General features: G+C 60.3%; 51 protein-coding genes (2 of these 51 only partly in view). 16 read left to right on the plus strand and 35 right to left on the minus strand.

Annotated elements, in window-relative coordinates; genetic code table 11:
* The 3 genes in view from smc to CAG47_RS28555 are tightly spaced (at most 2 nt apart) and all read right to left on the minus strand, a layout consistent with a single transcriptional unit that may run on beyond the window.
* Positions 1-1,563 carry the 5' end (the start) of a chromosome segregation protein SMC gene (gene smc, locus CAG47_RS01270; RefSeq protein ID WP_085723112.1) on the minus strand. It extends 1,926 nt beyond the left edge of the window, so 1,563 of the gene's 3,489 nt are visible here — the first part of the coding sequence; it begins with the start codon at positions 1,561-1,563; its stop codon lies beyond the left edge, outside the window.
* A 2-nt stretch (positions 1,564-1,565) separates the two neighbouring features.
* Entirely contained in the window at positions 1,566-2,225 is a 660-nt protein-coding gene (locus CAG47_RS01275) for a GntR family transcriptional regulator (RefSeq protein WP_085723113.1), read from the minus strand.
* Entirely contained in the window at positions 2,222-2,395 is a 174-nt protein-coding gene (locus CAG47_RS28555) for a hypothetical protein (protein WP_158091305.1), read from the minus strand. Before CAG47_RS28555 ends, CAG47_RS01275 begins: the two co-directional genes overlap by 4 nt.
* Before the next feature lie 106 nt (positions 2,396-2,501).
* On the opposite strand from CAG47_RS28555, the gene xdhA reads away from it, so the two are divergent.
* The 4 genes from xdhA to guaD all read left to right on the plus strand — a co-directional run bounded on the left by xdhA (position 2,502) and on the right by guaD (position 8,630).
* The gene (gene xdhA, locus CAG47_RS01280) at positions 2,502-3,956 is read left to right on the plus strand and encodes a xanthine dehydrogenase small subunit (RefSeq protein ID WP_085723114.1); all 1,455 of its coding nucleotides are present in this window, start codon (positions 2,502-2,504) and stop codon (positions 3,954-3,956) included.
* Positions 3,949-6,348, plus strand: a complete 2,400-nt coding sequence (gene xdhB / locus CAG47_RS01285; protein ID WP_085723115.1) for a xanthine dehydrogenase molybdopterin binding subunit — start codon at positions 3,949-3,951, stop codon at positions 6,346-6,348. Before xdhA ends, xdhB begins: the two co-directional genes overlap by 8 nt.
* 126 nt (positions 6,349-6,474) lie before the next feature.
* The gene (gene xdhC / locus CAG47_RS01290) at positions 6,475-7,317 is read left to right on the plus strand and encodes a xanthine dehydrogenase accessory protein XdhC (RefSeq protein WP_085723116.1); all 843 of its coding nucleotides are present in this window, start codon (positions 6,475-6,477) and stop codon (positions 7,315-7,317) included.
* An 8-nt stretch (positions 7,318-7,325) separates the two neighbouring features.
* On the plus strand, positions 7,326-8,630 hold the full coding sequence (gene guaD / locus CAG47_RS01295) for a guanine deaminase (protein WP_085723117.1): 1,305 nt from the start codon (positions 7,326-7,328) through the stop codon (positions 8,628-8,630).
* Positions 8,631-8,811: 181 nt separating this feature from the next.
* On the opposite strand, the gene CAG47_RS01300 is transcribed toward guaD, so the two are convergent.
* Positions 8,812-9,576, minus strand: coding sequence for a GntR family transcriptional regulator (locus CAG47_RS01300; protein WP_085723118.1), 765 nt, complete (start codon positions 9,574-9,576; stop codon positions 8,812-8,814).
* A gap of 342 nt (positions 9,577-9,918) precedes the next feature.
* Here CAG47_RS01300 and CAG47_RS01305 point away from each other — a divergent pair, with 342 nt between their 5' ends.
* Entirely contained in the window at positions 9,919-11,112 is a 1,194-nt protein-coding gene (locus tag CAG47_RS01305; RefSeq protein ID WP_085723119.1) for a benzoate/H(+) symporter BenE family transporter, read from the plus strand.
* A 72-nt stretch (positions 11,113-11,184) separates the two neighbouring features.
* On the opposite strand, the gene CAG47_RS01310 is transcribed toward CAG47_RS01305, so the two are convergent.
* Positions 11,185-11,526, minus strand: coding sequence for a YggL family protein (locus tag CAG47_RS01310; protein WP_085723120.1), 342 nt, complete (start codon positions 11,524-11,526; stop codon positions 11,185-11,187).
* A gap of 233 nt (positions 11,527-11,759) precedes the next feature.
* Between CAG47_RS01310 and dacB the strand changes: the two genes are divergently transcribed.
* Positions 11,760-13,220 carry a D-alanyl-D-alanine carboxypeptidase/D-alanyl-D-alanine-endopeptidase gene (gene dacB, locus CAG47_RS01315; protein ID WP_085723121.1) on the plus strand — a complete coding sequence of 487 codons (1,461 nt, stop codon included), beginning with the start codon at positions 11,760-11,762 and terminating at the stop codon, positions 13,218-13,220.
* Between the two features lie 138 nt (positions 13,221-13,358).
* Here the strand turns inward: dacB and CAG47_RS01320 are convergent, their stop codons facing one another.
* Together CAG47_RS01320 and rlmKL are read right to left on the minus strand one after the other, a co-directional pair.
* Positions 13,359-15,758, minus strand: a complete 2,400-nt coding sequence (locus tag CAG47_RS01320) for a GGDEF domain-containing protein (protein WP_085723122.1) — start codon at positions 15,756-15,758, stop codon at positions 13,359-13,361.
* A gap of 209 nt (positions 15,759-15,967) precedes the next feature.
* Positions 15,968-18,232: a bifunctional 23S rRNA (guanine(2069)-N(7))-methyltransferase RlmK/23S rRNA (guanine(2445)-N(2))-methyltransferase RlmL gene (gene rlmKL, locus CAG47_RS01325; RefSeq protein WP_085723123.1), complete on the minus strand. Its 2,265-nt coding sequence runs from the start codon at positions 18,230-18,232 to the stop codon at positions 15,968-15,970.
* 530 nt (positions 18,233-18,762) lie between these two features.
* Between rlmKL and rmf the strand changes: the two genes are divergently transcribed.
* Positions 18,763-18,978: a ribosome modulation factor gene (rmf, locus tag CAG47_RS01335; protein ID WP_003223300.1), complete on the plus strand. Its 216-nt coding sequence runs from the start codon at positions 18,763-18,765 to the stop codon at positions 18,976-18,978.
* 252 nt (positions 18,979-19,230) lie between these two features.
* Here rmf and CAG47_RS01340 read toward each other — a convergent pair whose 3' ends face one another.
* Complete coding sequence (locus CAG47_RS01340) at positions 19,231-20,250, minus strand: quinone-dependent dihydroorotate dehydrogenase (protein ID WP_085723124.1); 1,020 nt, start codon at positions 20,248-20,250, stop codon at positions 19,231-19,233.
* 251 nt (positions 20,251-20,501) lie between these two features.
* Between CAG47_RS01340 and CAG47_RS01345 the strand changes: the two genes are divergently transcribed.
* Positions 20,502-21,830 carry a hypothetical protein gene (locus CAG47_RS01345; RefSeq protein ID WP_085723125.1) on the plus strand — a complete coding sequence of 443 codons (1,329 nt, stop codon included), beginning with the start codon at positions 20,502-20,504 and terminating at the stop codon, positions 21,828-21,830.
* 45 nt (positions 21,831-21,875) lie between these two features.
* Here the strand turns inward: CAG47_RS01345 and CAG47_RS01350 are convergent, their stop codons facing one another.
* The 26 genes from CAG47_RS01350 to CAG47_RS01475 form a co-directional block, all read right to left on the minus strand.
* Positions 21,876-22,313, minus strand: coding sequence for a hypothetical protein (locus CAG47_RS01350; RefSeq protein ID WP_085723126.1), 438 nt, complete (start codon positions 22,311-22,313; stop codon positions 21,876-21,878).
* Positions 22,303-23,022, minus strand: coding sequence for an oxygen-regulated invasion protein OrgB (locus CAG47_RS01355; protein WP_085723127.1), 720 nt, complete (start codon positions 23,020-23,022; stop codon positions 22,303-22,305). The genes CAG47_RS01350 and CAG47_RS01355 overlap by 11 nt, the downstream gene beginning before the upstream one ends.
* Complete coding sequence (locus CAG47_RS01360; RefSeq protein ID WP_085723128.1) at positions 22,994-23,560, minus strand: secretion system protein; 567 nt, start codon at positions 23,558-23,560, stop codon at positions 22,994-22,996. The genes CAG47_RS01355 and CAG47_RS01360 overlap by 29 nt, the downstream gene beginning before the upstream one ends.
* On the minus strand, positions 23,547-24,269 hold the full coding sequence (locus CAG47_RS01365; protein WP_085723129.1) for an EscJ/YscJ/HrcJ family type III secretion inner membrane ring protein: 723 nt from the start codon (positions 24,267-24,269) through the stop codon (positions 23,547-23,549). Before CAG47_RS01365 ends, CAG47_RS01360 begins: the two co-directional genes overlap by 14 nt.
* Positions 24,266-24,574 carry a type III secretion system inner rod subunit SctI gene (sctI, locus tag CAG47_RS01370; protein ID WP_085723130.1) on the minus strand — a complete coding sequence of 103 codons (309 nt, stop codon included), beginning with the start codon at positions 24,572-24,574 and terminating at the stop codon, positions 24,266-24,268. The genes CAG47_RS01365 and sctI overlap by 4 nt, the downstream gene beginning before the upstream one ends.
* A gap of 59 nt (positions 24,575-24,633) precedes the next feature.
* On the minus strand, positions 24,634-24,894 hold the full coding sequence (gene sctF / locus CAG47_RS01375) for a type III secretion system needle filament subunit SctF (RefSeq protein WP_085723131.1): 261 nt from the start codon (positions 24,892-24,894) through the stop codon (positions 24,634-24,636).
* A 10-nt stretch (positions 24,895-24,904) separates the two neighbouring features.
* Positions 24,905-26,077 carry a PrgH/EprH family type III secretion apparatus protein gene (locus CAG47_RS01380; protein ID WP_085723132.1) on the minus strand — a complete coding sequence of 391 codons (1,173 nt, stop codon included), beginning with the start codon at positions 26,075-26,077 and terminating at the stop codon, positions 24,905-24,907.
* Positions 26,078-26,269: 192 nt separating this feature from the next.
* On the minus strand, positions 26,270-27,931 hold the full coding sequence (locus CAG47_RS01385) for a winged helix-turn-helix domain-containing protein (protein WP_085723133.1): 1,662 nt from the start codon (positions 27,929-27,931) through the stop codon (positions 26,270-26,272).
* Positions 27,932-28,194: 263 nt separating this feature from the next.
* The gene (locus CAG47_RS01390; RefSeq protein ID WP_256577356.1) at positions 28,195-28,437 is read right to left on the minus strand and encodes an acyl carrier protein; all 243 of its coding nucleotides are present in this window, start codon (positions 28,435-28,437) and stop codon (positions 28,195-28,197) included.
* Positions 28,438-28,555: 118 nt separating this feature from the next.
* Entirely contained in the window at positions 28,556-29,641 is a 1,086-nt protein-coding gene (locus CAG47_RS01395) for an IpaD/SipD/SspD family type III secretion system needle tip protein (protein WP_085723135.1), read from the minus strand.
* Positions 29,642-29,652: 11 nt separating this feature from the next.
* Complete coding sequence (locus tag CAG47_RS01400) at positions 29,653-30,723, minus strand: cell invasion protein (protein WP_085723136.1); 1,071 nt, start codon at positions 30,721-30,723, stop codon at positions 29,653-29,655.
* A gap of 25 nt (positions 30,724-30,748) precedes the next feature.
* Positions 30,749-32,518 (minus strand): type III secretion system translocon subunit SctE, encoded by a 1,770-nt coding sequence (gene sctE / locus CAG47_RS01405; protein WP_085723137.1) that lies wholly within the window; start codon positions 32,516-32,518, stop codon positions 30,749-30,751.
* Positions 32,511-33,002 (minus strand): type III secretion system translocator chaperone SicA, encoded by a 492-nt coding sequence (gene sicA, locus CAG47_RS01410; RefSeq protein ID WP_085723138.1) that lies wholly within the window; start codon positions 33,000-33,002, stop codon positions 32,511-32,513. The genes sctE and sicA overlap by 8 nt, the downstream gene beginning before the upstream one ends.
* Before the next feature lie 119 nt (positions 33,003-33,121).
* Positions 33,122-34,156 carry an EscU/YscU/HrcU family type III secretion system export apparatus switch protein gene (locus CAG47_RS01415; RefSeq protein WP_085723139.1) on the minus strand — a complete coding sequence of 345 codons (1,035 nt, stop codon included), beginning with the start codon at positions 34,154-34,156 and terminating at the stop codon, positions 33,122-33,124.
* Positions 34,131-34,937 (minus strand): type III secretion system export apparatus subunit SctT, encoded by an 807-nt coding sequence (gene sctT, locus CAG47_RS01420; protein ID WP_085723140.1) that lies wholly within the window; start codon positions 34,935-34,937, stop codon positions 34,131-34,133. Before sctT ends, CAG47_RS01415 begins: the two co-directional genes overlap by 26 nt.
* Positions 34,938-34,941: 4 nt before the next feature.
* The gene (locus CAG47_RS01425; protein ID WP_020795892.1) at positions 34,942-35,196 is read right to left on the minus strand and encodes an EscS/YscS/HrcS family type III secretion system export apparatus protein; all 255 of its coding nucleotides are present in this window, start codon (positions 35,194-35,196) and stop codon (positions 34,942-34,944) included.
* Positions 35,197-35,205: 9 nt separating this feature from the next.
* Positions 35,206-35,865, minus strand: coding sequence for an EscR/YscR/HrcR family type III secretion system export apparatus protein (locus tag CAG47_RS01430; protein WP_085723141.1), 660 nt, complete (start codon positions 35,863-35,865; stop codon positions 35,206-35,208).
* A complete protein-coding gene (locus CAG47_RS01435) occupies positions 35,858-36,781 on the minus strand; it encodes a FliM/FliN family flagellar motor switch protein (RefSeq protein WP_085723142.1) in 924 nt (307 codons plus the stop codon). The genes CAG47_RS01430 and CAG47_RS01435 overlap by 8 nt, the downstream gene beginning before the upstream one ends.
* The gene (locus CAG47_RS01440; RefSeq protein ID WP_085723143.1) at positions 36,778-37,674 is read right to left on the minus strand and encodes a hypothetical protein; all 897 of its coding nucleotides are present in this window, start codon (positions 37,672-37,674) and stop codon (positions 36,778-36,780) included. The genes CAG47_RS01435 and CAG47_RS01440 overlap by 4 nt, the downstream gene beginning before the upstream one ends.
* Positions 37,671-38,126, minus strand: a complete 456-nt coding sequence (locus CAG47_RS01445) for a type III secretion protein (protein ID WP_085723144.1) — start codon at positions 38,124-38,126, stop codon at positions 37,671-37,673. Before CAG47_RS01445 ends, CAG47_RS01440 begins: the two co-directional genes overlap by 4 nt.
* On the minus strand, positions 38,123-39,409 hold the full coding sequence (sctN, locus tag CAG47_RS01450; RefSeq protein ID WP_085723145.1) for a type III secretion system ATPase SctN: 1,287 nt from the start codon (positions 39,407-39,409) through the stop codon (positions 38,123-38,125). The genes CAG47_RS01445 and sctN overlap by 4 nt, the downstream gene beginning before the upstream one ends.
* Positions 39,406-39,813, minus strand: coding sequence for an Invasion protein B family (locus CAG47_RS01455; protein WP_085723146.1), 408 nt, complete (start codon positions 39,811-39,813; stop codon positions 39,406-39,408). Before CAG47_RS01455 ends, sctN begins: the two co-directional genes overlap by 4 nt.
* 12 nt (positions 39,814-39,825) lie before the next feature.
* On the minus strand, positions 39,826-41,877 hold the full coding sequence (locus CAG47_RS01460) for an EscV/YscV/HrcV family type III secretion system export apparatus protein (protein WP_085723147.1): 2,052 nt from the start codon (positions 41,875-41,877) through the stop codon (positions 39,826-39,828).
* A 23-nt stretch (positions 41,878-41,900) separates the two neighbouring features.
* A complete protein-coding gene (gene sctW / locus CAG47_RS01465) occupies positions 41,901-43,004 on the minus strand; it encodes a type III secretion system gatekeeper subunit SctW (RefSeq protein WP_085723148.1) in 1,104 nt (367 codons plus the stop codon).
* Positions 43,001-44,653 (minus strand): type III secretion system outer membrane ring subunit SctC, encoded by a 1,653-nt coding sequence (sctC, locus tag CAG47_RS01470; protein ID WP_085723149.1) that lies wholly within the window; start codon positions 44,651-44,653, stop codon positions 43,001-43,003. The genes sctW and sctC overlap by 4 nt, the downstream gene beginning before the upstream one ends.
* Positions 44,654-44,657: 4 nt before the next feature.
* Positions 44,658-45,392 (minus strand): helix-turn-helix domain-containing protein, encoded by a 735-nt coding sequence (locus tag CAG47_RS01475; protein ID WP_177408901.1) that lies wholly within the window; start codon positions 45,390-45,392, stop codon positions 44,658-44,660.
* 220 nt (positions 45,393-45,612) lie between these two features.
* Here CAG47_RS01475 and CAG47_RS01480 point away from each other — a divergent pair, with 220 nt between their 5' ends.
* The 8 genes from CAG47_RS01480 (at position 45,613) to cobA (ending at position 57,192) form a co-directional block, all read left to right on the plus strand.
* Positions 45,613-46,824: a CmpA/NrtA family ABC transporter substrate-binding protein gene (locus CAG47_RS01480; protein ID WP_085723150.1), complete on the plus strand. Its 1,212-nt coding sequence runs from the start codon at positions 45,613-45,615 to the stop codon at positions 46,822-46,824.
* A 15-nt stretch (positions 46,825-46,839) separates the two neighbouring features.
* Positions 46,840-47,415: an ANTAR domain-containing response regulator gene (locus CAG47_RS01485; RefSeq protein WP_085723151.1), complete on the plus strand. Its 576-nt coding sequence runs from the start codon at positions 46,840-46,842 to the stop codon at positions 47,413-47,415.
* Positions 47,416-47,755: 340 nt separating this feature from the next.
* Entirely contained in the window at positions 47,756-48,967 is a 1,212-nt protein-coding gene (locus CAG47_RS01490; protein ID WP_085723152.1) for a NarK/NasA family nitrate transporter, read from the plus strand.
* Positions 48,968-48,974: 7 nt separating this feature from the next.
* On the plus strand, positions 48,975-50,642 hold the full coding sequence (locus tag CAG47_RS01495) for a bifunctional protein-serine/threonine kinase/phosphatase (RefSeq protein ID WP_085723153.1): 1,668 nt from the start codon (positions 48,975-48,977) through the stop codon (positions 50,640-50,642).
* Positions 50,643-50,932: 290 nt separating this feature from the next.
* Positions 50,933-53,386, plus strand: a complete 2,454-nt coding sequence (nirB, locus tag CAG47_RS01500) for a nitrite reductase large subunit NirB (protein ID WP_085723154.1) — start codon at positions 50,933-50,935, stop codon at positions 53,384-53,386.
* The gene (gene nirD / locus CAG47_RS01505) at positions 53,383-53,700 is read left to right on the plus strand and encodes a nitrite reductase small subunit NirD (RefSeq protein ID WP_085723155.1); all 318 of its coding nucleotides are present in this window, start codon (positions 53,383-53,385) and stop codon (positions 53,698-53,700) included. Before nirB ends, nirD begins: the two co-directional genes overlap by 4 nt.
* On the plus strand, positions 53,700-56,417 hold the full coding sequence (locus tag CAG47_RS01510) for a nitrate reductase (protein WP_085723156.1): 2,718 nt from the start codon (positions 53,700-53,702) through the stop codon (positions 56,415-56,417). Before nirD ends, CAG47_RS01510 begins: the two co-directional genes overlap by 1 nt.
* Before the next feature lie 10 nt (positions 56,418-56,427).
* Positions 56,428-57,192: a uroporphyrinogen-III C-methyltransferase gene (gene cobA, locus CAG47_RS01515; RefSeq protein ID WP_085723157.1), complete on the plus strand. Its 765-nt coding sequence runs from the start codon at positions 56,428-56,430 to the stop codon at positions 57,190-57,192.
* Between the two features lie 73 nt (positions 57,193-57,265).
* Here cobA and CAG47_RS01520 read toward each other — a convergent pair whose 3' ends face one another.
* Positions 57,266-57,499 carry the 3' portion of an OmpA family protein gene (locus tag CAG47_RS01520; RefSeq protein WP_085723158.1) on the minus strand. The gene runs 810 nt beyond the window's last position, so the window shows 234 of its 1,044 coding nt (coding positions 811-1,044); its start codon lies off the right edge, out of view; it ends in the stop codon at positions 57,266-57,268.

The raw sequence follows: 57,499 nt of genomic DNA on the forward strand, positions 1-57,499 counted from the left end.
GGCGAGATTCTGTTCGCGCAGCCATTCGGCGGTGCCCGTGCCCGGATCGAGCGCGGCTTGCTGCAAGGCTTCGAGCGAAGCCAGCCGACCGTTGAGGCGCTGCAAATCGCCCTGGGCCTGCTGTTGCGCCGTCAGCGTCTGTTGTAGCTGCTGGCGCAGTTGCTCGAGTTTTTCGACCTGGGCTTCTTCACTGGTCTGCAAATCCTCAAGGGTCGCTTCGGATTCCGCGAGCTGCTCGCTGAGTTCCATGATTGCCGCGTCTTCCGGGTCCGCCGAGAGCAAGGCGCGTTCTTCGCCAAGACGCTTCTGGCGATCGCCCAGGCGCTCCAGACTGGTCTCCAGCTGCTGGATCCGCGATTGCTGCACTTCGGCCTGGCGGCGCGGTTCGGCGGCGGTGAGGTTGAACGCATCCCACTGCTCTTGCCAGCCATGCATGGTGGTTTCGGACTCTTCCAGCGCGGCGGCGGCCTCTTCGGCTGCGGCGCTGGTGACTTCCTGCTCCGGGGTGAGCATGTCCAACTCTTCGCCCAGGGTCAGCAGCAATGTGCGGTCGTGGCCCAGGTGCGATTCGGTTTCCAGGCGCGCGCGCTCGGCCTCTTTCAGATCATCCTGCAACTGGCGCAAGCGCTGCTGGCCATGCTGGATGCTCTGTTCGACCCGGGCAATGTCGCCGCCGACCGAATAGAAGCGCCCTTGCACCAGATTGAAGCGTTCCGACAGATCGTGATGCCCGTCACGCAGGCGCTCGATGCTCGCGTCGGCATTGCGTTGCTCGGCCACCAGGGCTTCGAAAGAAACCTCCTGGTTGCCGATGATCGCTTCACGCTGACCGACCTGATCGTTCAGCGCCTGCCAGCGCAGGGCCGACAGCTGGGCCTTGAGCTGGCGCTCCTCGGCCTTGAACTCCTGGTACTTCCGGGCGGCCTCGGCCTGGCGGTGCAAGCGTTCGAGCTGACGCTCAAGCTCTTCGCGCAGGTCGGTCAGGCGCTCAAGGTTTTCATGGGTGCGGCGAATACGGTTTTCCGTCTCGCGCCGGCGCTCCTTGTACTTGGAGATCCCTGCGGCCTCTTCGATGAAGTTGCGCAGGTCTTCGGGCTTGGACTCGATCAGCTTGGAGATCATCCCCTGCTCGATGATCGAGTAACTGCGCGGACCGAGGCCGGTGCCGAGAAAGATATCGGTGATGTCGCGGCGCCGGCATTTGGTGCCGTTGAGGTAATAGGTGGTCTGGCTGTCGCGGGTCACTTTGCGGCGAATGGAGATTTCCGCATAGGCCGCGTACTCGCCGAGCAAGGTGCCGTCGGAGTTGTCGAACACCAGTTCGATGCTCGCCTGGCTCACCGGCTTGCGGCTGGTCGAGCCGTTGAAGATGACGTCGGTCATCGACTCGCCACGGAGGTTCTTCGCCGAACTCTCGCCCATCACCCAGCGTACGGCGTCGATGATGTTCGATTTGCCACAGCCATTGGGCCCGACAACCGCCGCCATGTTACTGGGGAAGTTCACCGTGGTCGGGTCGACGAAGGACTTGAACCCCGCCAGCTTGATGCACTTGAGCCGCAAGATCAGGCGTCCGTCAGAGCGGATATCACCAGATCGCAGCTACGCTGGGCATAAGCCGTCAGCACCAGGCGAATCTGTGCAAAATCACGGGCCAGCACGGCAGCGAGCAAGCGCTCGAACAGCTCGAGGAACTCGCTCATCGACGCTTTGCGCAGGTCCAGCGCGAGGAAATACGCACGGCTCATGGCCGGCTGCAGGTTCTCGACGGTCTCCTGCAGGTACGGGTTGTTGGCGAACGGGTACGCGGCGCGCATCACATTGAAGCTGTCGTCGACGAAAGTGCGGATGTCCTGACGCTCGTAGCTGGCCGTCAGACGTTGCTGGATCTGCACGAACGGCGCCATGTCGGCCTGGGTTTTCCAGCCGCTGGCCACCGAGTTACCGAGCAGGATATAGAGCTCGCTCATCAGCGTGCACAGGCTCTGCACCTTGTGCGGCGTGAGTTCGGTAACGTGAGCGCCACGGCGCGGCAGGATCGCGATCAGGTGCCGACGCTCGAGGATCAGCAAAGCCTCGCGGACAGAACCACGACTGACGTTGAGGGCCAGCGTGACCTTCTGTTCCTGGATGCGCTCCCCGGGCTTCATTTCGCCGCGAATGATGCGTTCGGCGAGGTGGTGAGCGATCTGCTCGGCGAGGCTGTCCGGCGCCTTGAACGTCATGGTTGTCCTTCAAACTCTTCGATCTGTACAAGCGGCGCAGTGTAGCGCAATTGCTGCATCAGGGCGGAGTGCCCGCCCGGAGGTTTTTGGCACGAATCAAGCAAATCCAGGCAAAAAGGCAGGCTGACGAACCAGCGACAATAATTAACGAACAGGTGGTTGATCGACAAAATGCATTTTCCTGACCTTTAAGTCAGAAAATCATTGACCGAAAAGTCAGACCTGCTAAATTCGGTCCTATCGGTTAACAACAATAATGAGTCTGCGAGGCCTTCCGTGATCCAGTTTTTACTAAACCAGGAACTCCGTAGCGAGCACGCCCTGGACCCGAACCTGACCGTGCTCAATTATCTGCGCGACCATGTGGGCAAACCCGGCACCAAAGAAGGCTGCGCCAGCGGTGACTGCGGTGCCTGCACCGTGGTGGTCGGCGAATTGCAGACCGATGATGGCGGCCGCGAACACATTCGCTATCGCAGCCTCAACTCGTGCCTGACCTTCGTGTCGTCCCTGCACGGCAAGCAATTGATCAGCGTTGAAGACCTCAAGCACAAAGGCGAACTGCACAGCGTGCAGAAAGCCATGGTCGAATGCCACGGTTCACAATGCGGCTTCTGCACCCCCGGTTTTGTGATGTCGCTGTTTGCCCTGCAAAAGAACAGTGACGCACCGGATCATGCCAAGGCCCACGAAGCACTGGCCGGCAACCTCTGCCGTTGCACCGGCTACCGGCCCATCCTGGAAGCGGCCGAGCAATCCTGCTGCGGCAAGCAGCCGGATCAGTTCGACGCCCGCGAGGCCGACACCATCGCGCGCCTGAAAGCCATTGCCCCGACCGATATCGGCGAACTCAACAGTGGCGACAAGCGCTGCCTGGTGCCGCTGACCGTGGCCGACCTGGCCGACCTCTACGACGCTTATCCACAGGCCCGCCTGCTGGCCGGCGGTACTGACCTGGCACTGGAAGTCACGCAGTTCCACCGCACCCTGCCGGTGATGATCTATGTAGGTAACGTTGCCGAGATGAAACGCATCGAGCGTTTTGACGATCGCCTGGAAATCGGCGCCGCCACGGCCCTTTCCGATTGCTACGAGGCCTTGAACGCCGAGTACCCGGACTTCGGTGAACTGCTGCACCGCTTCGCGTCCTTGCAGATCCGCAACCAGGGCACCCTGGGCGGCAACATTGGCAACGCTTCGCCAATCGGTGACTCGCCACCCTTGCTGATCGCCCTGGGCGCGCAAATCGTCCTGTGCAAGGGCGAAACCCGCCGCACCATGGCCCTGGAAGACTACTTCATCGATTACCGCGTTACTGCGCGCCAGGAAAGCGAGTTCATCGAAAAGATCATCGTGCCGCGCGCCAGCGCCGAAAAACTGTTCCGTGCCTACAAGGTCTCCAAACGCCTGGACGACGATATCTCGGCAGTCTGCGCCGCCTTCAACATTCGCCTGGAAAACGGCGTCGTCGCGCAAGCCCGCGTCGCCTTCGGCGGCATGGCGGCCATCCCGAAACGCGCCACAGCCTGCGAAGCCGCATTGCTCGGCGCGCCCTTCAACAACGCCACCATAGAACGCGCCTGCGCGGCCCTGGGCGAAGACTTCACGCCGCTCTCGGACTTCCGTGCCAGCAAGGAATACCGCCTGCTCAGTGCGCAGAACCTGCTGCGCAAATACTTCATCGAATTGCAAACACCGCACATCGAGACCCGGGTGACCGCTTATGTCTAATCATCACGCCGTAGAGAAGACCCAAGCCGAATTGGCTGAACTGTTCGCCAGGGACCTGACCACCGGTGTCGGCCGCAGCGTCAAGCACGACAGCGCCGCCAAGCATGTGGCCGGTGAAGCACAGTACATCGATGATCGCCTGGAGTTTCCGAACCAGTTGCACGTTTATGCACGCATGTCGGACCGCGCCCACGCCCGGATCATCAGCATCGACACTTCGCCCTGCTACGCCTTCGAAGGCGTGCGCATCGCCATCACCCACGAAGACGTGCCGGGCTTGAAGGACATCGGCCCACTGATGCCCGGCGATCCGCTGCTGGCCATCGACACGGTGCAATTCGTCGGTCAACCGGTGGTCGCCGTTGCCGCGAAAGACCTGGAAACCGCGCGCAAGGCCGCCATGGCCGCGATCATCGAATACGAAGACCTCGAGCCCGTGCTGGATGTCGTCGAAGCCCTGCGCAAACGCCACTTCGTACTCGACAGCCATACCCATAAACGCGGCGATTCGGCCACGGCACTGGCCACCGCCGAGCACCGTATACAGGGCACCCTGCACATCGGTGGCCAGGAACACTTCTACCTGGAAACCCAGATCTCTTCGGTGATGCCGACCGAAGACGGCGGCATGATCGTCTATTGCTCCACGCAGAACCCCACCGAAGTGCAGAAACTGGTGGCCGAAGTGCTGGACGTGTCGATGAACAAGATCGTCGTCGACATGCGTCGCATGGGCGGCGGTTTCGGCGGCAAGGAAACCCAGGCGGCCAGCCCGGCGTGCCTGTGCGCGGTGATCGCGCACCTGACCGGCCAGCCCACCAAGATGCGCCTGCCGCGCGTCGAAGACATGCTGATGACTGGCAAGCGTCACCCGTTCTATGTCGAGTACGACGTGGGCTTCGACAGCACCGGGCGCCTGCACGGCATCAACCTGGAACTGGCCGGCAACTGCGGTTGCTCCCCTGACCTGTCGGCATCGATCGTCGACCGGGCGATGTTCCACTCGGACAACTCGTACTACCTGGGCGACGCGACCGTCAACGGTCACCGCTGCAAGACCAACACCGCGTCGAACACCGCCTACCGTGGTTTCGGCGGCCCGCAAGGCATGGTCGCCATCGAAGAAGTGATGGACGCCATCGCCCGCCATCTGGCCCTGGACCCTTTGGCCGTGCGCAAGGCCAACTACTACGGCAAGACCGAGCGCAACGTTACCCACTACTACCAGACGGTCGAGCACAACATGCTCGAAGAGATGACCGCCGAGCTGGAAGAAAGCAGCCAGTACGCAGAGCGTCGCGAAGCGATCCGTCGCTACAACGCCAACAGCCCGATCCTGAAAAAGGGCCTGGCGCTGACCCCGGTTAAATTCGGTATTTCCTTCACCGCCAGCTTCCTCAACCAGGCCGGCGCCCTGGTGCACGTCTACACCGACGGCAGCATCCACCTGAACCACGGCGGCACCGAAATGGGCCAGGGCCTGAACACCAAGGTCGCGCAGGTAGTGGCCGAAGTGTTCCAGGTGGAAATGAATCGCGTGCAGATCACCGCGACCAACACCGACAAAGTACCGAACACCTCGCCGACCGCAGCGTCCAGCGGTGCCGACCTGAACGGCAAGGCCGCGCAGAATGCTGCCGAAACCATCAAGAAACGCCTGGTGGAATTCGCCGCTCGCCAATACAAGGTCAGCGAAGAAGACGTGGAATTCCACAACGGCCATGTACGGGTCCGCGACCACATCCTGACCTTCGAAGCACTGATCCAGCAGGCCTATTTCGCCCAGGTGTCGCTGTCGAGCACCGGCTTCTACAAAACCCCGAAAATCTACTACGACCGCAGCCAGGCACGCGGCCGTCCGTTCTACTACTACGCCTTTGGCGCGGCGTGCTGCGAAGTGCTGGTCGATACCCTGACCGGCGAATACAAGATGCTGCGCACCGACATCCTCCACGACGTCGGCGCCTCGCTGAACCCGGCCATCGATATCGGTCAGGTCGAGGGCGGCTTCATCCAGGGCATGGGCTGGCTGACCATGGAAGAGCTGGTGTGGAACAACAAGGGCAAGCTGATGACCAACGGCCCGGCCAGCTACAAGATCCCGGCCGTGGCGGACATGCCGCTGGACCTGCGGGTGAAGCTGGTGGAAAACCGCAAGAACCCGGAAGACACGGTGTTCCATTCCAAGGCCGTGGGCGAGCCGCCGTTCATGCTTGGCATCGCCTCCTGGTGTGCGATCAAGGACGCCGTGGCGAGCCTGGGCGACTACAAGCATCAACCGAAAATCGACGCACCGGCGACCCCGGAGCGGGTGTTGTGGGGCTGTGAGCAGATGCGCCAGTTCAAGGCGGCGAAGGCTGTCGAGGCGGAGACCGAGTTGGCTCCGCTCTAGACCGAGGCGCCCCCATCGCGGGCAAGCCCGCTCCCACAATGGATCCCCGAATGACAGAGATCGAAATGTGGGAGCGAGCCTGCTCGCGAAGAGGCCGGAACAGACAACAGAGATGTTGAGGTGTTTATGTACAACTGGATCGACGCCCTCGCCGACCTGCAAAACCGTGGTGAACCCTGCGTACTGGTCACCATCATCGAAGAGCTCGGCTCTACGCCGCGCAATGCCGGTTCGAAGATGGTCATCAGCGCCAGACAGGCCTTCGACACCATCGGTGGCGGGCACCTGGAATACAAGGCCATGCAGATTGCCCGCGAGATGCTGGCCAGCGGCAAGCAGGACACCCATCTGGAGCGTTTCAGCCTCGGTGCCAGCCTCGGCCAATGCTGCGGTGGTGCAACCGTCTTGCTGTTCGAACCGATGGGTCAGGTGCAAGCGCAGATCGCCGTGTTCGGTGCCGGTCACGTCGGCCGCGCCCTGGTGCCGCTGCTGGCCAGCCTGCCCTGCCGGGTGCGCTGGATCGATTCGCGGGAAGAGGAGTTCCCCGAACAGATTCCCCATGGCGTGCGCAAAATCGTTTCCGAAGAGCCTGTGGATGAAATCGATGATTTGCCAGCCGGCAGCTATTGCATCGTGATGACCCACAACCATCAGCTCGACCTCGAACTGACCGCCGCCATCCTCAAGCGCAACGACTTCGCCTATTTCGGCCTGATCGGCTCGAAGACCAAACGCGTGAAGTTCGAACACCGCCTGCGCGACCGCGGTTTCGACAGCAGCGTCGTGCAACGCATGCGCTGCCCGATGGGCATCGGCGAAGTCAAAGGCAAGTTGCCTGTGGAAATCGCCATCTCCATCGCCGGCGAGATCATCGCCACTTACAACGCCAACTTCGGCCAGCAAACCGCCAGCGCCGGATCGATTGCCAAACTGCTGCCTGCGTCACGCCGCAGCCAAGCCTCCAACTGAGAATTCTCATGTCTTTGACTCGCAAAGCCTACCGCGCCGCCATCCTGCACAGCATCGCCGACCCTGCCGAAGTGGGTATCGAAGCCTCCTACGAGTATTTCGAAGACGGCTTGCTGGTTGTGGATAACGGCCAGATCAGTGCCCTCGGCCACGCCAGCGAACTGCTGCCGACCCTGCCGGCCGATATCGATATCACCCACTACCAGGACGCGCTGATCACCCCCGGCTTCATCGACACCCACATCCACCTGCCGCAAACCGGCATGGTCGGCGCCTATGGCGAGCAATTGCTGGACTGGCTCAACACCTACACCTTCCCGTGCGAAAGCCAGTTCGCCGACAAGGCCCACGCGGATGAAGTCGCGGACATTTTCATCAAGGAACTGCTGCGCAACGGCACCACCACTGCGCTGGTGTTCGGCAGCGTGCACCCGCAATCGGTGAACTCGTTCTTCGAAGCCGCCGAGCAACTGGACCTGCGGATGATCGCCGGCAAGGTGATGATGGACCGCAATGCCCCGGACTACCTGACCGACACCGCCGAATCCAGCTACGTCGAAAGCAAGGCGCTGATCGAGCGCTGGCACGGCAAGGGTCGCCTGCACTACGCCGTCACCCCGCGCTTCGCACCGACCAGCACCCCGGAGCAGCTGACCCTGGCCGGCCAGTTGCTGACCGAATACCCGGATCTGTACATGCAGACCCACATCAGCGAAAACCTCAAGGAAATCGAGTGGGTCAAGGAACTGTTCCCCGAGCGCAAAGGCTACCTGGACGTCTACGATCACTACCAGTTGCTCGGCGAGCGCTCGGTGTTCGCCCATGGTGTGCACCTGTGTGACGACGAGTGCGCGCGACTGGCAGAAACCGGCTCGGCCATCTCGTTCTGCCCGACCTCGAACTTCTTCCTCGGCAGCGGCCTGTTCAACCTGCCGATGGCCGAGAAGCACAAGCTCAACGTCGGCATCGGCACCGACGTGGGCGGCGGCACCAGTTTCTCGCTGCTGCAAACCCTCAACGAAGCCTACAAGGTCATGCAGCTGCAAGGTGCGCGCCTGAGCCCGTTCAAGTCGCTGTACCTGGCCACCCTCGGCGGCGCCCGCGCACTGCGCCTGGAAGACAGGATCGGCAACCTGCAACCGGGTACCGACGCAGACTTCCTGGTGCTGGACTACAACGCTACGCCGCTGCTGGGCTATCGCTTGCAGCAGGCCAACAACATTGCCGAGACGTTGTTTGTGTTGATGACACTGGGGGATGACCGGACTGTGCTGCAGACCTACGCGGCGGGGAATCTGGTGCATCAGCGCTAAATTCTTCCGGGCAATAAAAATCCCCCGAAGCTTTTCAGCCCGGGGGATTTTTGTTGCCTGTCAAATTGCTATCGCGGGCAAGCCCGCTCCCACAGTGATCTTCGGTGGTTACAAAACTTTCAGTTCACCTCGGACCCTGTGGGAGCGGGCTTGCCCACGATTGGCGCGACGCGGTTTCGGATCAGATCTTCGCCGGCGAACGCCCTGGCTTCTTGGTCTGCAACAAATGCGAGAACACCGCATGCAGATCATCCGACGCACTCTCCTCGTCGAGGTTGAGCTTGCTGTCGATGTGATCCATGTGATGCATCATCAGGTTCACCGCCAACTCACCGTCGCGCTTCTCGATGGCGTCGATCAATTGGGTGTGTTCGTCGTAGGAGCAGTGGGAGCGGTTGCCGCTTTCGTATTGGGCAATGATCAGCGAAGTCTGGGACACCAGGCTGCGCTGGAAGCTGATCAACGGCGCGTTTTTCGCCGCTTCGGCCAGTTTCAGGTGGAACTCGCCCGACAGGCGGATGCCGGCACCACGGTCGCCACGGGAAAAACTGTCACGTTCGTCGTTGACCATCTGGCGCAATTCGGCAATCTGCTCGGCGGTCGCGTGCTGAACAGCCAGCTCGGTGATCGCGCGCTCCACCAGTCGACGGGCCATGAACACCTGGCGGGCTTCTTCGACGCTCGGGCTGGCGACCACAGCACCGCGATTCGGACGCAGCAACACCACGCTTTCATGGGCCAGGCGCGACAAAGCACGGCGAATGATGGTGCGGCTGACCCCGAAAATCTCCCCCAGCGCTTCTTCGCTCAACTTGGTGCCGGGCGCCAGACGCTGCTCGAGGATGGCCTCGAAGATATGCGCGTAGACAATATCGTCCTGGGTACCGCTGCGACCGGCTTTACCGGCTCGCGGCTGTTTCTTTAGGGGTTGCAACTGTTCGTTCATGGGCACTCGGGTCGGAAGAACTGCGGCGAATTGACGGTGACTGTAATACGGCACAGTGGGTCGCTGGCAAGTATCGCGTAAAAAACATGCCGATTGTACACAATGAATGGTGGCAACACGACTGTACGGCTGAATGTTGCCTCGGCTGTATCGCAACGTCTGGTTACCTTTGAGTTTAGGCTTGTTCGCAGAATCCGCCTTCCTGTGGGAGCGGGCTTGCTCGCGAATGCAGTCTGTCAGCAACATCAATGTCGACTGACACGCCCTCTTCGCGAGCAAGCCCGCTCCCACAAGGTTCTGCATCGCTGCGAACATCTTCATCTGTTAAGGAACACCCCCGTCATGAACGACGCCACCCACACGCAAATCCGCCCTTTGGCCGACACTTCGCCATCGGCCATCGTCGCCGGCTTCATCGCCATGATGACCGGCTACACCAGCTCCCTGGTGCTGATGTTTCAGGCCGGGCAAGCGGCGGGCCTGAGCAGCGGGCAGATTTCTTCGTGGATCTGGGCCATCTCGATCGGCATGGCGGTGTGTTCCATCGGCCTGTCCTTGCGCTATCGCACGCCGATCACCATTGCCTGGTCGACCCCGGGCGCCGCACTGCTGATCACCAGCCTGGGGGGTGTGAGCTACGGCGAGGCCATTGGTGCCTACATTACCTGCGCGGTGCTGGTGACGATTTGCGGGCTGACCGGCAGTTTCGAACGACTGGTGAAAAAGATCCCGGCATCCCTGGCCGCCGCCCTGCTGGCAGGAATCCTGTTCAAGATCGGCAGCGAGATTTTCGTCGCCGCGCAACACCGCACCGCCCTGGTTCTGGGCATGTTTGTCACTTATCTGATGGTCAAGCGCCTGTCGCCCCGCTATGCGGTGTTGGCGGCATTGCTGATTGGCACCGCATTGTCAGGCTTCATGGGGCTGCTGGACTTCAGCGGCTTCCACCTGGAAGTGGCCACGCCGGTCTGGACCACCCCGCACTTCTCCCTGGCCGCGACCATCAGCATCGGCATCCCGCTGTTTGTCGTCGCCATGACCTCACAAAACATGCCCGGTATCGCCGTACTGCGTGCCGACGGTTACACGGTGCCCGCCTCGCCGCTGATCACCACCACCGGCATCGCCAGTTTGCTGCTGGCACCCTTCGGTTCTCACGGGATCAATCTGGCGGCGATCAGCGCGGCGATCTGCACCGGACCGCACGCCCACGAGGATCGCAACAAGCGCTACACCGCAGCGGTCTGGTGCGGGGTTTTCTACGGGATCGCCGGGGTGTTCGGCGCGACGCTCGCGGCATTGTTTGCCGCGCTGCCCAAGGAACTGGTGCTGTCGATCGCGGCGCTGGCGCTGTTCGGCTCGATCATCAACGGCTTGAGCATCGCCATGAGCGAAGTGAAAGAGCGTGAGGCGGCGCTGATCACCTTCATGGTCACGGCATCGGGCCTGACGCTGTTTTCCATCGGTTCGGCGTTCTGGGGGATTGTCGCGGGGGTGGTGACGCTGGTGATTTTGAATTGGAGAAAGCAGCTATAAGCTGCAAGCTGCAAGCTGCAAGCTGCAAGCGCATTTAACTTGCCGCTTGCAGCTTGAGGCTTGTAACTGCTTTTAAGCCTGATTGATCGGCTTTTCCGGGTACCAGACGTCCAGCAGCGGGCTGACTTCAACGCTGGTCAGCTCGGTGCGACCCTTGAGCCAGGCTTCAACGGCAGCGCGCTGTTCAGCGCTGACCGAGCCACGCTTCTGCAGGCAAACCAGACCGTAGTCGTCGCCGCCAACATAGCCAAGGCCGTTGGCTTCCATGGCTTCTTTGAGGAACGCATCGAGGAACGCATCAATGGCTTCTTCGGACAAGTCTTCTTTGAAGTCCAGGTTCAGTTCGAAACCCAGCTCTTGAAATTCATCGACGCACAGTTTTTTGCGCAGACGCTGGGAACGGTTAGTCGCCATTGGAACAATCCTCTTGAGTAATAACGGGCGGCACTTTAGCAGTTTAAGCCGCCGATTGCCTGACTCTCTGGGCCTCCACACCTACCGTCGGTAAAAAAATAGCCGATCGGACAGCACGCGCACGGCACAAGTCGTGACACCTTGGGGCATAATGCCGACACTTTCATGACCATTGAGGGAATTTATCTCCATGCCCTCGTTTTTTTCCCCTCGGCTGTAGGGTTTTATTTCAGATGATCAAATCTTTGCGTCCATTGCTGTTGGCTGGTTTTCTTCTACCCCTGGCCCTCCCCGTTTGCGCAGCTCCACTCAATACCGCGTTGTCGCCCAACGTTGAAAAAGCCTTGAAAGCCAGCAAGTTGCAGGACAACGCCCTGTCGCTGGTGATGATCCCGCTCACCGGTCCCGGCATCCCGACAGTGTTCAACGCAGACGTGTCGGTCAACCCGGCGTCGACCATGAAACTGGTCACCACCTACGCGGCCCTGGAAATGCTCGGCCCGAACCATCAGTGGAAAACCGAGTTCTACACCGACGGCACCCTCAGTGGCGGCATCCTCAACGGCAACCTCTACCTCAAGGGTGGCGGCGATCCGAAGCTGAACATGGAAAAACTCTGGCTGTTGATGCGCGACCTGCGTGCCAACGGGGTCACCCAGGTCACTGGCGACCTGGTGCTGGATAAAACCTTCTTCGTGCAACCGCAATTGCCGGAGTTCAATGACGATGGCAACGACGACAACAAGCCGTTCCTGGTCAAACCCGACTCGTTGCTGGTCAACCTCAAGGCCCTGCGCTTCGTCGCGCGCAATGACTCGGGCAAGGTACTGGTCTCGGTGGAACCGCCGATTGCGAGCATCCGCATCGACAACCAGGTCAAGGCCCTGAACTCCAAACAGTGCACCGGTGGTGTGCGCTACAACCCGGTGGCACAGGCCGATGGCACTGTAAGCGTTACCGTTGGCGGTCAACTGGGTGAAGGCTGCAGCTCGCAGACCTACCTGTCGCTGCTCGACCACGCGACCTACACCGCTGGCGCCGTCCGCGCGATCTGGAAGGAACTGGGTGGCAGCATCCAGGGCAGGGATGTGCTGGCGCCAACACCCAAAGACGCCAAGGTTCTGGCCCGGGCGTTCTCGCCGGACCTGGCGGAAATCATCCGCGACATCAACAAGTACAGTAACAACACCATGGCCCAGCAGTTGTTCCTGAGTCTCGGCCAACGCTTCCGCACCGAGGCCGATGGTGACGACGCCAAGGCAGCCCAACGTGTCGTGCGTCAGTGGCTGGCGAAGAAGGGCATCACCGCACCGCACCTGGTAATGGAGAACGGTTCCGGCCTGTCCCGTTCCGAGCGCGTAAGCGCCCGGGAAATGGCCTCGATGCTCGAAGCGGCATGGCGCAGCCCGTATGCCGCCGAGTACATCAGTTCGATGCCGATTGCCGGCACCGACGGCACCATGCGCAAGCGCCTGAAGACCACCGCGATGCGCGGCGAGGCCCACGTCAAGACCGGCACCCTGAACACCGTGCGGGCGATTGCCGGTTTCAGTCGCGACGTTAACGGTAATACCTGGGCGGTCGTGGCGATTCTCAACGACAAGGCCCCGTTCGGTGCTTCTTCGGTGCTGGATCAGGTGCTGCTGGACCTGTACCGCCAACCGAAAGTGCCGCAGACGGCTTCGGTGTTGTAACCCGGCTCTGAAGAACACTGTAGATCCCTTGTAGGAGCGAGCCTGCTCGCGATAACGGAGTGTCAGCCACCATCAATTTGACTGGACTGACGCCATCGCGAGCAGGCTCGCTCCTACAGAGGTCAGTAGACAGCCCAGTTAATTCATCTCCTCCTCAACCCGATCCCTTCCTGCCTGTTTCGCCGCATACACCCCCGAATCCGCACGCAGCAGCAGGGCATCGGCACCCTCTCCGGCCCGCCAACTGGCAATCCCGAAACTGGCGGTCACCGTACCGACACCTTCAATGGGTGAACTGCGCAGGCCTTGCCACAATTGCAGGGCCAACACGTAGGCCTGTTCGCCAGCGATATCCGGGCACAGCACCATGAACTCCTCGCCACCCAGGCGACAGAACACATCGGTGCGACGCAGCCGGTGACCGATCCGTTCGCAGACCGCCTGCAACACCCGATCCCCGATGGCATGGCCATGCAGGTCATTGATGCGCTTGAAGTGGTCGATATCGAGCATGATCACCGATAAATCCCCACTGCTTCGCTCCACCCGGGTCATTTCGATGGTCAGGCGCTCCTGGAAATAACGCCGGTTGTGGATGCCGGTCAGCGAGTCGGTGACCGATAACGCGCGCAACTCTTCTTCCACCCGCTTCATATCGGAAATGTCCGAGATGTAGCCGTGCCACAGCACACCGCCACCGGGCAGTTCCTCCGGAGTGGCTTCGCCGCGAACCCAGCGTAAACCACGTTGCGGCAGTTGCACGCGGTACTCCTCGCGCCAGGGGCTGAGGGTGTCGGCCGAGGCACGGATGGAGGCGCGGACACGGGTGGTGTCCTGAGGATGAATCCGGGTGAAGATCGACTCGGCGTTGAGCAGCAGCACGTCGGGCTCCAGCTCGTAGATCTCGCGAATGCCGTCGCTGGCGTAAATCACGCTGAAACGTCCGTCGAACTCCATCTTGAACTGGTAGATGCCACCGGGCACATGGGCGCTGAGTTTCTTCAGCAGCAGATCCCGCGCCGCGAGCGCTTCGTGGACTCGCTTGCGTTCGGTGATGTCGATGCACACCGCCAGGTGCCCGACCCACAGGCCTTGTTCGTCGAGCACCGGTGTGGCGAGCATGTTGACCATCAAATGGCTGCCATCGCCGCGCACCAGCGTCCACTCCCGCGCCTCGTAGCCGCCCTCGACACCGCCTTCGACCAGCATCGCCTGGCAAGTCGGCACCGGTTTGCCAAAGCGCTCACTCAGTTCCACGGAGCGAGCGACCAGTTCCCGGGGCAGGTGCAGGTTCTCCAGGGTCATATGGCCGACCACTTCGGCACTGGTATAGCCAAGCATCTGCTCGGCACCGGCGTTGAAGGTGCTGATGACGCCGCGCAAGTCGGTGGCGATGATCGCCACCTGGGTAGCGGCGTTGAGCACGCCACGCAACTGACCATGGGTGCCGCGCAGTTCCTGCTCTCGATCGCGCAGTTCCCGGGTTCGTTGCTCGACCAGCCCCAAGGCGCGCTGCCGCTGACTGACCAGCACGTACAGCAGGGCACTGAGCATCACGCTGAGCAATCCACCCAACACCACCACGCTGGTCACGGAGGAATGGTTGGCCTGCACGAACGCGTCGCTGGGCTGGATATCGACTTGATAGTCATGGTCGGCCATACGCAACAGGCGTGTGGCGGACAAATCGCTGATGGCCGGCAGGTTGGCCGACTTGAACAGCACTTCGTGCTGGTCGTCGGTCGACAAATCGAGGATACGCACCGAGAGATAGTCACGGCTCGCTTCCGGCAGCCCGTCCGCCAGCAACTGGCGCATGCTGATCACCGCCATGACATAACCGTAGGGCTTCGTGCCCATGGGATCCTGAATGCTGCGCCTGGTGACCGGCGCGACCAGCAACACACCTCGTGCGTAGGCGGGTTCGATACTCACCAGATGCATCGGTTGGGAGACCGCCATGCCGCCATGCTGATCGGCCCGCTCGAGCGTGGCACGCCGCAGCGGCTGGGCCAGCAAATCGTAACCCAGGGGAGAGCCGAGTTTGCTTTGCGTCTGGCTATAGAGCACCGCGACGTACTCATCTCGCTCGCCGGCCGGCTGCAATTGGCCATCGGCATTGAGTTCTCTCAGGGTAAAGCTGCTCAAGCCTTCGTCACGCGCGCGACGCTCGAACGCCGCCCGCTCGTCACGCGTGACCCGTTGCGCATAGGAGTACGCCTGGGTTCGCAGCAGCAAAGGTTGGGTGTAGCCGTCGAATTCCGCTCGGGAAACCGAATCGGAATTGGCAAAAAAACGGCGCAGCCCATCGAGGCGCTGCTCCTGATCTTCGAATCGCTCTTCGATACGGCTGTAACGCTCATTGGCCAGCAATTGAAAACGTTGCCGCAATTGATGGTGAAACAGATTCAGCGTCGACCACGCCAGCAAGCCCGTGAGCACCCCGCCGACAAGCAATACCAGCAGTGCGACCCGCCAGGCCGAAACATCTTCGCTGATAAAGCCCAGGATCCTGGGGCGCACGGCGCGCAACGACATAGAACGCAAACTCAAAACGCCAGGTGCGGAGAAGCCCATTGGCCATGGGTTGAGTTATAGCCATTCGCCACTAATTTGACCAGCACTGAACGACCCCTGTAGGAGCGAGCACGCTCGCGATGGTCGCTAACGACAACGCGGGGAACCTGATGCCCCGCGGTGTAGCGTCCACCATCGCGAGCGTGCTCGCTCCTACAGGATTCCAAGTATCAACGAGCCGTGATTTTCCAGGCGCGATGAATCTTCGCGTTGCGGGCAAAATCCGCATCGATGGTCTGGGCGGTGATTTCTTCGACCGCATAGCGCTCGCCGAGGTTGGCCTCCAGTTCGAACTTGCGGAAGTTGTTGGAGAAGTACAACACCCCCCCCGGTGCCAGACGCGCCATGGCCAGGTCGATCAGTTGCACCTGATCGCGCTGCACGTCGAACACGCCTTCCATGCGCTTGGAGTTGGAGAACGTCGGCGGGTCGATGAAGATCAGGTCGTACTCGTCGCGACTGGCTTCCAGCCACGCCATTACATCGCCCTGCTCCAGGCGGTTCTTGTCGGAAAAACCGTTCAGCGACAGGTTGCGCCGCGCCCAGTCCAGATAGGTTTTCGACAGGTCGACACTGGTGGTGCTGCGCGCACCGCCCCTGGCCGCATGCACACTGGCCGTCGCGGTGTAGCAGAACAGATTGAGGAAGCGTTTGCCGGCCGCCTCCTTCTGGATACGCATGCGCATCGGCCGATGGTCGAGGAACAGGCCGGTGTCGAGATAGTCGGTGAGGTTCACCAGCAGCTTCACGCCACCTTCATTGACCTCGACGAACTTGCCCTGCGCCGCCTGACGCTCGTACTGCTTGGTACCGCTCTGACGCTCGCGTCGCTTGACCACCACACGACTCTTGTCGATGTTCAACGCCTGCGGAATCGCCGCCAGGGCATCGAACATGCGGGCCGAGGCTTTTTCCGGGTCGATGGATTTTGGTGCAGCGTACTCCTGAACATGGACCCAATCGTGATACAGGTCGATGGCCATGGAGTATTCCGGCATGTCGGCATCGTAGACGCGGTAACAGTCGACGCCTTCACGCTTGACCCACTTGCCCAGGGTCTTGAGGTTCTTTTGCAGGCGGTTGGCGAACATCTGCCCGCCTTCGCTCAGGCGCGGTTGCTCGATCACCGGAGCCGGTGCCGGCTTGATCGGGTTGCCGTTCTTGTTGAACTTGCGTTCCTGAGGCTCGTTTGGCGCCTGATCATAAGCGGCTTGTTCACGCTCGACCTGGCGCTGCTCCGGGGTACGGCGCTCGCCGGTGACGAACTGGTCCGGCAGCACCTTGATCAGCAGCAGCTTGCACGGCAAGGCGCCGTTCCAGAACGAATACTGCTTGTGGCTGCGAATGCCCATGCGCTTGCCCAGGTCCGGCGCGCCGGTGAACACCGCCGCTTCCCAGTTCAGGCAGGCCTGACGCAGGCGTTCGCCGAGGTTCTGGTAGAGATAGAGCAGGCTCGCCTCGTCGCCCAGGCGCTCGCCGTACGGAGGGTTGCAGATCACCAGGCCTTTCTGGTTCTGGTCCGGACGCGGCTCGAAGGTCGCGACCTCGCCCTGGTAGATCTTGATCCACTCGCTCAGCCCGGCACGCTCGACGTTGTTGCGGCCCGGTTGAATCAGGCGCGGGTCGGCTTCGTAACCGCGAATCCACAGTGGCGGCCTGGCCAGACCGGCCGCGGCGCGTTCGGACGCTTCTTCATGGAGTTTTTTCCACAGCGCCGGTACATGCCCGAGCCAGGCGGTGAAGCCCCACTGCTCGCGACGCAGGTTCGGCGCGATATCGGCGGCGATCATCGCTGCTTCGACGAGGAAAGTACCCACGCCGCACATCGGGTCGGCCAGGGCGCCGCCTTCGGCCGCGATACGTGGCCAGCCGGAACGGATCAGGATGGCGGCCGCGAGGTTTTCCTTCAGCGGTGCCGCACCTTGCTGCAGGCGATAGCCGCGCTGGTGCAGGCTGTGACCGGACAGGTCGAGGGACAGAATGGCTTCGCCACGGTCCAGGCGCAGGTGGATACGCAGGTCCGGGTTGAGCTTGTCGATGGACGGACGAGCGCCTTGCGGGGTACGCAGTTTGTCGACGATGGCGTCCTTGACCTTCAGCGCACCGAAGTGAGTGTTGTCGATACCCGAGCCATGACCACTGAATTCGACGGCCAGGGTGCCGTCATTGAGCATGTGGTCTTCCCAGTCGATGTCCAGCACGCCGTGGTACAGGTCTTCGGCGTTCTTCATCGGGAAGCGCTTGAGCACCAGCAGCACACGGTTGGCCAGGCGCGACCACAGGCACAGGCGATAAGCGGTTTCCATGGTGGCCATGCCGCGCACGGCAGAGGTGTGTTCCCGCGCTTCCTCAAGGCCAAGCCCGACGGCTTCCTCGATGAGCAGGCCTTCAAGGCCTTTTGGGCAAGTGAGGAAGAGTTCGAAACGATCGGACATGGGAATTCCAGAACCTTTGGCTGAGCGACCGGGCAACGCATTGCCGGTCCGGTTTTCAATCAGGCGCTTTTCTCGAAGAGCGCCCGCGTGGCACGAAAGTGTGCCGTTCCACCCCTGCTGCCCGGGTCAAATGAGCTTAGATGCAAGGACAGATAAAAAAGTTGATGCAATAAAATGTCATAACTCGACCCTTCGTCGAATAGTGCTTCCCGCCAACGGGAGCCATTCTCACTAAGGGATTAAGCCCATCATTCAGTGCAGGGCCGATCATACCGGGGTTTGGCCAATAAATACGCTAAAAACACTCTGTTACTTATGGCCTTAGCACATCAATAGTTACGTCCTTATGACAAAACGATCATTCCCTCGATGTGACGCATTGGTTAGAACTCAATACAGGTTGGCGCCACAATGACGCCAACACCTTGGCTCGTCACGCCGGCAACGAGCCCCAACGGCAGAGTTTTTCTGCCAGACCTCTGATAGAGGTCGACGCGATAAATACAGTCAACAAGTGAGGGCTACACCCTATGAGAAGACTTAAGCGTGATCCGTTGGAAAGAGCATTTTTGCGCGGATATCAATATGGCGTTGGTGGTAAATCCCGTGAGCTTTGCCCATTTACTCTACCGTCGGTACGTCAAGCCTGGATCAACGGCTGGCGAGAAGGACGCGGCGACAACTGGGACGGTATGACCGGCACTGCGGGAATCCACAGACTCAACGAACTTCACGCCGTCGGCTAATTACAGGGCACAACACTCCGACACGACAATCTGATTTTGTACTGAATTAACCATGCGTGTCCCATCCGGACCGCGGGCTCCGGCCCAGGGGCTCCTTCAAGGAGCCCTTTTTTATGCCTGCTCATTGGCCCATGACAATTCTCTGTAGGAGCGAGCATGCTCGCGATGAGGCCGGCACACCCAACTTCCATGCTGCCTGACACACCGCCATCGCGAGCATGCCGCAAGCGGGCACCCGCTCCTACAGGGGGATCAGCGTAGCGCTGCAATGGCGTCTACCGATTCACGAATCAGCGCCGGGCCTTTGTAGATGAAGCCAGAATAGATTTGCACCAGGCTCGCGCCCGCGGCAATTTTCTCCGCCGCGTGCTTGCCTTCGGTAATGCCACCGGCAGCGATGATCGGCAGGCGACCGCCCAGTTCCGATGCCAATACAGTCACGGTGTGGGTGCTCTTGTCGCGAACCGGAGCACCGGACAGGCCGCCGGCCTCGTCACCGTGCTCCATGCCTTCGACGCCTACGCGGCTCAGGGTGGTGTTGGTGGCGATGACCGCATCCATTCCGGTTTCGATCAGCGCTTGCGCAACCTGTGCGGTCTCTTCGTCGCTCATGTCCGGCGCGATCTTGATCGCCAGCGGTACATGCTTGCCATGACGCAAGGCCAGCTCGGCGCGGCGCTCGGCCAGGTCGGCCAGCAACTGCTTGAGCGAATCTCCGAATTGCAGGCTGCGCAGGCCCGGCGTGTTCGGCGAGCTGACGTTGACCGTCACATAGCTGGCGTGGGCGTAAACCTTGTCCAGGCAGATCAGGTAGTCATCCACGGCGCGCTCGACCGGTGTATCGAAGTTCTTGCCGATGTTGATGCCCAGCACGCCCTTGTACTTGGCGGCCGCCACGCGGGCCAGAAGGTAATCGACGCCGAGGTTGTTGAAGCCCATGCGATTGATGATCGCCTCGGCTTCCGGCAAACGGAACAGGCGTGGTTTCGGGTTGCCCGGCTGCGGACGCGGGGTGATGGTGCCGATTTCGACAAAGCCGAAACCCAGTTGGGCGAAACCGTCGATGGCCGCGCCATTCTTGTCCAGGCCAGCGGCCAGTCCCACCGGATTCGGGAAGTCCAGCCCCATGACATTCACCGGCATCTTCGCCGGGGCCTTGCACAGCAAGCCGTTGAGCCCAAGACGCCCACCCGCGCCGATCAGGTCCAGGGACAGATCGTGGGAGGTTTCCGGGGAAAGTTTGAACAACAGCTGACGGGCCAGGGTGTACATGGGCGGGTTGGACTCAGGGCGGCGAAAAGTGGCGGGGATTATAGCCGGGGTGGAGGGGATGCGCGAGAAAGCAGGAGCGTTTTCTGGTAGTCGCAACGGCTGAGGAGACCAATGATCCGACGACTTCAGTACACCCCTTCGTCATGACAGGAATCAAAATGTATTCACCTCTCATAGGATCCCAACCCGTTTTACCCCCTTCCTCCCCGTCGTGTTCCGGGCCTGACGTGCCGCGCAAGGACCACACGATAGTGGACATCGAACAATCGGTATCGTCTCGAGAGTTCGCCAACGAGCTGGGCGCACAATTACCGGTAGGCCACGTAACAATCGAAATGCAGGAGATAGGCCCCGTACTCATAAATTACGAGCAGCATCTGCAAGTCGTAGTAAACGAGATGTCCCAAGATCTGCCTGTCGAATCCGCAGCGCTGCAACAGACTGTCATCGATATGCTGGGGGGTGACGTCAGCCGCGCGGAGGCAAATGCACCACCTGGATCAATAAGCGAAGTCTTCATAAGTCTGCTGAAAAATGCGGGGCTGTACGATGTCACCCTAACGACCGTGCAACGCGCCCAGATCATCGTTGACTCTCTGGGTGAGCTTCTGGGCAAGTTGGGACGCAACGAATTTGAAGGCGACCTTGGACGACTGGCCAGCAACCTGACGATCTCCACGCTTCACACCGGTTTGATCGTAGGCACCCTCACGACGATCAGACAATTGCTGGGGTTCGCCATTGAAAAAGGCATGCAGTCCAACGCTGCCAGCTTATTGACTCGAAATGTCATAGGCGGTCTCTCCCTGATGATCGGCCCGGCACTGAACATCCTCGGCGCCGTCAGAGACGAATGGAACGGCACGGCGAATGCCGACACCCGTTTGTCCCGTCTCGCCACCTTTACACTGTCGATGACCGCGGTCGGCATGGCACTGGCAGCACCGCAGGCCCTTTCGGCGCTCGCCTCATCCGGCCCGCAAATGGCCTTCTACACCTATGTCCGCGACATCGTTCAATTGTTCAACAATACAACTAACAACGCGCATCCCACAGCCGGCGGTGTGGCGGCCACGGGAGCACTTTACGGGGGGCTCCAATACCTTGCCGGAACAGCCATGGACACGACTGCGCCCAACTCAGGTGCCGGATATGCCAGGTCTGTCGCCGAAGAGATCGTCAAATCCCTGATGCCCTTTCTGCCGCACGATTTATTGAGGGGGGCTTTCAATGCTCTGGTTGAAATACTTGACCAAGTATTGGGTGGCGAACTGATGCATGCCTTGCAAGGTGAAAAAGCACCTGAAGGTTATCGGATCAAATTCGGCTCTACGCATAATCCCAACGCCTCACAAGTGGCCGACGGGATACTGACCACCGCGGCAATGCGAACGTCGTTCGGTCAAACGATCATGGCCGCCGCGATATCCACGGGAACATTTTTTTCCAGTCTGGGCCTGCCCCCCGCCGTCACCAATCATGCTGTCAACGGCATGGTAGCTTTAGTCGCTTTTGTCGGGTACCCAGGTTTCGTATTCGCCCATGCGGGCAACAAACCTGTGGAAACTACAACGGTGTAAACAATCACATGCGTCCAGCCATTCAGGCTGGACGCAATCCTGGCCTCACCACTCACGCGTCTCCCAAGCCTCGTCCCCCATCGGCTGGAACACATCCCGCATGAAGTCCTTGACGAAAAGATCCATGCTGAACGCCAGGGAATTCACACCGCTGACTTCCTTGTAGAGCAGCGAACCTTCCAGCTTCTCGTCCTTCAATCGAACCAGAACCTGCAGGGTGACCGCCATCAACGCCTTGGCAGTGGGGTAAGCAGGTGATTCGCCATCCGCCCCCCGCAGCGAGCGGAGGTATTCATGGATGGCATTCTTTCCTTGCCCTTCCATCGTCAACAGATGTTGATACAGACGCTCGAACTCGGGGTCCGGGCGCTTGCTGCCAGTGTGTTCCTGACTGGCAGCAAGCAAACGCGACTCAAGCGATTCGACCGTTGCGCGCTCTCCGCACTCAGCGGTGCGCAGACTCATACCGCTTTCAATCTTCATGGCAATCCTCGGTCGGGGCAGTTTCAGTGCAATCGGCCGAGCGTTCAGCAAAGCTCGAATACAGCTCCGTGAGTGCCTGCATGGAAGCCCGGTCCAGAGCGCGAACCGACTCCGGCAGGTTCGCCACGCATGCCAGCAAGCGCGGCTCCAGGCGTTGCCTCGTGGTTTCCAGATCGAACTCCAGCAGTTGATCCGCAAGCCGCGCCACATAGCGCTCCTGTGGGTGATAGTCGAGGACCAGTTCGCCGGACCAGAGCCTGCTCAAGCGCTCGCGAAGTGCATGGCCCTGCGGTCGACAATGCATTGGCAGCAGCACTTGCAACACGGCGCCCGTGCCGGTCGGTTGTGCCGTCAGCCAACGCTCGAGCATTTCGTCCAGCCATTCGGGACGCTTCAGCGCGTCTGCGAGCAAATCGCGAGCGGACTGCGCGAGGTTGCTGCGCAATTGCTGCCCCAACGCCTGCGACGCCAGCAAGCCGCTGGCCAGATGCTCGATAGCGCGCAAGATGCCGTCGGCATAGCCTTGCGAAAAGGCATGGGCGTGAACCGCTTCGGCGTCACGTCGAGCCTGCTCGACGCAATCACGGGCCCAACGCTGAGCCTGTTGCTGCAACGCGCGACGCCGGCGTGCGGCGGCGATGTCTTCGCGGGACAGATGCACATCGCTCGTCGCGGGAAGGTCAGTCAGGGTTCGGATAGCGTCGAGCATGTTGCACCGCCAAAAAGAAAAGTGCTGTATCGGGTGGCGAGACCGGCCACTGCCGGTGCAGGCGAACAACCGGTTCGGAAAATTGCAGGGGCAGGCGTTCGAGCAAGACTGGCGGTACCTGCTCGCACCAACTCCATAACGCATTGAGGCCGGCCGCTTCGACCTGCTCTATCGAAACAGGCGAACTCCCGATCGGCAGGGCGCATCGAGCACCCAGGCTGCAACCGGCGAACCGCCGCAGAGGCAATGGCAGGTGAAGCAACGTCGCGCCTCGCGCCAGCTCGGGCATCAAGCGATAAGCGCCCATCAGCCTTGCGATGTAAGGTAACTGGCGCCAATGGCGAACCCATTGCTGCGCCACGGCCGTCAGCGGCGCCACAGGCGATGCCCGCGATTGTTCAAGACCCTCGAGCAGTATTCGGTTGAGCAGACCTCGTGCCTCAGGCCCGGCAAATTGCTCCGGCAAAGACAGGCGCTGCGGATGCAGATAGCTCAGGGGCTCGGCGAGAATCTGCGATAAACATTCAGCGTGGGACATTACGCTGCCTTGCGCTTGATTGACGGTAAGCCCAGGCGGCGCCACTGGCCAACAACAATCCGCTCACCGCGGACAACCACCAGATCCAGTGCGAATGCCCTTGTGTGGCGGCCACGGACGGCGCGACATGTTGAGTCGGGGAGCGTTTCGACAACACGACCGAGATGTTCTCGTACTCGACCGCCGCAAAACTGTTCTTGAGAAAACGCTTGATGTCGGTGATGAGCAATTGCGGATCGACGTCGAGTTCATGGATCGCCACTGCCGAGAGGTGGACAGGCGGTTTATTGCGCCCGCCTTCGCCCGCCTCCAGGTCGTAACTGACATGCACCCGCGCCGACACCACACCTTCGAGCACCCCCAGCGACTGTTCGATGCGCTGCTCCAGCGCCGAATAAAGCCGGGCTTTTTCGGCCCGGGGCGAGGCCACCAACGAGTCGGCAGGAAACATCTGCGCCACTTGCAGGCGTGGCCGCGAAGGCAAGGAATAGAGGTTGAGCAAATCGACCGCCGCGGAGAAATCGACCTGATCGATTTTCACCGCATAGCCGGATTTGCCGGCGTCGACTTTCACCGCAGCGATGTTATTGCGCTGCAGCACCGAAAGCACTTCGTTGGCCTGCTGCTGATCCAGTCCTTCGAGCAGATTGGGTTGGCGACACCCCGACAGCACCAGGCACAAGAGCATCAGCAAAACGCCTGGCTTCATGAGGCACGCAGCAGGGTTTCGGCAGTGCCTACCGCCTTGCGGACCAGTACGTTAAGCAAATTGATGTCCACGTTGTATTGCCCGGTCAGCTCCTGTAACTGGGCCAGTACTTCGGGATTGGTGATGTCCGGCCGCTGCAGCATCTGATTGATGGCGGAAACGTCCTGCTCGCTATTGACCGCGGAACCGGCAAACGCTTCGATCAACCGGGACTCAAGGGATACGACCGGGCCTTCGTGGGGGCCGCGCAACTCCGTGAAGGCCGACCGACCGATGCCAGACAGAGAAATGTTTTGAATAGCCATGCAATGCACTCATGAAAATGGCCATTGACGCGTACCAATGGCCAGTCGGAAAGGAAGCGTCAGCGAGCTGCCTGGATAATCGCCATGTCGATATCCTTGAAGCCCTTGATCGTGTTGGTCTGAGCGTTGCGAAACACTGTGTAGGACGAGAACGCGGCCTGATACGCCGCCAGCAGGCCCGGATCCGACGCATCTTTCTTCAAGTCATCCAGCGCTTTGTCCAATGCGTCCTTGAGTTTGGATGCACCGTTTTCGAATGCCTCGGCCTGACGCCCGAGAAAGTCATCGGCAAAGTCGATGGGGATAGCAATGTCGGCCATGAGTCACCTTTTAGTGTTGTGTAGGAAAATGCCAGGATGACGTGGTCATCTTGATGTAGCCCTGCGGGCCGGTCTGGAACGACTTGTCCTTGAGGAAGTCGCCCTTGAGCTCGACGGTGAAGTGCACGTAGCGATCACCCCACTGTCGGTAAAAGCTGTCGATGTAGCGGCGGGCGTTCGCCAGTTCGGAATCCTGCAAATTGCCTGCAACGACAAACGTGACACTGTCCCCGTGGTCAATGCGGCTGAAAGCCAGTGACAGACGCTGCAAACCCTCTTGCGCCCGATCGACAAGCAGGCTGTCGTCCTGCATGTGCACCGTTATGTCCTGGGCATAAGGCGCGGCCAGAAGCAGTGCATCAAGCAGTTTTGCCTGCTTTTGAGGTGTAAGCAGATTGCGTTGTGCACTCAGCGACAATCGCGGTACCGAGGGTTCCTTCAGATCAATGGAGTGCCAGGCCAGTTGTGGATCAAGGTCAACCAGCAACTGCTCCAGCCGACGACGCTCCTGGTCCATCACCAGCACCTTGCCGCTCAGCGTGTTGTGGCGCACCAGCACTTGCCGACTCCAGCCCGCATCGCGTTCGGAAGTCACGAACACATAGATCGCATTGTCACGAGCGCTCAACACCCTGGCTTCGTCACTGGCGCCGGTGATCAACGCGCGAACATCGGCTTCGGGTGCAGAGCCAGGCACCGCCCCGAAGGCGACCGCAGTGACCAGGGCCGCCAGCGCGAGGCCGCTGGCGCCCCATCCAGACCAAGGGGAACGCCACCACACGACAGCGGTGGCGTCACAGGTAGCGCGAGGTTGCAGCCCGAGAAGCTCAGGTGCCCAGGGCTGGTCGTCAGGCCGCAAGGCGATTTGCAGGCCGCCGATCTGCACTCGGGTGTGGAAAGCACAGTGGCGTATTTCCATTGATTCATCGAGCACCCGCAGTGGCAGGCCTTGCGGCGTGGCTTGACCGGCCAATACTTCAAAATTGCATCCTCCCGACGCCAGGGGAACGAAGATGGCATCCGCCGGGACGCTGGCAGTCAGTACTCCCTCTCCCAGCAGATCCACAGTCCCCACCACAAACAGGGTCGTGCTTTCGCCGAGGGGGAATTCGCAACCTTGCAGCGCACCATTGAGTATCCGTAGAACGCAAGGTTGCGGGTCGGGGGCCGGCAAGACTGTCACCGTTCAAGCTCCAGGGCTATGAAATGAACGGGCATGGTAGAAAGTCCGGCCGCAGGCTTCATGATCGAATTCTGCCGATCGCGCCCTGCACAGGATCAGAATCTTGCGCCTGGTCTCAAGACCCCCTCATTGTCGAGCCAGGGAAACGCCTGGTAACGCTGCCAGACCTTAGCCACTTGATTCTGCGCTGCGTCATGCCAGACGCTGCTCGCTGATCAGCGTCGGTCGCTCGCGAACAGAATGATCCTGCGTCGATGCCGGATAGTGCACATGAGGCGCTCGTTGCAAGGAGTTCCAGAGCGGCTCAACCACCGGAACACCTGTCAAACCGGACCGAACTGACAACGCGGTACCATCAACGGATCGCAGCCTGACCAGAGCGCGCCAGTTCTCATACAGGTCGCGGGCACTGAATGGATTGACGCAGAACAGCACATTCCAGGCAGCCAGGCCCTGTTCACCGATTGCGCTTTCGCAGAGCCCGGCCTGTTCGAGTTCGTCCCAGGCTGCCCCGTGCTGGCCAGAATGAGCCAACACCGCGAGATATAGAATCGCCAGCAACGAATTGCCCGAAGTGCCTTGTTGCAGGGCTCGACGAGCCATCGGCACGGCCGACTCGGGACTTGCGGCAAGCGTTATGCGCAGACGCAAGACCTGCGCCCGTACGCAATCGGGATCATGCCGCAGAGCATTGTCGATACTTTGCGCAGCCTGCGCGTTGCGCCGCCAGAACCAGTGATGCCAGGCATGAAAGTAATGAACGTCAGCCTGATCGGCAGCCAGCAGACAACGGTGGAAAAGCACCTGGGCCGCCTGTTCGCTGCCGCGCAGACTGGTGAGCAACGCCAGGCGAGTCAATGCAGGGATGTTGCCAGGGTCCAGGGCCAGGGCATTGGAAATCGCCGATTGTGCCTCATCGATTACCCGGTCCTGACAACACAGGCCGATCATTGCCTGCCCCAGCCACGCATCCGCCAAACCACACCAGGACAGTGTGTACCCGGCATCGAGCTTCAGGCACTGGCGAAACTGTACCAGCGCATCGCGCAGACTTTGCGGGGTGTGCTGCTGCAGGCAGCACAAACCACGCAGGTACGCCACCGCGGCCGGGTATGACGCGCAGGCATCACCCACCAGATGCAAGCCGGGAACACGCTGCGCAACCAGACACGTCAATGCCCCAAGCGCCGCCCCGGAATCACGGGCATCCAGTGTCTGCCCATGCAGCAGAGCGTGGTCGTGGCCACGGATCAACTCGACCGACCATTGCGGCTGATCGCTCGGGCCACTGCAACGCCCGCTCAAGCAGAAGTCCGCGGACAACTGCCCGATCAGCGACCGCACATCGACCGGTTGTGCACAAGCGGCTATCAAACCTGAAGGAATGACGTGCAATACCTCGCCGAACGCCAAGGTCAACTGACGGATCATCACATCCTGCAGGTCCAGCGCTGCCGCCTCCCCCAGATTGCGCAACGGCAGAACAGCCAGCGAAGGCGCCACAGTCCTCGCCTGATCCGGTGTGTCGAGTTCGACAACCGCACAGGCAAATCGATAGCCCTGGCCGTACACGGTCGCGATGAAGTCCTTGTTTTCCCTGAGCAGCTTGCGCAATGCGTAAATGCAACGGGTCAACGATTCTTCGGCGGCATCCATCTCGGGCCACACATGGTCCAGCAAATAATCCTTGCTGACGACCGAGCCCGCCGACCGCAGCAGCAGGCGCAGCACGCTCAACTCTTTGGGTGGGACGTGGACGCCCTCCCCGTCTCGCATCAGCGTTCCATCGCCTTGCAATAGCCAGTGATCGAAAACGAATGACTTGACCAGCGATTGATCAGTTGCACTGTCCATACTTTGAAATATCTCTATAGAAAGTTACTCAAGCGCAATCAAGCCTGCGGGAGATCAGGCTCGAGACGACAAGCCGCGTGACTATAGGAATTTGAGTAGGATGATTCCGTAGGATAGATAACTCTATAGCGTAGGAAAGTACGACATGAGCAGTAAGCTCTCTTTAACGATCAAGCTCCATCTGTGACCCGTAGAAAAAAAGCGATGCTCACAGAATCGACCCGTACGCATTGCAATCGAAATGACAGAGCATTTTTAAACGCTCAACGGCATTTGCACACGCTCACCAAACGACAAATGTCACCGACCGTTCGCCACTGCGCCACATCGACATCCGCCAGATCGATGCCAAACGCCTCATTGATGGACATGACAATCTCTACGACACCCACGGAATCAACGCACAAATCTTCCACCAGCCGTGAATCCGACCTGATCGTCTGTCGATCAACCCGTAAATAAACCGACACCACCTGTATAACCTGACGTTCAAGATCATCACTCATGAAACCCGACATTACGCCCTCCAACAAAAAATCCGGGCGCAACTCCAGCCTGGACAAGCCAGTGCCACGCCCGCATTAAGAATATTTTTCACTTTTACCGACAGGCGGCAGCTTCGCCTCAAAAAATCAACATGGCCTTCAACATATCTGCGAACTGATTCAGATGCGAAGACAATGTCTTGTTGAAGTTATCGTGATAAGAGTTGGCATTCGAATATTTCTGGGTAAAGGACTGCAATGTGTTCTTCATCCGCTCTTCCTGGGCATTGAAGCCGGTTTGCCAAGCCTGGAATCTGGCGGTATCCCAGGTAACCGACCCGCTTGATGGAAGACTGCCGCGCATACTCCATAACGGCCCGGTGTCTATGACTACGCAGTAACTGCCATCGGCATTTCGCTTGAGGCAACTTGCGGGCAGCCCCAACGCTTCTCGCCACTTTTCCGCTTCCGCCCGGCTCGTGCCTCCTTCTCCGGGTTTGGGAAACAGCACGGATGCAGAGCCTGGATGAGTGTACTTGTCGATCAGGGCAGTGAGTGCGGCTCTAAGCGCGCCGGCATTCAACTTGACTTCCTTGCCCTCTTTGGCGCCTTCAATCCAGTCTTTCAATTTCGCGGTAATGTCCGCATTGAAGTCGGAAAAAAAGTTCGAATAGGCCGCGATGATATGTTCATAACCGGCCAGGTAACCGTTCTTGATCAGGTCAATCAGTTCGTGCAGCTTGTCAAAAAACTCATTCGAAGAATTAATTTCCTGATCGAACTCGTCAGCGATCTCGACCGGGATCGACATGTGTCTCAGCCCATCGAGAATACGATCTTTCTCATCGTAGAGTTGCTGACGTTGCTCCATTGGCAGCGTATCGACGCACAGGGTGAACACCGTTCCACTCTGCCGCATCTGATGTGTACATATCAGCGATCGAATATGTTTGGCCCGAATCTGCTCGACAAACTCGGCAGACGAAAAACTCTGCGCCAAAACCTCCGCGGGCGAGCCTTGAAGCTCTCCTGGAACGCCTGCGGGGCACCTGAGCGTGCTTTCAAGATGACGATTCAGCGTCTTTACCGAACGCTCGAGCAATTGCGCGAGGGAAAACCCGGCGTGGACCTCGACAGGCATTTCGGCAGGCAACGGCGTATCAACAATGGCATACGAACCGTCAGGGACGCTCTTTACCGGAAGTGGGGGCTCTGTGATTCTCATGCTTTCCTCACTTACAAGCTTCTAATGACTTCAAGGCGCGATTGAAAAAGCTGCATCACGATGTCCATGATTTTTTGCAAGAGCGCAGCATCGGCCGAATCTTTCTGACCGACCTCGTCACTCAGGCTTTTCTGGGTGTTTTGTGCACTCTGTTGCAGGACTTCTTTCTCCCGCGCCGCGTGCTCGGTCATACGAACCAGACTGGATACAACCTGACCCAGGTTCATCGACAGGGTGCTGAGCAAGCGACCGATTTCCAGTTTCTTCTCAATGCCCTTGCTGCCCATCTGGCTCAGCCAGTCGGAAGTTTGGCCCACCTTCTGCGCCTTGAGGATTTCCCCGTCGAACCATGCCTGCTCCTGAGGGGTCAAGGTCGAACCCTTGGATTTGAAATCGACTGAGGTCGACCGGCCGACATCATCGAAGGTTTTTATCTTGCAGGTGGCTTGCGGGTCCCATTCATTGCGGGAACGCTGCTGCTCGAGGTCGCTCTTGATTTGTCCGGCATCCAGGGCATTGCGTTTATGCAGGTTGATATCCGCATGTTTGAGCCCCAGACCTTGAGCCGTTTTCAAGAAGGCGGCACCGGCCATTACACCGGACACGGCGGCGGCGGTAACGGCACTGTAGAAAGCCGCATTGCCAGACTCGACAATGGCTGCGCCCTGGGCCTTGGCCGCCTCGGCAGCCATCACAGCAAAATGTCCACGCAGTTGAGCGTTGACGACCCTGGCGACGTTCAACGCAATAATTGCAGCGATCAATACATTGGCATGCTTTTCCCACGCGCCCGGATCGAACATCAGATCGTCGATCACTTCATCCGGGAGCATCATCAAAGCCGAAGCGAAATCCTGCCAGTCCGCTTCACTGGGCTGGTGGGCGTCGATTGCGCTTTCGAGTTGCGCAGCCGTAGGGACGGTGAAGTCAATCTTCTTCAGTACCTGCTTCTCCGCGAGTTGATTGATTGCCTGAGCAGAAAGATGCTCCTGAGCGAAAAACGCGCTCAGACCGGCATCTTTGACCGAATCGTCAGTCAATAGCGTTGACACAGGCCTGATCGTGGCTTGAATGGTAGGCATGACAAATTTCCTTCAATCAGTGAGTTCAAACGTGCCGGGCCATGTGCAGGCTCACGGTGTGACTGCGTTGCATGTCGGCAAAGACCTGTTCGATTTGTCGTGTACGGACCTGCATCGCCTGGCCGTAGTCTTCGACCAGTCGAGTGAGGTAAGCCGAGATTTCTTCGCTGATCGCCATGCGTACGCGCACGTCGGCCAGGTGCTCGGCGGCCTGGGCCTGGTGATGGCCGCTGGCGACCTGCAAGCCACCCTGCACGGCCACGTTGCCGAACTCGGTGACGGCCTGGGCAATCTGCAGATTGGCTCCGTAACGCGCCAGGGACACGGCATCGGCACCATGGGTGATGAAGCCGCGCAACTGGGTCAGCATCTGGGTCAACGAGTTACCGACCGATGAAACAGCCTGTTTGAACGCCTGCATGGCCGCGGGTGCGGCATTGGCAATCATCGAAGACAGTTTCGAGGCGATGGCGCCGACCATTGGCCCGATCACCTGTGCCCCGACCACGGCCACCAAGGCAACGGCAGCCAGTGTGGCGGCGATGCCCTGGATCATGCCGGCGATTTGCGCGATGTCCCTGGCGGTCTCCGGGTCGACGCCAAATGCCACCAGCAATTTTGTATAGATTTCGGTGAACAGCTTGATGGCTTCCTGCATGACCGTGGTCAGCGGCTTCATGGCTTCGGCCATGAACGACACACCGGTTGCCGACTGGACCGCGGCATCGGAAATCATGATCGCCGCGCCAATCACACCCACCGCGATCAGCACCGGGTTGGCGGTCAACACGCCGGCGGCGATGGTCGCGACGGTCAAAATCGCACCGACGATTTTGCCGATGCAGCCCATGGTCTTCTGCAACGCCTCGGCCTTGCGGACTTCTTCCAGGTACTTTTCCGACTCAAGCTTCATGTGTTCCTGAAGCCTGGCTTGCAGTTCCAGAAACAGCTCTTGATTGACCTCCTCCTTGTTCTGCGCTGCATCACCCAGCAACTCGATGATCTTCAAGCGGTTCAGCAGTGCCAGTGCGCTGCTGTTCAGGGCCTTTTCGTTGGACTCCTTCACCGAAGGTCCGCCGAGCCCGGCTTCCTGCACCTTCACAGCCACCACCGCCAGTGTTCTGGCGCAAGCGTTGGCGATCTCGATCAGTTTCAGGTGGGCTTCGGTCGCCTTTTGCAGTGTTTGGGTATGCCCCGTCAGCTCACCCTTGAGCTTGTCGCGCAACGCCAGTTCATCCGCGTACTCAGGTGACTCAGGATCCAGCCCCTCCAACCGTGCTTCACTCTCATCCAGCTGCCCCTGGACATGCCGAACCCGTTCCTGCAACCGATCGAGGTGTTCCTGGCTGCTCCCGACCCTGCCCTCGGCAGCCTCCAGCGCCTCGACGGCTTCAGCGTATTCAGCCGCCAGTTTTTCATGCCCTTGCTGCCTGGCACCGGCCATGCTCTGCAGCATCGCCATGCGATTCTTCAGTTTGTTGACGTCGACCTCGCCGAGCAGCTCACTGATCATCGCCATCAACAGTGTGAACAGATCACCATTGGTTTCCTGCTTGTTGCCGTCCGCGCGTGGTGGTGGAGCGTGCAGCACAGGCCGGCCCGAAATGGCGTTGGCCGCACCGTGTCGGTCTTCGTAGCTCACCGACATCATGTGGGCCAACGCTTCCTGGCCGGCCTTCCGGTAATCGGCCGTCCTGGCGACCTGACTGGCCGCCTCGCCATATTTCTCAAAGGCCTCGCTTCGACCTGCCGAGCCCGAAAATACCGGCCTTGGGGTGCTTCTGATTTCAGTCATGCTCTGTCTCCGAACAATCCTTTTCAATGTGACTCAAGGTGTCTAGATACACCTGAGCCTGCTTGTGCAAATCGTCTTGCCTGTCCTGTTCCAGCACATACTCGAAACACAATCTGGCCTTGCCGATCTTGCCCAGCGCCAGATGACACTGGCCGCTGTGCAACATGGGCCGGTAGTCGTTCTTGCCTTGGGCGAAGGCGATCGCGTACAGGTCGATCGCTTTCTGGTGGTTCTGCTTGAGTTGATGTACGGCGGCCAATCCCATCCAGTAATGGCTGTTGTTGAAGTCGTAGATGCACAGGAAGTGGAAGAACTTTTCGGCATCGTCCAGACGTCCCTGTTCATAGAACTGAAAAGCGAAGGCATAGAGGCTGTTCATGTGCTCGTCACTGATGCCTTGTACGTCTTTCAACGCCACGCCACCGAGCACTGCATCCACGACTTCCAGGGCCAGTTGTTCATCTTGTTGTTTGTCGCGACTCATCGACCACACTCCTGAAAAACGTCAGCGCTGCTGACGACTGCATTGGGCCAAAGCGCTGGCGGGCACGCTGCCAAATTGCGCTCATGCCAACGTTCGGAAGAAAAAGAAAAAAGGAGAACTCAGGCTTGCTCGACCTGTTCGAGCCAGATCAGCAAACGCAGCACTTCTTCGATTTCCTGCACCTGAAGGAAGCTGTAGCGCTGGTGGGTCTTGAAGATCCGTCGGGCCAGGGCGATGTCGTTGATCACCGGCACGCCGACTTCCCTGGCATAGGCTCGTACCGCGAGGGCGCGTTGGTTGGTTTCCATCAGAGAGATGAATGGCAGCACGGTGATTTCCGGGCGGAAGTACACACCGATGGCAATGTGGGTGGGGTTGGCGATGATCATCCGCGAGCTGCGCACATCGGACTTGACCTGCTCTGACAGCAGCTCCCGATGCAGGTCACGACGGCGCCCCTTGATTTCCGGGTTGCCGTCCTGCTCCTTGTGCTCTCGCTTGACCGAATCCTTGTCCATCATTTGATCCTTCATGAACAGCCAGTACTCGCTGAGCGCATCGAGCACGACGATCAACAGGACACAGGCCAGAAACGCCAACACCAGTACCAGCAGCAAATGCCCCCAGACGGCGAACAGGTCGGGCGCCTGGATGAACAGTTGGGCAAACAACAGTTGCCGCTGCGTGACCCAGACGATCCACAGCGCCATGGCAAAGCTGCCCAGGTACAGCAGCGCTTTGACCGTGTCCTTGACCGTGCGCAGGCTGAACAGTTTCTTGAAGCCATTGATCGGGTTCAACGCACCGAAATTGAGCTTCAGGGCCTCGCTGGCCAGGGCAAAGCCGCTTTGCAACAGCGCAGGCAATGCGCTGGTCAACACGCACACCAGCAGCAACGGCAGCAAAGCCTTGATTCCGAGCACCACCATCATCGCCGAGTACTTTTGCAGGTCGGCGTCGAAGTCGCTGGCGACGATGCGCCGATAGGCTTCCATGACCTCGAGCAATGAGCTGTTGAACACCATGAAGGTGATGCCGCAGAGGGTCAGGCAGGTGACCACCAGATCCCTGGCCTTGAATGTCTGCCCTTTGCGTGATGCGTCGCGCAGTCGCTTGGCGGTGGGTTTCTCAGTCTTCGAGGCGCTGGACGACATCGGCGGCCTCCCCGTCGCTGTCCAGATAGCGCTCCAGCCCATGGGATTGCATGCCCATGTGCAGTACTTCATCCGGCAGGTGCACGCCGAAATACAGCATCAACACCACCAGCGCCACCAGGCTCTTGACCGTCAGCGACACCGAGAATGCGTTCATTTGCGGCGCGTACCGCGAGAGCAAGCCAAGCAAGGCTTCGCTGACCAGCAGCGTGGCCACCACCGGTGCGGCGATCACCAGCGTCTTGCTCACCAGTGCATCGAGCAGGCTCAGGACTGATGGCAGGTGCATCTCGCAACCATTGACCGGCGCGCAAATACGGTAGCTGTGGCCAACGGTTTCGAGCATCAGCAACATGCCGCCGCCTTCGAGATAAACCACCGCGGCGAACAACTGGAGAAAATTTGCCAGCTCCGACGTATCGACGCCGTTGGCCGGGTCCACGGTACTGCTGAGCATTGCCCCGCGCTGGTTGTCGATCAGGTTGCCCATGGCGTGCAATACCCAGAACGGCCAGCACAGCAGGCATCCAAGCAACACGCCGATGCCAGCCTCACGCAACACCAGACCAAAGAACGCCAGCCCATCGAGCGCCGGCAATGGCACACCCACACAGGCCCAGAATCCCGTCGCCACCAGCACGATGACAGCCTGGCGTGGCACGCCCGTGAGCACGCCACTGTTGAGAAACGGCAACATGAAGAAAACCGGCGCCAGGCGTGCAACGCCGACAATGGCGGCAGCGAACCAGGCGTGCAGGTCAAAAAACAATGTCACCGCCATCGCGCTAACCCAACGCCAGACGAATGACTTCACGGCTGAAATCGAGCAGGGTTTCGCCATACCAGCCCGAAAGCAGGAACAGGCACGCGGCGACAGCCAACAGCTTGAAACCGAACGGCAGTGTCTGCTCCTGCAGTTGGGTCACGGTCTGAATCAACCCGACCACCAGGCCGACCACCGTGGCGACAATGATCGGCCAGGCCACCATCAACAGGATCAGGTACAGGGTTTTATTGCCGGCATAGACCAGATCGTTCATTGGCCGCCCCTACGCCAGCAAGGTCAGGTATTGCTTGACCAGCCCGGTGGACAGCAGCGCCCAGCCGTCCAATGCGACAAACAACACCAGTTTGATCGGCACCGAAATGATCACCGGGCTCATCATCATCATGCCCAGCGCGAGCAGAATGCTGGAGATCACCAGATCGACGATGACGAACGGCAAGTACAGGTAGAAACCGATCTTGAAGGCGCTTTTGATTTCACTCAATGCGTAGGCCGGCAGCAGGGCAAACAGCGACGGCGCGAGTTCTTCATCGGCGGGCAGACCGATGTCGGACTCACTCTGCACCGCTTGCGCCCGCTCGAAGAACAGCGCCAGTTCCGGGTCGGTGTATTGACGCAGGTATTGCTTGTACCCCCCCAACCCGTTCTCGGCAAAGTTCACCACCGACTCGATGTCGGTAAAAGCCACCTGTTCTTCCTTGTAGTAGCCATAACCTTGCTTGAGCACCGGCGTCATCACGAAAATCGCCAGCATCAGGGCAATCGCATTGAGGGCCATGTTCGACGGCACTTGCTGTAATCCCAGGGCGTTGCGCACGATGACGAAGACGATGGAAAACTTGATGTAGCAGGTGCCTGCCGCTACCAGAAACGGCAGCAAGGACGCGAATGCCAGTAGCGCGATCAGCGAGACGTCATTCATCCCGTGGGTTCCGATAGACCTCGAGCAATTCAACCCCCAACTGTTCGTCCAGTTGCACCAGTTCCCCACGGGCAACCGGCTTGCCATTGGCGCGGATCTCGATGTGCCGTGCGGCGTCGTCAGCCAGCGGGATCAGTTGCCCGTCGATGAAGTGCGACAGCGTGGCCAGGTCGATTTCATGGGTACAGAGCACGAACTCAAGGCGTACCGGTAGAGAACCAGGATCGACATCCGACCCAGGATCCGGTGTGTGCTGTTGATTTGCATCGGCCACGGTCGACTGCATGTGCAAGCCCTCTTCTGTAAAGGTGAAAACGCCGAGGCATCGATCCGCCAACCGACAGTGTTGAGTCCGCCGAGTGATTCGCAGGAGATCGCCTTCGCCGAGTCGTACCCGGCTCCCTTGGCTCAGGTGACTGACCCCCAGCACCAGCTCCAGGCGCATCGGTAAATCGCTGAGCCATGAACCGGGACCCAAGGCCTCGGATGCAATGCGTGTCGCTGGCAACTGCGTCAACCACACTCGCCCCCCAGGCGTGTCAAGCCATGGCATGTCATGGCTTGGCAGTTGCGCCTGATCGACCAACACGATGTCCGTCAGCACCCGATAGCGCAGCTCTTCCACCGCCATCGACAGCGGCTCCGGTACCGCTCGAAACAACCCTGCGATACTCGCCAGCGGACACTCGACCGCCAGCAGCGAGCGCAATTGTGGAATCGAGTGATGCAACCAATCGCGAGCGACGATCAGCCCCTGCCAGCCCCCGCCGTCGCCTTGTGCGCAAAAGCGCAAATAACCGGATTGCCTTGGCGGACGCCCCAATCCTGCGCTGACACCTGCCCATCGCCAGCGTTGAACCGCTTGCCCATGGGCATGTGTTTGAGCGTCGACCTGGCGCAACTTCAGTGCGCTCATGCCGGGTGCTCGGAATGTTCAACCTGCTCGTCGTCTGGCGACTGACGGGAACCCTGGCGCTGTTGCTCGCCACCACTGTCTGTCAGTCGCCAGGCAGGCTCGCGAACCCACTCGAAAGGCACCTTGAGCTGCTCGAACACCTGGGTATTGCTCGGGCTGAGTTGCAGCATTCGGGTGGGCTCGTCGGGCACCCGGCTGATGGTCACTTGTCCGCTGGCAGCGCCTTTGTTGAACGACACCTGCAGCAGACTACGGTCCGTGCCCGACGGGGTTTCAAGTCTTGCGTCGAGCGCTGGCGGCGGTTGCAACGTTGCCGGTGGAGGGCTGGACAGTCGTGCAACCCAGGGCACCTGGCGCGGGGTTTGATGACTCGACAAGGCTTCGGGCAATTGCCTGTAGAAAGTGGGTAGCGGCGGCGCACTGGAACTGGCGGCACACTCACCCGACAGTGTTTCGACGGAATTCGAAAAGTGCTTGATCAACGCCGGCTCGACCGAGCTCGATACAGGCGGGTTCAAGTGCGGTGACGCAGTGACCCGATCGATGGAAGCAGCAGTCGATGCCATTGATTGCGGCAACAAAGGTTTTTTCGGTTTGCCGAACAACGGACTCGCTTGTGGATAAGACGTCGCCATCGAGGCAGTCGTTCGTACCTCATCGCGCTCGAGATCCGTTCCCTGGGCGATGGCCATCGATTGTCCAGACACTGTGCGCCCCGTTTCGCTCAAGGGGCGATGACGCAGGATCAGTGTCGCCATCAGTTTCAGTACACCTTGTGGCAACGCCTCCTCTTGCTCGGGCACAAGGGTGTCCTGAAGCTCTTCCATGGAGTCCTCGATGACGGTGTCCAGGACGTGGACCGGCGCAGGTGAAACAACAGATACCTCTTTCATCGCCGAACTCCGCATCTCTCTTCTACCTCTCTTTCTTCCCGGCGCACCTGCTCAAGTCGTTGCTCACGCAACAGCTGCCGGACAGACCGCTCGTACCTGTCGTGTTTGCGCTGCAGAAAAAGCAGTTGTTCGCGCTGCTCCTGAAGCAGTTGCTCAACCTGCCGGCATTGTTGGTCCACGCGCTCACGCTCGACACGCAACAGATCAATCTGCCGACGGATAACAGCCTGCCGTCGCAGCACCGCCAACAACTGCCCGTGATCCAGCACGCAGTCATTTGCGCGATGGCTGGCCAAGAGACTTTGCAGTGCGGCTTCCTGCCCCTCGAAACCGGCCCGCTCCTTGAGCAGAGGCTGCAATTGCTGTTGTGTACGCAGCACAGCCTGTTCACCGCGTTGCCGACGGAACTGACTGAACGCCGACAGGCGCCGTTGATCAGGCAATGCGCTCATGTCATCAGCCCCTGCAATTGGCTCAGGGCTTCGTCCGGCTCACACACTTCGTCCACGGACTGTCGCAGCCATTGGGTGAGGGCTTCGCTGCGTTGCAATGCGTGGTCGTTGGCGGCGTCCATCCCCCGGGTGTACTCGCCCATATCGAGAAAAATCTGTAATTGCTCAAGACGCGCCAGCATTGCCCGGGTCGCCGCCGCCAGTTGCCGCACCTCCGGTGCAGTGACTTGCGTCGCCACGCGGCTGACACTGCGCAAGACATCAATCGCCGGGTAGTGACCTTTGGCCGCCAGCGCACGGCTGAGGTACACATGGCCGTCAAGAATGGAACGGATCTCCTCGGCGATCGGGTCCGGCTCATCGTCACTTTCCAGCAGCACCGTGTACCAGGCAGTAATGCTGCCGGAAGCGGTCACCCCCGGTCGCTCCAGCAAGCGCGGCAAGGCATCGAACACCGAAGCCGGATAACCCCGCCGCGCCGGTGCTTCACCGGCAGCCAGGGCCAGGTCGCGCCGTGCCCGGGCGTAACGCGTCAACGAGTCCAGCAACAACACCACACGCCGACCCTGATCACGAAAGTACTCGGCGATGGCGGTGGCCTGGAGGGCCGAGTTACAGCGATCCACCGATGAAAAATCCGCAGTGGCGTACACCACCACGCAACGGGTGCGTTTTTCCGACTGGCGCAAATGCTCGATGAACTCCGTCACCTCACGGCCGCGTTCGCCAATCAGGCCAATGACAAACACATCCGCGTCGGTGTGCGTGATCAGCATATTGATCAAGGTGGTCTTACCTGAGCCGGCGGCGGCAAAAATGCCGATGCGCTGACCGACGCCACACGTCAGCAGGCCATCGATGACACGAATGCCGGTACGCAATGGTTCCTCCACCGGGCGTCGCTGCTGGTATGACGGTGGGTCGGCGTCCACGGGACGGTCCTGTCGGGCAACCGCCGTTGACGGGGCAAAGCGTTCGACGATGACGCCCCGGGGATCGACCACGCTGCCGAGCAAAGCGTCGCTGCACGTCAATTGCAGTGTCGAGCCCGTAGGCACAAGCATCGACTCCCTGGACAAGCCTTTCGCATCGCCGAGCAAACTCAGCAGCACAGCATCGGGCTTGAAGCCAATGACCTGCGCCCTGGCCGCAACATCAGGCAAACGCCAATGCCGACGCACTTCACAGATTTCGCCGATCACCACGTTGCCCAGTGCCGCTTCGATCAAGGGACCGTTCAGGCGCATAGGATGGGCGGCAGACCGTTCCAGCCGTCGGTTCATAGCCGCAGGGTGCCGCACAGTTCTTCGACTACGACTACAAAATGATCCAGGGCCTGGGCGAAATGGCTGGCATCGCCGAGGGCTTCTTCGTTGCACATCAACCGTAGTTCGAGCTGTCCCTCTACCTTACACAAATGCAACTGCCCACTGCGGGACCAAGGGCAACCCCGCAGTAAAATCTGCAACAACGCAGCGGCGTTGCGATCCAGTTGCGCAGGCTCGATCTGAATGACTGCGGTCCAGACCCATATATCTCCGTCCACGTTACCGACGTTGATATCGGGCAACTCCTTCATCTGCATTTCAATCGTGCTGTGACTGTCAAAATGTCCGATCTGGCTGTCCTTGCAGCCACTGTGGCGCAGTGCTTCGCGCAGCAGGTCGGCGATATCCATTGGCATCATTTACAGGTTTCCTTACAGTGTTTTGAGGACATTGACGGAGACCGTTTCGGACACTTCGCCGAACGACATCACGTCCAGCTCCCGAAACCGTCCCTCGATCAGCTTCTTGATGTAGCGCCGCACATCGACCGAACACAGCAGCACCATGTCCTTGTGTGCGATGTACACGCTGTCCAGACCGACAGTCAGTCGGTCCATCATTTCTTCCGAATCGGCCGGTTCCAGGTTGATGAAACTGCCGCTCGACGTTTGTCGAATGCCTTTGCGTACCACCTCTTCGAACTCCGGCGACAACAGCACCACGCGCAGGTCATTGCCCTGGGCAAACTTGTTGCTGATATAGCGGGCCATCGCGCCGCGAACGTGCTCGACCAGTGCCAGTACGTCCTTTTCCCGCGACGCCCAATGGGCCAGGGATTCGAGAATGAGCTTCATGTTGCGCACGGAAATGCGCTCGCCGATCAACCGCTGCAGCACCTCGGCAATCTTCTGCACCGTGACGTGGCGATACACCTCCTTGAGCAGATCGGGGTAGCGCGCTTCCATTTCGTCGAGCAGTTGCTTGGTTTCCTGCACGCCGAAAAACTCCTGGATGTTGCGCGCCAGCAGAGTGACCAGGCAGCGATAGCACTCCTCGTCGGCCGGACGCAGGTGATACCCCAACTGTTGCACCCGCTCCCTGTCGGCCTCGTTGATCCAGACACCGCCCAGTCGGTTGCTGTCATTGCCGCGCACCAAGGCAAAGCCCAGTGGTTCCAGCTCGGGCGAATAGTCGAGCAGGCGCCAATGATCGAAATGGATATCGAACTGCTCGGCGCGTACTTCGTTGATCAGCACCGCGACTTGATGGGCCGGCAATACCTCACTGGCGCGCAGCTGCGGTTCGGGAATGCGCAGTCCGTAGTCGACGAAAAACTGGCTGCGAAAACGTGCGGCCCAGCGGGCCTTGCCCAGCGCTTCCAACCGCGCGGTGGGCACCAGCAACATCAAGGCGACGGTTTCGGTGGCAATGTTGTCAATGTCCTCGAGCAGACCCGATCCGGTCTGCCTGGCATCCCCCTGGGCAGAGGTCGGGCGCTCTTCATGTTTACTTTCACCCCGGGAAGCCTTGCGCTGACGGACGAACACCACCAGCGCCAGGACAGCGGCGATGGGCAAAAACGTCATCAGCGGAAACCCGGGCAACAGACCCACGCCCACCGCCAGCAACGCCGTCACGCCCAGCACGAATGGATGACCCAGCATCTGGGCGAGCATGTTGCGTCCCAGGTTGTTGTCATCGCCGTTGACACGGGTGACGATGAAACCGGCGCCGATGGCGATCAGCAACGCCGGAATCTGTGCCACCAGACCATCGCCAATGGTCAACAGGGTGTAGGTCGACAGGGCCGTGGACAGGTCCATGCCCATTTGCCCGACCCCGATGGCCATGCCGCCGATGAAGTTGACGAAGATAATGATGATGCCGGCGATGGCATCGCCCTTGATGAACTTCATCGCACCGTCGAACGAGCCGTACAACTGGCTTTCACGCTCCAGCACGCTGCGTTTTTCCCTGGCCTCTTCGGCAGTGATGGCGCCCGCCTTGAGGTCACCGTCGATGCTCATCTGCTTGCCCGGCATGCCGTCCAGCGAGAAGCGCGCCGCGACTTCGGCCACCCGCTCCGAGCCCTTGGTGATCACAATGAACTGGACAATGGTGACGATGGAAAAGATCACGAAGCCCACCACCAGGCTTTCACCGATCACGAACTCACCGAAGGAGGCGATGATCTCCCCCGCATCGGCCTGGGTGAGAATCAGCCGGCTGGTGCTGATCGACAGCGCCAGACGAAACAACGTGGTCAACAGCAGCAAGGCCGGGAACGTAGAGAAACCGAGGATGCGTTCGATGTAGAACGAGCCCATGAACACCAGCAGCGAGATCACGATGTTCAGGCCGATGAGAAAATCCACCAGTACAGTCGGCAGGGGAATGATCAGCATGGCGATGATCATCACCATCAGCGACAGGATCAGCAGCTCCGGGCGAGCGCTGACGTTGCGCAAAAACACATTGAGCATGGCGCTTCAGCTCCGGGAAAAAATCATGGGCAGCCGCCGAGACGTCGCTGTTCGATACATTCGTGGGTGTAGGCGATGTCAGCCAGTCGCGTGAATTGCTCTGCCAGCCGCAGCGGCGCCTGTTCATCGGCAAACAGTGGCGTCGGTAATTGCAGGCTGAGCCGGCGCACTGTCTGCAGCAGCGTCGAACGCTCATGGTGTGCACTCAACAGCACGCGCTCCCCCAAGACGCCCAGCAACAGCTGGTCGAGATCATCGGGGTAGGTCAGCACACCGAACAGGAACACCAGCCAGTCGGGTTCATCGGGGTTGTGCCGGCAGATGAGTGCATCGCCGAGCAGGCTGCCGATGAACAGGTCATCGGCTGAACGCAGGCGCTTGAGGTCGTTCACCCTGGCCAGCAATTGCCCGAACTCTGCGCGCGAGCAACTGGGATCCTGGGCACTGATGTCGGTCAGCAATGCCGCTTCGATGAAGGCCAGCACATTCATGCGTTGGGGCGCTCCGTACAGCGCAATCCAATCCTGATAGCAACCCACCGGGCTTTCGTCGGACTCGAGAAAATCGCGGTAGGTCTCGCGCAACAGGTCTGCGCGCACCGCCATGGTCTTTCCGAACATTCTGGCTTTGAGGGCGGCGTTGATTCCGGCATTCATCCGTTTTGGAGAGGCGTTGGCAACCACCGCCTGCAACAGCATTTCAAGGCGCTGGCGAGTGCCGGCCTCCAACTTCTTGCGGCGCAACAGTTCTCGCAGGACCAGGGCCAGGTCGCTGTCATCGGCGAACAGCTGTCGCGCCATTTGCAGCAGCCAATTGACGGGTTTATCCGTCAGCCGCGCAAGTTTGAGTATCTGCTGCGCCTTGGGCACGGTGTCGTCGTCCAGGACCCTTTCGAAGTTATCGGTCAGGCTCTCGGACTTGAGTTCGAAATGCCGCCGACCACGGAACTGCGCCAGTACCGCCGACATTTCGTCGCTGATCTGCACAAAGCGTTGAGCAGCGCCCATACCGCTGTCGTCGAGATCGATGTCGACATCCGCCTGCGGCTGCGGATGCTCGGCGGCTTTCTCGGCATTCAAGCGAGCCTGCGCGGCACGCCCACCTGTGGAAATCGGTGGCAGGATCATTTGATTGCCGCCCGAAAATAGGAACGGCGCACACGTTCGTGCTGCTCCGGAGTCAACAAACGCTGACCCGGTTCGGCAGTGGCCGGCTCCAGTGCGTCGAGAATTTCCTTGGGCTGAATCAGGAACACCCGCACCGTGTTGGCCGAGCGGTTCTGCCGATAGCTGAACAGGCCCCCGATCCACGGAATCGAACCCAGTACCGGTATCCGTCCGACTTGCTCGCTGTTGTCATCGCGGGTGAAACCGCCGACCAACAGGCTCTTGCCCTGGGGCACCCGCGCCACCGTGCTGATCCGCGTGCGGCCGACCGTCGGCAACGTGCCCGGCTGCTTCCCCTGATCAGGACTTTCGACTTCGTTGCCGTCCTCGATATTGAGCGACATTTCAACCTCGTCCGCCTGGGCGAAACGGGGCAATACGCTGACCAGCGTGCCGTAGGTCACGTGCTGCAGATCGACACTGCGCTCCCCCACCAGCGGGGCATAAAACGTGCGGTTGTTATCGAAGATCGCCGGGACGTTCTCTTGCGTCAGGATGACCGGCCGCGACACCACGTTCGCCCGGTTGGTATGCTCCAACGCCATGACCCGGGCCACGAATGAGGCACCATCGAGAGTGGTCGCCGAGCCGGCGTTGAGCGATGCCGCGAATTGCCCCGACTTCAACGAACCTTGCCAGTTGATGCCCAACTGGTTGAGTTCATCCTTGTGCAAATCGATGATCCACAACGACAGTTCCACGTGTCGTTTCGGGCTGTCCAGCGCGCTCACCAGGTTCTCGATAAAGCGCACTTGCTCCGGCAACCCCTTGACCAACAGGCTGTTGGTGTCCGGATAGGCCACCACTCGAATGTTTCCGGCGGCCACGTCCCGTGCAATGATTCGCGGTGCTGCCGGGTCCCGGTCCGCAGGAGGAGTCGCCAGGCCTTCCAGCGGAAACGCCGGCATCAATCCCTGCGATCCCTGTGCAGAGGCGTGCGCCACCGACGGCTCGATCTCGCGCTTCTCGCCTCGCAACAAATCCTCGATCACGGTTGCCAGTCCGGGAATGGTCACCTTGTCATCGCGCAGCTCGTACCTGCGGTCGCTGACAAAGGTGTTGCGCACCTGGATAACACCGATCTGCTGTTTGCCCAGCAACAGCTCCGATTGCTGGTTATCCAGCATCCCGGCCGCTTGCACCACCAGATCGACATACATCGGCGGGCCAGACACATGGAAAGTACGCAGACCGTCGTGGCGCAATGGATAGCGGGCATCGTGCAATCCGGAACGCTCGAGGAACGCCTGTAGCCTGGCCACGGTCTGGGTCTGCAGCGACACCAAGGAGCTTTTCATTTCCGGGGCGTCGTACAGATAAATCGCCTGGCCGTCGCTGAACCAGATCAAGCCCATCCGGGCACTGATACGTTCAAACGTCTGTTGTGGTTTGCGCAGATCGAACGTACCGGAAATCCGCTTGAGCGCGGCAGCCTTACTGACAATGACCGGTTTGCCCAGAGAGCCGGACAACTCGCTGAAAAAAGTCCGGGCACTCTGTTCACGGGCCTCGAAATCGAAGACATCGGCCTGCGCGGCAAAGGGGACGAGCAACAACACTGCGTTCAAGCAGATTGGCAAAAGTGATAAGGACAACGATCGGCGGTTCATCGGTTCACTTGACTGGAAGGTAGGTAATGTCGGCCAGGCTGCTGGGCGTGAACCCCACCAGCTCGCGGATTTCCCTGGAAAAATGCGAAGAAGAGGCAAAACCGAACTCCAGAGCCACATCCGTCAGGGAGCTGTCCTGCAGACTCATGTTCAACAGCGCCTGGGCGGTGCGCCAGCCACGCAAGACAGGCTTGGCCGCCGTGCCCAGCGCCTGTTGGCACAGTCGACGAAAATGCGACACGGAAACGCCATAACGCTGCGCCAGGGTGCTCAGCTTTTCGCTGTGAGTGCCCTGTTCCAGCAGAAAGCGCACAAGTCCGTAACTCTCGGTATGACGCAGCACGCAGGCAAAGGCTTGATAAGCCATGCCACCGCTCATGGCCTGTTCGATGTACCAGCGCGCAAGCGCCCTCTCGCACTGAACGGTTTGCTGCGCCACCGGCAATGCCACCCAGGGTGCCTGGCTGAGTCGTTGATCGTTCAGCGCGCTCCCCTGATCGATGAACACTTGCAGTTTCACCAGTGCTGCTTGCGCAATTGGCGAAGCCTGCGCGCTGCCGCGCACCTCACATACTTCGCTCATGGCAATCAGCCCTTCCCAGCCAACCGGCAGGCAGCAGGCCGACGCGCTCTGCACCGACGCCAGATGCAGGGGGGATTGGCTGACGCGCAGATGCAGCACCCGTTCGCTGAAACGTGCATCAGGGAAACCTGCGGCGGGTAGTGATTCGATGTGCACTCCAACCTCCTATACGGCCTGACGATCAAGGGTCGGCAGGATGAAAGAGCGCGCGCGTCGAATCCTGATGTAAAACTGATGAACCCGGGATGGCATATGCCTTGCACCACTCCAGGCACCAGCACCATGCCAACGACGGAATGTGTGCACAGACAATGGCGTCGTCCCTGGCCGGCATGCACGGACCGGGGACGACGTTTCTTTGCAAGGTGAATGCGCGATGAACGAACCGTCAGCCGGCCCTCTGGCCTGGGTCAATGGCAGCGATGCCCCGGAAAAGACCGAAATCAATCTCGGTTTCATGGCCTTGAGCGACTGCGCCTCGGTGGTGGTCGCCGCCACCCAGGGCTTCGCCCAACCCTACGGCCTGACCCTGAACCTCAAGCGCCAACAGTCCTGGGCCAATCTGCGGGACAAACTGGTCAGCGGCGAACTGGATGCCGCCCACAGCCTCTATGGTCTGATTTACGCGGTTCACCTGGGTATCGGAGGCGTGGCCGCGACCGACATGGCCGTGTTGATGGGTCTGAATCAGAACGGCCAGAGCATCAACCTGTCCCGCGGCTTGCAAGCACGAGGGGTGACCAGTCCTGAGGCATTGGATCGGCACGTGCACCAAACTCGCCCAAAACTCACCTTCGCTCAGACTTTTCCAACCGGCACCCATGCCATGTGGCTGTATTACTGGCTCGCCGCCCAGGGCATCCACCCGCTAAGGGACGTCGACAGCGTGGTGGTGCCGCCACCGCAAATGGTCGCGCACCTGCAAGCCGGACGTATCGACGGGTTCTGCGTCGGCGAACCCTGGTCCGCCAGCGCCGTGCGGCAGGAGCTGGGGTTTACCCTGGCCACGACCCAGACCCTCTGGCCCGACCATCCGGAAAAGGTCCTCGGCTGCACCCGTGCGTTCGTCGAGCAATACCCCAATACCGCCCGGGCATTGGTGATGGCGATTCTGGAGGCCAGTCGCTTCATCGAAGAAAACACCGAGAATCGACGCAGCACTGCACAATTGCTCAGTGCCGAGCAGTACCTTGACGCACCACTGGACTGCATCGAACCGCGCCTGCTGGGCGAGTATGTCGACGGCCTTGGCCATAACTGGCAAGACCCTCACGCGCTGCGTTTGCACGGGAATGGCGAGGTCAACCTGCCGTACCTGTCCGACGGCATGTGGTTCATGACCCAGTTCCGCCGCTGGGGTCTGTTGCGCGAGGACCCTGACTATTTCGCGGTGGCCCGTCAGGTGCAGCAACTGGACCTCTACCGTGAGGCTGCCGGTGCCGTCGGGGTCACTTGGCCAGCCGAGGACATGCGCAGCAGCCAGTTGATCGACGGCAAAATCTGGGACGGCTCGGACCCGGCCGGTTATGCCCGCAGCTTCAAACTGCACGCCATGAGCGACAGCTCGCACCGATCCGCCAGCCGCTGACAGGAGACCACGGACATGCTGCGTATCCTGCTGATCAACGACACCGCTAAAAAAGTCGGACGCCTGAAGGCCGCCCTCAGCGAGGCCGGATTCGAAGTGATCGATGAGTCCGGCCTGACCATCGACTTGCCCGAACGCGTCGAAACGGTGCGTCCGGATGTGATTCTGATCGATACCGAGTCACCGGGCCGCGATGTCATGGAACAAGTGGTGCTGGTGACTCGCGACCAGCCACGGCCGATCGTGATGTTTACCGACGAACACGACCCCGATGTGATGCGCCAGGCGATCAAGTCGGGGGTCAGTGCCTACATCGTCGAAGGCATTCACGCACAACGCCTGCAGCCGATTCTCGACGTGGCCATGGCGCGCTTCGAAAGCGACCAGGCCTTGCGCGCCCAGTTGCATGCCCGCGACCAGCAATTGGCCGAGCGCAAGCGCATCGAACTGGCCAAAGGGCTGCTGATGAAAATGAAGGACTGCAATGAGGAAGAGGCCTACACCCTGATGCGCCGCCAGGCGATGAGCCGCCAGCAGAAACTGATCCAAGTGGCGGAGCAGATTATTGCCATGAGTGAGTTGCTCGGCTGAAACCCCAGTGGCGTCTGCCTGGACGCCTTCGCGAGCAGGCTCGCTCCCACATTGGATTTGTGTTCGACGCCATTCCCTTGTGGGAGCGAGCCTGCTCGCGAATGGCGGCGACTCGATTTTGAGTGTTGGCACAAATCTCGCTAAGCAATCACCACAGGTAACCAACGGCGGTTGCCCCACCTACGACAAAGACGTCGCTCACCTCATTCGCCCCTGGCGAATAGGGTAGCGGCGTCTGTTCGTTTTGGCCCCACAGCACGGGGCCGGTGGTGCGGCCGTAACGGCGCCCCACCTGCAAGCTCATGACTCCTTCCGAGACTCTTCACAGCTGAGGTGCGCGATGAATTCAAGCTTCTGGAAATCCGGCCATACCCCCACATTGTTCGCGGCCTTCCTCTATTTCGACCTGAGCTTCATGGTCTGGTACCTGCTCGGCCCCCTGGCGGTGCAGATCGCCGCCGACCTGCACCTGACGACGCAGCAACGCGGCCTGGTAGTCGCCACGCCGATTCTCGCCGGGGCGGTCTTGCGTTTCGTCATGGGGATGCTGGCTGATCGGCTGTCGCCCAAAACCGCTGGCCTGATCGGTCAGGTCATCGTGATCTGCGCCCTGTTCGGCGCCTGGAAACTCGGTATCCACAGCTACGAGCAAGCATTGCTGCTGGGGCTGTTCCTCGGCATGGCCGGCGCTTCTTTCGCCGTCGCCCTGCCCCTGGCCTCGCAGTGGTATCCGCCGCAGCATCAAGGCAAGGCCATGGGCATCGCCGGCGCAGGGAACTCGGGAACGGTGTTCGCCGCCTTGATCGCCCCGCTGTTGGCGGCGGCGTTTGGCTGGAGCAACGTATTCGGGTTTGCCCTGATTCCGCTGATCGTGGCCCTGATCGTCTTCGCCTGTCTGGCCAAAAACGCTCCCGAACGGCCAAAAGCCAAATCCATGGCTGACTACTTCAAGGCCCTGGGCGATCGTGACAGCTGGTGGTTCATGTTTTTCTACAGCGTGACGTTCGGCGGCTTCATCGGCCTGGCCAGCGCCCTGCCCGGCTACTTCAACGACCAGTACGGCCTGAGCCCGGTCACTGCAGGCTACTACACCGCCGCCTGTGTGTTCGGTGGCAGCCTGATGCGCCCCCTGGGCGGTGCGCTGGCCGACCGTTTCGGCGGCATTCGAACATTGCTGGCGATGTACACCGTCGCGGCGATCTGCATTACCACGGTCGGTTTCAACCTACCTAATTCCTACGCCGCCCTCGTACTTTTCGTCTGCACTATGCTCGGTCTGGGTGCAGGCAATGGTGCGGTATTCCAGTTGGTGCCGCAGCGTTTTCGCCGTGAAATCGGCGTGATGACCGGCCTGATCGGCATGGCCGGCGGCATTGGCGGGTTTGCCCTCGCAGCCGGCATGGGCGCGATCAAACAAAGCACCGGCAGCTATCAACTGGCGCTGTGGTTGTTCGCCAGCCTTGGCGTACTGGCCTGGTTCGGTCTGCACGGTGTGAAACGGCGCTGGAGAACCACCTGGGGTTCGGCCGCCGTGACGGCTGCGCGGGTCTGACGCCTCGATGAGCCTGCAACTGAGTTTCGCCGAAGCCAGCGCCATCGGTCCGCGCGAGGAAAACCAGGATGCCCTGCGCCTGGTCACGCCAGGCCCGGCGCTGGCGGCGAGCAAAGGCTACCTGTTCGCCATCGCCGACGGGGTCAGCCAGTGCGCCGATGGCGGCCTGGCTGCCCGCTCGACGTTGCAGGCCCTGGCGCTGGATTACTACGCCACGCCGGAAACCTGGGGCGTGGCACAGGCACTCGATCGTCTGCTGCTGGCGCAGAACCGCTGGCTGCAGGCCAATGGCGGCGGACAACCGCTGCTGACCACCCTCAGTGCGCTGGTCCTGCGCGGCCGGCGCTTTACCCTGGCCCACGTCGGCGATTGTCGGGTGTATCGCTGGCACGCCGATCGACTGCAGCGAATCAGCGAAGATCACGTCTGGGACCAACCGGGCATGCAGCATGTCCTGAAACGGGCACTGGGCCTCGATCAACATCTGGTGCTGGATTTTCTCGATGGAGAGTTGCGCCCCGATGAATGCTTCGTCCTGCTCAGCGACGGCGTTTGGGCGGTCCTGGGCGATACCGCCATTGCCGCGATCCTGCGTGATCAACCGGACTTGCACAGCGCCGCGCAAACCCTGGTCAATGCCGCGCACCTGGCGGGCAGTCAGGACAACGCCAGCGCCTTGCTGGTACGGGTTGACGCCCTGGGTGAAGCGAGCATTGGCGATGCACTGATTCACTTGCAGCAATGGCCACTACCGCCCGCCCTGAAACCCGGCCAGGCATTCGAAGGCTGGCAGGTCGAAGGGATCGTTGCGCAAAGTCAGCAATCACTGCTGTATCGCGTGCGCGACAGTCAGCAACAACCCTGGTTGCTGAAAACCCTGCCGGGGCGCCTGCACGACGACCACCAGGCCGGGCAAGCGTTACTGTCGGAAGAATGGTTTCTCAAACGCGTGGCCGGTCGGCATTTCCCTGAAGTCCATGCCGCCAGTCAGCGTCAGCATTTGTACTACGTGATGCGCGAATATCCGGGCACTACCCTGGCGCAACAGCATGAACAAGGCGGCCCCTTGCCGCTGCCCCAGTGGCAAGACATCGCCGAGCGCTTGCTGCGGGCGGTCGGCCTGTTGCATCGCCGGCAGATTCTGCATCGCGACATCAAACCGGAAAACCTGTTGCTGGGGGACGATGGCGAGTTGCGCCTGCTGGACTTCGGCCTCGCCTACTGCCCCGGCCTCTCGCAAGACCTGCCCTGGGCACTGCCGGGTACACCCAGCTACATCGCACCCGAAGCCTTTCGTGGCGACATGCCGACACCACGGCAGGACTTGTACGCCGTCGGTGTAACCCTGTATTTCCTCCTCACCGGGCACTATCCCTATGGCGAAATCGAAGCGTTCCAGCGCCCCAGGTTTGGTCTACCGGTCAACGCCAGCCGCTACCGGCCCGACCTGCCGGACTGGATCGCCCACAGCCTGGAGCGCGCGGTGGCGGCAGCCCCCGAACAACGCTTCGAAACGGCTGAAGAATGGCTGCTACTGATCGAACAGGGCGAACGGCGCAGTTTGAGTGTACGCCCCAAGCCGTTGCTGGAACGCGAGCCGCTGAAAGTCTGGCGGACCCTGGCGCTGGTATCGCTGCTGCTCAACCTTGTGTTGCTGGTGGTTGCGCTCCATTAGCGGGCAACGCGCTTTGAATCGGTGCATTCCCTCAGGACTCTGCCCTTGCTGACAGGGTAAAAACCAACAAACAAGGGGGTTTGTGCGACTTGGCACAACCGCTGCATTACCTCTTGCAACAGACATAAAGCGCGGGCTTCAACGTCGAAGGTCGCACTTCCCGAAAAACGGGACCAGGACAAAGGTGTCCTCGCCAGGCAACTGGCGGGACGCCTTTTTTTGTTTGCGCAAAATTCGTCGAGCATGGCCTGAACCCTGATGAGGCAGACCTGAGCTCCCAGGAGAACCTGATGAAAAAACTAAAACTGGTGATGATCGGCAACGGCATGGCCGGGGTCCGGACCCTGGAAGAACTGCTCAAACTGAGCACGGAGCTGTACGACATTACGGTCTTCGGTGCCGAACCCCACACCAACTACAACCGCATCCTGTTGTCGCCGGTGCTGGCGGGCGAACAGACCTTCGAAGAGATCGTGCTCAACGACCTGGACTGGTACCAGGAAAACAACATCAAGCTGCTGCTCAACCGCAAGGTGGTGGAGATCGACCGGGTCAAGCGCCGGGTCATTGCCGAAGACGGCAGCGAAGCCGAATACGATCGCCTGCTCATCGCCACCGGCTCGACGCCTTTCATCCTGCCCATTCCCGGCAACACCCTTGATGGCGTGATCGGCTACCGCGACATCGCCGACACCCAGGCCATGATCGACACCGCGAAAACCCATCGGCACGCCGTAGTGATCGGTGGCGGCCTGCTCGGTCTGGAGGCCGCCAACGGCCTGATGCTGCGGGGCATGCACGTGACCGTGGTGCATATCGGCGAGTGGTTGCTGGAACGGCAATTGGACAAGACCAGCGGCCAGCTACTGCAAAGCGCGCTGGAATCTCGCGGCCTGCACTTTCGTCTGTGCGAGCAGACCCAGGCCTTGCACGACGCGGGCAACGGCCGGGTCGGTTCGGTGCAATTCAAAAACGGCGACATCATCCCCGCCGACCTGGTAGTGATGGCCGCCGGCATTCGCCCCAATACCGAACTGGCGGAAAAATCCGGCATTCCATGCAGCCGCGGGATTCTGGTCAACGACACCATGCAGACCTACGACCCTCGGATCTATGCCATCGGCGAGTGCGCCAGCCACCGGGGCATCGCCTATGGTTTGGTAGCGCCGCTGTTCGAACAGGCCAAAGTCTGCGCCAACCATCTCGCCCAACTGGGTTTTGCCACCTACAAGGGCTCGGTGACTTCGACCAAGCTGAAGGTCACCGGCATCGACCTGTTTTCCGCCGGCGACTTCATGGGCGGCGAAGGCACCGAGACCATCACCCTCTCCGACCCGATTGGCGGGGTCTACAAGAAGCTGGTGATCAAGGACGACGTGCTGGTCGGCGCCTGTCTGTACGGCGATACGGCAGATGGCGGCTGGTATTTCCGGCAGATCCGTGAGAATCACGCCATCGGCGAGATCCGCGATCACTTGATGTTCGGCGAAGGCGCCCTCGGAGATGTAGGACACCAAGGCCAGGACAAGGCCATGAGCATGGCCGATACGGCCGAAGTCTGCGGCTGCAATGGCGTGTGCAAGGGCACTATCGTCAAGGCCATTCAGGAGCACGGGCTGTTCAGTGTCGATGAAGTGAAGAAACACACCAAGGCCGCCAGCTCCTGCGGTTCCTGCTCCGGCCTCGTCGAACAGATCCTGATCAACACGGTGGGCGGCGCGGCAGACGTCAAACCGAAAAGCGAAAAAGCCATCTGCGGTTGCAGCGACCTCAATCACGGGCAAATCCGCCAGGCCATCCGCGAGCAACACCTGCTGACCATCGCCGGCACCATGGGCTATCTGAACTGGCGCACCCCCAACGGCTGCGCCACCTGCCGGCCGGCGCTCAATTACTACCTGATTTCCACCTGGCCAGGGGAAGCCCGGGATGATCCGCAATCGCGCCTGATCAACGAAAGGGCTCACGCCAACATTCAGAAAGACGGCACCTACTCGGTAGTCCCGCGGATGTGGGGCGGCGTGACCAATCCGTCGGAACTGCGGCGCATTGCCGACGTTGCCGACAAGTACAACGTGCCGATGGTCAAGGTCACCGGTGGCCAGCGCATCGACTTGCTGGGCATCCGCAAACAAGACCTGCCGGGGGTATGGAAAGACCTGGACATGCCGTCCGGCCACGCCTACGGCAAATCCATCCGCACGGTGAAAACCTGCGTCGGCAGCGAGTTCTGCCGCTTCGGCACACAGAACTCCACACAGTTGGGCATAGAACTGGAACACGACCTGTTCAACATGTGGTCACCGCACAAGGTGAAACTGGCTGTCTCCGGTTGCCCGCGCAACTGCTCCGAAGCCGGCATCAAGGATGTGGGAATCATCGGCGTGGACTCCGGCTGGGAGATGTACATCGGTGGCAACGGCGGGATCAAGACCGAAGTCGCGGAGTTCTTCGTCAAACTGAAAACCGCCGAAGAAGTCCGCGAATACAACGGCGCATTCCTGCAGCTCTATCGCGAAGAAGCCTTTTATCTGGAACGCACCGTGCACTACCTGCAGCGGGTCGGCATGGAACACATCAAGAAAGCCGTGCTCGAGGACCCGCAGCGTCGCAAGGCACTCAACGACCGCCTGCAATTTTCCCTGTCGTTCGAACAGGACCCGTGGAAGGAACGCCTGGAACAGCCCCAGCTGAAAAAAGAATTCGACGTCATCCCCGTGAAAAACCTGGAGGTGCTGGCATGAACTGGCTGGATATCTGTGCACTGGAAGAGATCAACGCCCTGGGCTCGCGGATCATCGCCGGCCCTAAAGGAGACATCGCGATTTTTCGTACCAGCGACGACGAAGTGTTCGCCCTCGACGACCGCTGCCCGCACAAGGGCGGCCCGTTGTCCCAGGGTCTGGTCTACGGCAAGCGGGTGGCCTGCCCATTGCACAACTGGCAAATCGACCTGCAAAGCGGCGAAGCCCTGGCCCCGGACATCGGCTGTGCCCATCACCATCTCGCGCGGGTGGAAAACGGCCGGGTGATGCTGGCCCTGCGGGATGCAGGCTGATGAACCGCCAGATCACTGCGTCCACCTGCTGTTACTGCGGGGTCGGTTGCGGAGTGCTGATCGAGCACGACGGTTCACGCATCTTCGGCGTCAGCGGCGATCCGACCCACCCGGCCAATTTCGGCAAACTGTGCAGCAAGGGTTCGACCCTGCACCTGACCGGCGACGTGACGGCGCGGGCGTTGTACCCCGAACTGCGCCTCGGCAAAGACCTGGCCCGCACCCGCACCGACTGGGATACCGCCCTCGATCACGCTGCCAGCGTGTTTGCCGCGACCATTGCCGAACATGGCCCGGACAGCGTGGCGTTCTACATTTCCGGGCAACTGTTGACCGAGGACTACTACGCCTTCAACAAGCTGGCGCGTGCCCTGGTGGGCACCAATAACATCGACAGCAATTCTCGCCTGTGCATGTCCTCGGCGGTGGTGGGCTACAAACGCAGCCTGGGTGCCGACGCGCCGCCCTGCAGCTACGAAGACCTGGAATCGAGCGATTGCGTGATGATCGTCGGCAGCAACATGGCCTACGCCCACCCGGTACTGTTTCGGCGGCTGGAAGAAGCCAAATCCCGTCGCCCACAGATGAAAGTCATCGTCATTGACCCGCGTCGTACAGACACCTGCGATCTGGCTGACCTGCACCTGGCGATTTTGCCGGGCACCGATGTCGCCTTGTTCCATGGGATTTTGCATCTGCTGCTTTGGGAAGGCTGGGTTGATCGTGACTTCATCCGGGACCACACCGACGGCCTGGCCGAACTGAAAGGCCTGGTGCATGACTACACGCCGCAAATGGTTTCGCAACTCTGCGGAATCAGCATCGAGCAATTGCGGCAATGTGCCGAGTGGGTTGGCACTTCACCCAGCTTTCTGTCGCTGTGGTGCATGGGCTTGAACCAGTCCACCGCCGGCAGCGCGAAAAACAGTGCACTGATCAATCTGCACCTGGCCACCGGACAGATCGGTCGTCCCGGCTCCGGACCTTTCTCCCTCACCGGTCAGCCAAATGCCATGGGCGGGCGGGAAACCGGCAGTCTGTCCAACCTGCTGCCCGGCCATCGCGACGCCGCCAATGCGCAACACCGTGCAGAAGTAGCGTCCTACTGGGGCGTCGAGCAACTGCCGGAAAATCCCGGGCTCTCGGCAATCGAGTTGTTCGAGCAAGTGCGCAGCGGCAAGATCAAGGCATTGTGGATCGCCTGCACCAACCCCGCGCAATCCATGCCGGACCAGACAACCGTGCGCGCCGCTTTGCAGGCCTGCCGGTTCGTGGTGCTGCAGGAAGCCTTTCACACCACTGAAACCGCGAAGTTCGCCGACCTTCTGCTGCCCGCCGCCAGTTGGGGAGAAAAGGAAGGCTGCGTGACCAATTCCGAACGGCGCATTTCCCACGTACGTCAGGCAATCGTCGCACCGGGTGAGGCGCGGCCGGATTGGGCAATCACCGTGGATTTCGCACAACGCCTGGAAAAACATCTGCGTCCCGGCCAAACCAGCCTGTTTGAATTCGATCATCCCGCTCAGGTCTTTGACGAATACAAACACCTGACTCAGGGTCGCGACCTGGATCTGTCCGGTATCAGCCATGCATTGATCGATCGCCTCGGTCCGCAGCAGTGGCCCTTCCCTTCCGATGCCGTAGAGGGCACTGCACGCCTTTACGTCGACGGGGTGTTTGCCACCGCCAATGGGCGCGCGCAGTTCGTCGCCGATCCCTATCGCGCCGCCAAAGAGCAACGCGATGCACGCTTCCCGCTGACCCTGATCACGGGACGTCTGCGCGATCAATGGCACGGCATGAGCCGCACCGGCACCGCCGCACAACTGTTCGGCCATGTCAGCGAAGCGCAGGTGAGCCTGCATCCGGACGAACTGCGTCGCCATCGCCTGCAGCCAGGAGATCTGGTCAGCCTGAAAAGCCGACGCGGCGCAGTCGTCGTCGCAGTTGCCAGCGATGACAGCGTGCGCCCGGGCCAGGCCTTTTTGCCGATGCATTGGGGCGACCGCTTTCTCAAGGGCGGGGTGAACAGCCTCACATTGTCCGCATTCGATCCTTTGTCGAAACAGCCCGAACTCAAACACAGCGGCGTTCGCCTGGATCCGGTGGATTTGCCCTGGAAACTGTTCGCACTCATCGAGGGCGATGTTCAACGGCATTTTGAGACTCTACGACCGCTTTGTGAGGCGTTTTCCTACGTCAGCCTCAGCCTGGTTGGCCGTGAGCGCCCTGCCCTGCTTGTACGGGCAGCCAATACTTCAGCGCCTTCGACGCAGTTGCTCAGCGAAATCGATAAATGCCTGGAGCTCAATGACGGCCCGGTGCTGGCTTACGACGACCCTCGACGGGCTATTGGCAAGCGTGTGCGGATCGAAAATGGCCGGATCACGGCCATTCGACTGGCCGGTGAAACCCTTGCCCAACACTGGTTGCAGGGGTTGTGGCTCGAAGGCCGCGCCGACCAGCAACTGCGGCGCTGGCTGCTAGCGCCGCTGAGCGCACCACCGGGTAACCTCGACGCGCCCGTCAACACGAACAAGATCCTGTGCAATTGCAAGAACGTCGACCAGAACGCGATCTGCGCCGGCATCAGCCGTGGCCTGGACTTGCAGGGACTCAAGCAAGAACTGGGATGCGGCACGCAATGTGGGTCCTGCGTTCCGGAAATCAAACGCCTGCTGACCGCCAAGGCGCGGCCAGTCACCGTCTTCTCGTGAGGAAAACACTATGAGTGCAAAAGTCTGGCTGGTCGGTGCGGGCCCGGGTGATCCGGAGTTGCTCACGCTGAAAGCGGTACGCGCCTTGCGCGAGGCCGATGTGGTGCTGATCGATGACCTGGTCAATGTAGCGGTGCTCGAGCATTGCCCCCGGGCGCGTGTCATACCGGTGGGCAAGCGCGGTGGCTGCCGTTCCACCCCACAAGCGTTCATCCACCGCCTGATGCTTCGTTATGCCCGGCAGGGTAAATGTGTGGCGCGGCTCAAGGGTGGCGATCCGTGCATTTTTGGCCGTGGAGGCGAAGAGGCGCAGTGGTTGCGTGAGCGTGGGGTCGAAGCCGAGTTGGTCAACGGCATCACTGCCGGATTGGCGGGGGCAACACAATGCGATATCCCGCTGACCTTGCGCGGTGTGGCCCGCGGCGTGACGCTGGTCACCGCCCATACCCAGGACGACAGCCAGCTGAACTGGCAGGCGCTGGCCCAAGGCGGAACGACGCTGGTGATTTACATGGGCGTGGCCAAGCTCAGTGAAATCCGTGAACAACTATTGGCTGGCGGCATGGCAGCAGACACACCCGTAGCCATGATTGAAAACGCGTCCTTGCCCCAGCAGCGGGAATGTCTGAGTACGCTCACCGCGATGGATGAAACGGCCTTCAGATTCCAGCTGAAAAGCCCTGCCATACTGGTGATCGGTGCAGTGGCGGCCTGTGCAACTCAATCCCTGTGGGAAAGTGAATTGCCTGTGCTGGTGGCAGATCAGTCAGCGTGATATCGGCTGTTTTACCAAATCGCAGACAAAGAAAAGCCCGGCCTGAGCCGGGCTTTTCAGAGCTGTGAGCTAATTACTTAGCTTGAGCTTCAACCTGCGCTTCTACGCGACGGTTAACAGCGCGACCAGCTTCAGTTTTGTTGTCAGCAACTGGGCGGGATTCGCCGTAGCCAACAGACTGAACGCGGGACGATTCAACACCGTACTGGTTGGTCAGAACTTGCTTAACGGCGTTTGCACGACGCTCGGACAGTTTCTGGTTGTAAGCGTCAGGACCGACGTTGTCAGTGTGACCTTCAACAGTAGT

This window comes from Pseudomonas sp. R37(2017) (assembly GCF_002113375.1).
Lineage (GTDB): Bacteria > Pseudomonadota > Gammaproteobacteria > Pseudomonadales > Pseudomonadaceae > Aquipseudomonas.

What these genes read in the sequence shown, in the direction of transcription:
- CAG47_RS01275 (WP_085723113.1), bottom strand. Translation starts at nt 2,225, where the DNA reads ATGACGTTCAAGGCGCCGGACAGCCTCGCCGAGCAGATCGCTCACCAC.
- xdhB (WP_085723115.1), top strand. Translation starts at nt 3,949, where the DNA reads ATGTCTAATCATCACGCCGTAGAGAAGACCCAAGCCGAATTGGCTGAA.
- xdhC (WP_085723116.1), top strand. Translation starts at nt 6,475, where the DNA reads ATGTACAACTGGATCGACGCCCTCGCCGACCTGCAAAACCGTGGTGAA.
- guaD (WP_085723117.1), top strand. Translation starts at nt 7,326, where the DNA reads ATGTCTTTGACTCGCAAAGCCTACCGCGCCGCCATCCTGCACAGCATC.
- CAG47_RS01300 (WP_085723118.1), bottom strand. Translation starts at nt 9,576, where the DNA reads ATGAACGAACAGTTGCAACCCCTAAAGAAACAGCCGCGAGCCGGTAAA.
- CAG47_RS01305 (WP_085723119.1), top strand. Translation starts at nt 9,919, where the DNA reads ATGAACGACGCCACCCACACGCAAATCCGCCCTTTGGCCGACACTTCG.
- CAG47_RS01310 (WP_085723120.1), bottom strand. Translation starts at nt 11,526, where the DNA reads ATGGCGACTAACCGTTCCCAGCGTCTGCGCAAAAAACTGTGCGTCGAT.
- dacB (WP_085723121.1), top strand. Translation starts at nt 11,760, where the DNA reads ATGATCAAATCTTTGCGTCCATTGCTGTTGGCTGGTTTTCTTCTACCC.
- CAG47_RS01320 (WP_085723122.1), bottom strand. Translation starts at nt 15,758, where the DNA reads ATGTCGTTGCGCGCCGTGCGCCCCAGGATCCTGGGCTTTATCAGCGAA.
- rlmKL (WP_085723123.1), bottom strand. Translation starts at nt 18,232, where the DNA reads ATGTCCGATCGTTTCGAACTCTTCCTCACTTGCCCAAAAGGCCTTGAA.
- rmf (WP_003223300.1), top strand. Translation starts at nt 18,763, where the DNA reads ATGAGAAGACTTAAGCGTGATCCGTTGGAAAGAGCATTTTTGCGCGGA.
- CAG47_RS01340 (WP_085723124.1), bottom strand. Translation starts at nt 20,250, where the DNA reads ATGTACACCCTGGCCCGTCAGCTGTTGTTCAAACTTTCCCCGGAAACC.
- CAG47_RS01350 (WP_085723126.1), bottom strand. Translation starts at nt 22,313, where the DNA reads ATGAAGATTGAAAGCGGTATGAGTCTGCGCACCGCTGAGTGCGGAGAG.
- CAG47_RS01355 (WP_085723127.1), bottom strand. Translation starts at nt 23,022, where the DNA reads ATGCTCGACGCTATCCGAACCCTGACTGACCTTCCCGCGACGAGCGAT.
- CAG47_RS01360 (WP_085723128.1), bottom strand. Translation starts at nt 23,560, where the DNA reads ATGTCCCACGCTGAATGTTTATCGCAGATTCTCGCCGAGCCCCTGAGC.
- CAG47_RS01365 (WP_085723129.1), bottom strand. Translation starts at nt 24,269, where the DNA reads ATGAAGCCAGGCGTTTTGCTGATGCTCTTGTGCCTGGTGCTGTCGGGG.
- sctI (WP_085723130.1), bottom strand. Translation starts at nt 24,574, where the DNA reads ATGGCTATTCAAAACATTTCTCTGTCTGGCATCGGTCGGTCGGCCTTC.
- sctF (WP_085723131.1), bottom strand. Translation starts at nt 24,894, where the DNA reads ATGGCCGACATTGCTATCCCCATCGACTTTGCCGATGACTTTCTCGGG.
- CAG47_RS01385 (WP_085723133.1), bottom strand. Translation starts at nt 27,931, where the DNA reads ATGGACAGTGCAACTGATCAATCGCTGGTCAAGTCATTCGTTTTCGAT.
- CAG47_RS01390 (WP_256577356.1), bottom strand. Translation starts at nt 28,437, where the DNA reads ATGAGTGATGATCTTGAACGTCAGGTTATACAGGTGGTGTCGGTTTAT.
- CAG47_RS01395 (WP_085723135.1), bottom strand. Translation starts at nt 29,641, where the DNA reads ATGAGAATCACAGAGCCCCCACTTCCGGTAAAGAGCGTCCCTGACGGT.
- CAG47_RS01400 (WP_085723136.1), bottom strand. Translation starts at nt 30,723, where the DNA reads ATGCCTACCATTCAAGCCACGATCAGGCCTGTGTCAACGCTATTGACT.
- sctE (WP_085723137.1), bottom strand. Translation starts at nt 32,518, where the DNA reads ATGACTGAAATCAGAAGCACCCCAAGGCCGGTATTTTCGGGCTCGGCA.
- sicA (WP_085723138.1), bottom strand. Translation starts at nt 33,002, where the DNA reads ATGAGTCGCGACAAACAACAAGATGAACAACTGGCCCTGGAAGTCGTG.
- CAG47_RS01415 (WP_085723139.1), bottom strand. Translation starts at nt 34,156, where the DNA reads ATGTCGTCCAGCGCCTCGAAGACTGAGAAACCCACCGCCAAGCGACTG.
- sctT (WP_085723140.1), bottom strand. Translation starts at nt 34,937, where the DNA reads ATGGCGGTGACATTGTTTTTTGACCTGCACGCCTGGTTCGCTGCCGCC.
- CAG47_RS01425 (WP_020795892.1), bottom strand. Translation starts at nt 35,196, where the DNA reads ATGAACGATCTGGTCTATGCCGGCAATAAAACCCTGTACCTGATCCTG.
- CAG47_RS01430 (WP_085723141.1), bottom strand. Translation starts at nt 35,865, where the DNA reads ATGAATGACGTCTCGCTGATCGCGCTACTGGCATTCGCGTCCTTGCTG.
- CAG47_RS01435 (WP_085723142.1), bottom strand. Translation starts at nt 36,781, where the DNA reads ATGAGCGCACTGAAGTTGCGCCAGGTCGACGCTCAAACACATGCCCAT.
- CAG47_RS01440 (WP_085723143.1), bottom strand. Translation starts at nt 37,674, where the DNA reads ATGAAAGAGGTATCTGTTGTTTCACCTGCGCCGGTCCACGTCCTGGAC.
- CAG47_RS01445 (WP_085723144.1), bottom strand. Translation starts at nt 38,126, where the DNA reads ATGAGCGCATTGCCTGATCAACGGCGCCTGTCGGCGTTCAGTCAGTTC.
- sctN (WP_085723145.1), bottom strand. Translation starts at nt 39,409, where the DNA reads ATGAACCGACGGCTGGAACGGTCTGCCGCCCATCCTATGCGCCTGAAC.
- CAG47_RS01455 (WP_085723146.1), bottom strand. Translation starts at nt 39,813, where the DNA reads ATGATGCCAATGGATATCGCCGACCTGCTGCGCGAAGCACTGCGCCAC.
- CAG47_RS01460 (WP_085723147.1), bottom strand. Translation starts at nt 41,877, where the DNA reads ATGCTCAATGTGTTTTTGCGCAACGTCAGCGCTCGCCCGGAGCTGCTG.
- sctW (WP_085723148.1), bottom strand. Translation starts at nt 43,004, where the DNA reads ATGATCCTGCCACCGATTTCCACAGGTGGGCGTGCCGCGCAGGCTCGC.
- sctC (WP_085723149.1), bottom strand. Translation starts at nt 44,653, where the DNA reads ATGAACCGCCGATCGTTGTCCTTATCACTTTTGCCAATCTGCTTGAAC.
- CAG47_RS01480 (WP_085723150.1), top strand. Translation starts at nt 45,613, where the DNA reads ATGAACGAACCGTCAGCCGGCCCTCTGGCCTGGGTCAATGGCAGCGAT.
- CAG47_RS01485 (WP_085723151.1), top strand. Translation starts at nt 46,840, where the DNA reads ATGCTGCGTATCCTGCTGATCAACGACACCGCTAAAAAAGTCGGACGC.
- CAG47_RS01490 (WP_085723152.1), top strand. Translation starts at nt 47,756, where the DNA reads ATGAATTCAAGCTTCTGGAAATCCGGCCATACCCCCACATTGTTCGCG.
- CAG47_RS01495 (WP_085723153.1), top strand. Translation starts at nt 48,975, where the DNA reads ATGAGCCTGCAACTGAGTTTCGCCGAAGCCAGCGCCATCGGTCCGCGC.
- nirB (WP_085723154.1), top strand. Translation starts at nt 50,933, where the DNA reads ATGAAAAAACTAAAACTGGTGATGATCGGCAACGGCATGGCCGGGGTC.
- nirD (WP_085723155.1), top strand. Translation starts at nt 53,383, where the DNA reads ATGAACTGGCTGGATATCTGTGCACTGGAAGAGATCAACGCCCTGGGC.
- CAG47_RS01510 (WP_085723156.1), top strand. Translation starts at nt 53,700, where the DNA reads ATGAACCGCCAGATCACTGCGTCCACCTGCTGTTACTGCGGGGTCGGT.
- cobA (WP_085723157.1), top strand. Translation starts at nt 56,428, where the DNA reads ATGAGTGCAAAAGTCTGGCTGGTCGGTGCGGGCCCGGGTGATCCGGAG.